Origin of the sequence: Riemerella anatipestifer (assembly GCF_009670965.2) — a bacterium.
GTDB lineage: Bacteria > Bacteroidota > Bacteroidia > Flavobacteriales > Weeksellaceae > Riemerella > Riemerella anatipestifer_B.
In genome coordinates, this window is the sequence record NZ_CP073239.1 from 1,211,102 (window position 1) to 1,268,772 (window position 57,671).

Annotated in this window: 56 protein-coding genes (2 of these 56 running past the window's edge); 25 read left to right on the top strand and 31 right to left on the bottom strand. The window is 36.4% G+C overall.

Annotation, left to right across the window (positions count from 1 at the left end):
* The 9 genes from D1J36_RS05600 to D1J36_RS05640 all read left to right on the top strand — a co-directional run.
* Nucleotides 1-772 carry the final stretch of a peptidoglycan D,D-transpeptidase FtsI family protein gene (locus D1J36_RS05600; protein WP_154137543.1) on the top strand. The gene continues 1,271 nt to the left of window position 1, outside the view, so the window shows 772 of its 2,043 coding nt (coding positions 1,272-2,043); its start codon lies beyond the left edge, outside the window; it ends in the stop codon at nucleotides 770-772.
* Nucleotides 747-1,994, top strand: a complete 1,248-nt coding sequence (rodA, locus tag D1J36_RS05605) for a rod shape-determining protein RodA (protein WP_154137544.1) — start codon at nucleotides 747-749, stop codon at nucleotides 1,992-1,994. The genes D1J36_RS05600 and rodA overlap by 26 nt, the downstream gene beginning before the upstream one ends.
* Nucleotides 1,995-2,073: 79 nt before the next feature.
* On the top strand, nucleotides 2,074-2,910 hold the full coding sequence (locus D1J36_RS05610; protein WP_154137545.1) for an OmpA/MotB family protein: 837 nt from the start codon (nucleotides 2,074-2,076) through the stop codon (nucleotides 2,908-2,910).
* Nucleotides 2,911-3,000: 90 nt separating this feature from the next.
* A complete protein-coding gene (locus tag D1J36_RS05615) occupies nucleotides 3,001-3,648 on the top strand; it encodes an O-methyltransferase (RefSeq protein WP_154137546.1) in 648 nt (215 codons plus the stop codon).
* Between the two features lie 4 nt (nucleotides 3,649-3,652).
* A complete protein-coding gene (locus tag D1J36_RS05620) occupies nucleotides 3,653-4,366 on the top strand; it encodes a C40 family peptidase (protein WP_154137547.1) in 714 nt (237 codons plus the stop codon).
* The gene (locus D1J36_RS05625; RefSeq protein ID WP_154137548.1) at nucleotides 4,367-4,822 is read left to right on the top strand and encodes a DUF1648 domain-containing protein; all 456 of its coding nucleotides are present in this window, start codon (nucleotides 4,367-4,369) and stop codon (nucleotides 4,820-4,822) included.
* Between the two features lie 2 nt (nucleotides 4,823-4,824).
* A complete protein-coding gene (locus tag D1J36_RS05630; protein ID WP_154137549.1) occupies nucleotides 4,825-6,054 on the top strand; it encodes a 3-deoxy-D-manno-octulosonic acid transferase in 1,230 nt (409 codons plus the stop codon).
* Nucleotides 6,055-6,155: 101 nt separating this feature from the next.
* Nucleotides 6,156-8,183, top strand: coding sequence for a TonB-dependent receptor plug domain-containing protein (locus D1J36_RS05635; RefSeq protein WP_154137550.1), 2,028 nt, complete (start codon nucleotides 6,156-6,158; stop codon nucleotides 8,181-8,183).
* Between the two features lie 40 nt (nucleotides 8,184-8,223).
* A complete protein-coding gene (locus D1J36_RS05640) occupies nucleotides 8,224-8,661 on the top strand; it encodes a redoxin domain-containing protein (RefSeq protein WP_154137551.1) in 438 nt (145 codons plus the stop codon).
* On the opposite strand, the gene D1J36_RS05645 is transcribed toward D1J36_RS05640, so the two are convergent.
* The 3 genes from D1J36_RS05645 to D1J36_RS05655 form a co-directional block, all read right to left on the bottom strand.
* Nucleotides 8,653-8,943 carry a GNAT family N-acetyltransferase gene (locus tag D1J36_RS05645; protein ID WP_052911677.1) on the bottom strand — a complete coding sequence of 97 codons (291 nt, stop codon included), beginning with the start codon at nucleotides 8,941-8,943 and terminating at the stop codon, nucleotides 8,653-8,655. The two genes, D1J36_RS05640 and D1J36_RS05645, sit on opposite strands and share 9 nt — an antisense overlap.
* Before the next feature lie 112 nt (nucleotides 8,944-9,055).
* Nucleotides 9,056-9,532 carry a type II toxin-antitoxin system death-on-curing family toxin gene (locus D1J36_RS05650; protein ID WP_014937562.1) on the bottom strand — a complete coding sequence of 159 codons (477 nt, stop codon included), beginning with the start codon at nucleotides 9,530-9,532 and terminating at the stop codon, nucleotides 9,056-9,058.
* 2 nt (nucleotides 9,533-9,534) lie between these two features.
* Entirely contained in the window at nucleotides 9,535-10,605 is a 1,071-nt protein-coding gene (locus D1J36_RS05655) for a hypothetical protein (RefSeq protein ID WP_014937561.1), read from the bottom strand.
* A 274-nt stretch (nucleotides 10,606-10,879) separates the two neighbouring features.
* On the opposite strand from D1J36_RS05655, the gene D1J36_RS05660 reads away from it, so the two are divergent.
* Nucleotides 10,880-11,290, top strand: coding sequence for a BrxA/BrxB family bacilliredoxin (locus tag D1J36_RS05660; protein ID WP_004916385.1), 411 nt, complete (start codon nucleotides 10,880-10,882; stop codon nucleotides 11,288-11,290).
* Between the two features lie 87 nt (nucleotides 11,291-11,377).
* Here D1J36_RS05660 and hemE read toward each other — a convergent pair whose 3' ends face one another.
* The 13 genes from hemE to recJ form a co-directional block, all read right to left on the bottom strand.
* Entirely contained in the window at nucleotides 11,378-12,403 is a 1,026-nt protein-coding gene (gene hemE / locus D1J36_RS05665; protein ID WP_154137671.1) for a uroporphyrinogen decarboxylase, read from the bottom strand.
* A 27-nt stretch (nucleotides 12,404-12,430) separates the two neighbouring features.
* Nucleotides 12,431-13,090, bottom strand: coding sequence for a uroporphyrinogen-III synthase (locus tag D1J36_RS05670; protein ID WP_154137552.1), 660 nt, complete (start codon nucleotides 13,088-13,090; stop codon nucleotides 12,431-12,433).
* 12 nt (nucleotides 13,091-13,102) lie between these two features.
* On the bottom strand, nucleotides 13,103-14,023 hold the full coding sequence (hemC, locus tag D1J36_RS05675; protein WP_154137553.1) for a hydroxymethylbilane synthase: 921 nt from the start codon (nucleotides 14,021-14,023) through the stop codon (nucleotides 13,103-13,105).
* Nucleotides 13,998-15,275: a glutamyl-tRNA reductase gene (hemA, locus tag D1J36_RS05680; RefSeq protein ID WP_154137672.1), complete on the bottom strand. Its 1,278-nt coding sequence runs from the start codon at nucleotides 15,273-15,275 to the stop codon at nucleotides 13,998-14,000. Before hemA ends, hemC begins: the two co-directional genes overlap by 26 nt.
* Nucleotides 15,276-15,382: 107 nt before the next feature.
* Nucleotides 15,383-16,447 carry a DUF4407 domain-containing protein gene (locus D1J36_RS05685; protein WP_154137554.1) on the bottom strand — a complete coding sequence of 355 codons (1,065 nt, stop codon included), beginning with the start codon at nucleotides 16,445-16,447 and terminating at the stop codon, nucleotides 15,383-15,385.
* A 145-nt stretch (nucleotides 16,448-16,592) separates the two neighbouring features.
* The gene (locus D1J36_RS05690) at nucleotides 16,593-18,848 is read right to left on the bottom strand and encodes an inorganic phosphate transporter (RefSeq protein WP_154137555.1); all 2,256 of its coding nucleotides are present in this window, start codon (nucleotides 18,846-18,848) and stop codon (nucleotides 16,593-16,595) included.
* A gap of 162 nt (nucleotides 18,849-19,010) precedes the next feature.
* Nucleotides 19,011-19,283, bottom strand: a complete 273-nt coding sequence (locus D1J36_RS05695; protein ID WP_153935816.1) for a hypothetical protein — start codon at nucleotides 19,281-19,283, stop codon at nucleotides 19,011-19,013.
* Nucleotides 19,284-19,371: 88 nt separating this feature from the next.
* The gene (locus D1J36_RS05700; protein WP_154137556.1) at nucleotides 19,372-20,979 is read right to left on the bottom strand and encodes a fumarate hydratase; all 1,608 of its coding nucleotides are present in this window, start codon (nucleotides 20,977-20,979) and stop codon (nucleotides 19,372-19,374) included.
* A gap of 130 nt (nucleotides 20,980-21,109) precedes the next feature.
* Nucleotides 21,110-21,439 (bottom strand): hypothetical protein, encoded by a 330-nt coding sequence (locus D1J36_RS05705; RefSeq protein WP_154137557.1) that lies wholly within the window; start codon nucleotides 21,437-21,439, stop codon nucleotides 21,110-21,112.
* Nucleotides 21,440-21,517: 78 nt separating this feature from the next.
* Entirely contained in the window at nucleotides 21,518-22,777 is a 1,260-nt protein-coding gene (gene pepT / locus D1J36_RS05710) for a peptidase T (RefSeq protein WP_154137558.1), read from the bottom strand.
* A gap of 76 nt (nucleotides 22,778-22,853) precedes the next feature.
* Nucleotides 22,854-23,195 carry a DUF3817 domain-containing protein gene (locus D1J36_RS05715; protein ID WP_014937961.1) on the bottom strand — a complete coding sequence of 114 codons (342 nt, stop codon included), beginning with the start codon at nucleotides 23,193-23,195 and terminating at the stop codon, nucleotides 22,854-22,856.
* Nucleotides 23,196-23,217: 22 nt separating this feature from the next.
* The gene (gene nadD, locus D1J36_RS05720; RefSeq protein ID WP_154137559.1) at nucleotides 23,218-23,802 is read right to left on the bottom strand and encodes a nicotinate (nicotinamide) nucleotide adenylyltransferase; all 585 of its coding nucleotides are present in this window, start codon (nucleotides 23,800-23,802) and stop codon (nucleotides 23,218-23,220) included.
* Between the two features lie 9 nt (nucleotides 23,803-23,811).
* Nucleotides 23,812-25,521: a single-stranded-DNA-specific exonuclease RecJ gene (recJ, locus tag D1J36_RS05725; RefSeq protein ID WP_154137560.1), complete on the bottom strand. Its 1,710-nt coding sequence runs from the start codon at nucleotides 25,519-25,521 to the stop codon at nucleotides 23,812-23,814.
* Nucleotides 25,522-26,157: 636 nt separating this feature from the next.
* On the opposite strand from recJ, the gene D1J36_RS05730 reads away from it, so the two are divergent.
* Complete coding sequence (locus D1J36_RS05730; RefSeq protein ID WP_154137561.1) at nucleotides 26,158-26,541, top strand: HU family DNA-binding protein; 384 nt, start codon at nucleotides 26,158-26,160, stop codon at nucleotides 26,539-26,541.
* Between the two features lie 170 nt (nucleotides 26,542-26,711).
* Nucleotides 26,712-28,220: a hypothetical protein gene (locus tag D1J36_RS05735; RefSeq protein ID WP_154137562.1), complete on the top strand. Its 1,509-nt coding sequence runs from the start codon at nucleotides 26,712-26,714 to the stop codon at nucleotides 28,218-28,220.
* 100 nt (nucleotides 28,221-28,320) lie between these two features.
* On the opposite strand, the gene D1J36_RS05740 is transcribed toward D1J36_RS05735, so the two are convergent.
* Nucleotides 28,321-29,481: a GlmU family protein gene (locus tag D1J36_RS05740; RefSeq protein ID WP_154137563.1), complete on the bottom strand. Its 1,161-nt coding sequence runs from the start codon at nucleotides 29,479-29,481 to the stop codon at nucleotides 28,321-28,323.
* 90 nt (nucleotides 29,482-29,571) lie between these two features.
* Nucleotides 29,572-29,826 (bottom strand): type B 50S ribosomal protein L31, encoded by a 255-nt coding sequence (locus tag D1J36_RS05745; protein ID WP_004918253.1) that lies wholly within the window; start codon nucleotides 29,824-29,826, stop codon nucleotides 29,572-29,574.
* A gap of 169 nt (nucleotides 29,827-29,995) precedes the next feature.
* Between D1J36_RS05745 and D1J36_RS05750 the strand changes: the two genes are divergently transcribed.
* From D1J36_RS05750 to D1J36_RS05765, 4 genes are read left to right on the top strand one after another with little or no spacing between them, the layout of a single operon-like run.
* A complete protein-coding gene (locus D1J36_RS05750; RefSeq protein WP_154137564.1) occupies nucleotides 29,996-31,387 on the top strand; it encodes a hypothetical protein in 1,392 nt (463 codons plus the stop codon).
* A gap of 12 nt (nucleotides 31,388-31,399) precedes the next feature.
* A complete protein-coding gene (locus tag D1J36_RS05755) occupies nucleotides 31,400-31,732 on the top strand; it encodes a nucleotide pyrophosphohydrolase (RefSeq protein WP_154137565.1) in 333 nt (110 codons plus the stop codon).
* Between the two features lies 1 nt (nucleotide 31,733).
* Nucleotides 31,734-32,966 (top strand): 3-phosphoshikimate 1-carboxyvinyltransferase, encoded by a 1,233-nt coding sequence (locus tag D1J36_RS05760; RefSeq protein WP_154137566.1) that lies wholly within the window; start codon nucleotides 31,734-31,736, stop codon nucleotides 32,964-32,966.
* A gap of 4 nt (nucleotides 32,967-32,970) precedes the next feature.
* Nucleotides 32,971-33,771 carry an SDR family oxidoreductase gene (locus D1J36_RS05765; RefSeq protein ID WP_154137567.1) on the top strand — a complete coding sequence of 267 codons (801 nt, stop codon included), beginning with the start codon at nucleotides 32,971-32,973 and terminating at the stop codon, nucleotides 33,769-33,771.
* Nucleotides 33,772-33,812: 41 nt separating this feature from the next.
* On the opposite strand, the gene D1J36_RS05770 is transcribed toward D1J36_RS05765, so the two are convergent.
* Complete coding sequence (locus D1J36_RS05770; RefSeq protein WP_079206937.1) at nucleotides 33,813-34,142, bottom strand: 2Fe-2S iron-sulfur cluster-binding protein; 330 nt, start codon at nucleotides 34,140-34,142, stop codon at nucleotides 33,813-33,815.
* A 5-nt stretch (nucleotides 34,143-34,147) separates the two neighbouring features.
* A complete protein-coding gene (locus D1J36_RS05775; RefSeq protein WP_154137568.1) occupies nucleotides 34,148-35,200 on the bottom strand; it encodes an NAD(P)/FAD-dependent oxidoreductase in 1,053 nt (350 codons plus the stop codon).
* Nucleotides 35,201-35,337: 137 nt separating this feature from the next.
* Between D1J36_RS05775 and D1J36_RS05780 the strand changes: the two genes are divergently transcribed.
* The 4 genes from D1J36_RS05780 (at nucleotide 35,338) to D1J36_RS05795 (ending at nucleotide 38,473) form a co-directional block, all read left to right on the top strand.
* Complete coding sequence (locus D1J36_RS05780; protein ID WP_185147745.1) at nucleotides 35,338-36,105, top strand: DUF3108 domain-containing protein; 768 nt, start codon at nucleotides 35,338-35,340, stop codon at nucleotides 36,103-36,105.
* Nucleotides 36,106-36,134: 29 nt separating this feature from the next.
* On the top strand, nucleotides 36,135-36,635 hold the full coding sequence (locus tag D1J36_RS05785) for a DUF2480 family protein (RefSeq protein WP_154137569.1): 501 nt from the start codon (nucleotides 36,135-36,137) through the stop codon (nucleotides 36,633-36,635).
* Nucleotides 36,636-36,682: 47 nt separating this feature from the next.
* Nucleotides 36,683-37,348 (top strand): DUF937 domain-containing protein, encoded by a 666-nt coding sequence (locus D1J36_RS05790; protein WP_154137570.1) that lies wholly within the window; start codon nucleotides 36,683-36,685, stop codon nucleotides 37,346-37,348.
* A 150-nt stretch (nucleotides 37,349-37,498) separates the two neighbouring features.
* Nucleotides 37,499-38,473 (top strand): deoxyhypusine synthase family protein, encoded by a 975-nt coding sequence (locus tag D1J36_RS05795; protein ID WP_153936931.1) that lies wholly within the window; start codon nucleotides 37,499-37,501, stop codon nucleotides 38,471-38,473.
* Nucleotides 38,474-38,731: 258 nt separating this feature from the next.
* On the opposite strand, the gene katG is transcribed toward D1J36_RS05795, so the two are convergent.
* From katG to D1J36_RS05810, 3 genes are all read right to left on the bottom strand, one after another.
* Nucleotides 38,732-40,954, bottom strand: a complete 2,223-nt coding sequence (gene katG, locus D1J36_RS05800; RefSeq protein ID WP_154137571.1) for a catalase/peroxidase HPI — start codon at nucleotides 40,952-40,954, stop codon at nucleotides 38,732-38,734.
* A gap of 347 nt (nucleotides 40,955-41,301) precedes the next feature.
* Complete coding sequence (locus D1J36_RS05805; RefSeq protein ID WP_154137572.1) at nucleotides 41,302-41,862, bottom strand: hypothetical protein; 561 nt, start codon at nucleotides 41,860-41,862, stop codon at nucleotides 41,302-41,304.
* 90 nt (nucleotides 41,863-41,952) lie between these two features.
* Nucleotides 41,953-43,866, bottom strand: coding sequence for an FISUMP domain-containing protein (locus D1J36_RS05810; RefSeq protein ID WP_154137573.1), 1,914 nt, complete (start codon nucleotides 43,864-43,866; stop codon nucleotides 41,953-41,955).
* A 629-nt stretch (nucleotides 43,867-44,495) separates the two neighbouring features.
* Between D1J36_RS05810 and D1J36_RS05815 the strand changes: the two genes are divergently transcribed.
* Nucleotides 44,496-45,014, top strand: coding sequence for a GNAT family N-acetyltransferase (locus tag D1J36_RS05815; RefSeq protein WP_154137574.1), 519 nt, complete (start codon nucleotides 44,496-44,498; stop codon nucleotides 45,012-45,014).
* 3 nt (nucleotides 45,015-45,017) lie between these two features.
* Here the strand turns inward: D1J36_RS05815 and D1J36_RS05820 are convergent, their stop codons facing one another.
* From D1J36_RS05820 to pgi, 8 genes are all read right to left on the bottom strand, one after another.
* Nucleotides 45,018-45,791: a TrmH family RNA methyltransferase gene (locus D1J36_RS05820; protein ID WP_154137575.1), complete on the bottom strand. Its 774-nt coding sequence runs from the start codon at nucleotides 45,789-45,791 to the stop codon at nucleotides 45,018-45,020.
* Nucleotides 45,792-45,797: 6 nt separating this feature from the next.
* Nucleotides 45,798-47,285 carry a DNA recombination protein RmuC gene (gene rmuC / locus D1J36_RS05825; RefSeq protein WP_154137576.1) on the bottom strand — a complete coding sequence of 496 codons (1,488 nt, stop codon included), beginning with the start codon at nucleotides 47,283-47,285 and terminating at the stop codon, nucleotides 45,798-45,800.
* A 53-nt stretch (nucleotides 47,286-47,338) separates the two neighbouring features.
* Nucleotides 47,339-48,508 carry a nicotinate phosphoribosyltransferase gene (gene pncB / locus D1J36_RS05830; protein WP_052911578.1) on the bottom strand — a complete coding sequence of 390 codons (1,170 nt, stop codon included), beginning with the start codon at nucleotides 48,506-48,508 and terminating at the stop codon, nucleotides 47,339-47,341.
* A 140-nt stretch (nucleotides 48,509-48,648) separates the two neighbouring features.
* Nucleotides 48,649-49,497 carry a glyoxalase III HchA gene (hchA, locus tag D1J36_RS05835; RefSeq protein ID WP_154137577.1) on the bottom strand — a complete coding sequence of 283 codons (849 nt, stop codon included), beginning with the start codon at nucleotides 49,495-49,497 and terminating at the stop codon, nucleotides 48,649-48,651.
* A 273-nt stretch (nucleotides 49,498-49,770) separates the two neighbouring features.
* Nucleotides 49,771-50,418: a hypothetical protein gene (locus D1J36_RS05840; protein WP_154137578.1), complete on the bottom strand. Its 648-nt coding sequence runs from the start codon at nucleotides 50,416-50,418 to the stop codon at nucleotides 49,771-49,773.
* Nucleotides 50,419-50,455: 37 nt separating this feature from the next.
* A complete protein-coding gene (locus D1J36_RS05845) occupies nucleotides 50,456-51,031 on the bottom strand; it encodes a Crp/Fnr family transcriptional regulator (RefSeq protein ID WP_154137579.1) in 576 nt (191 codons plus the stop codon).
* Nucleotides 51,032-51,035: 4 nt separating this feature from the next.
* Nucleotides 51,036-51,920, bottom strand: a complete 885-nt coding sequence (locus D1J36_RS05850; protein WP_014938066.1) for a bifunctional 5,10-methylenetetrahydrofolate dehydrogenase/5,10-methenyltetrahydrofolate cyclohydrolase — start codon at nucleotides 51,918-51,920, stop codon at nucleotides 51,036-51,038.
* A gap of 38 nt (nucleotides 51,921-51,958) precedes the next feature.
* On the bottom strand, nucleotides 51,959-53,596 hold the full coding sequence (gene pgi, locus D1J36_RS05855) for a glucose-6-phosphate isomerase (RefSeq protein WP_154137580.1): 1,638 nt from the start codon (nucleotides 53,594-53,596) through the stop codon (nucleotides 51,959-51,961).
* A gap of 179 nt (nucleotides 53,597-53,775) precedes the next feature.
* Between pgi and glyA the strand changes: the two genes are divergently transcribed.
* The 4 genes from glyA to D1J36_RS05875 all read left to right on the top strand — a co-directional run.
* Nucleotides 53,776-55,044 (top strand): serine hydroxymethyltransferase, encoded by a 1,269-nt coding sequence (glyA, locus tag D1J36_RS05860; RefSeq protein WP_154137581.1) that lies wholly within the window; start codon nucleotides 53,776-53,778, stop codon nucleotides 55,042-55,044.
* Between the two features lie 64 nt (nucleotides 55,045-55,108).
* On the top strand, nucleotides 55,109-55,594 hold the full coding sequence (locus D1J36_RS05865) for a regulatory protein RecX (protein WP_154137582.1): 486 nt from the start codon (nucleotides 55,109-55,111) through the stop codon (nucleotides 55,592-55,594).
* Nucleotides 55,595-55,699: 105 nt separating this feature from the next.
* Nucleotides 55,700-57,625 carry a polysaccharide biosynthesis protein gene (locus D1J36_RS05870; RefSeq protein ID WP_154137583.1) on the top strand — a complete coding sequence of 642 codons (1,926 nt, stop codon included), beginning with the start codon at nucleotides 55,700-55,702 and terminating at the stop codon, nucleotides 57,623-57,625.
* Between the two features lie 31 nt (nucleotides 57,626-57,656).
* Nucleotides 57,657-57,671, top strand: the 5' portion of a protein-coding gene (locus tag D1J36_RS05875; protein WP_154137584.1) for a polysaccharide biosynthesis/export family protein. The gene runs 798 nt beyond the window's last position; the window shows 15 of its 813 coding nt (coding positions 1-15); it begins with the start codon at nucleotides 57,657-57,659; the stop codon falls past the right edge of the window.

Genomic DNA, 57,671 nt, shown 5'->3' on the forward strand with positions numbered 1-57,671 from the left:
AAGAATGGCTTCTATCTACAAAGCGAGTGGTAGAACTGGAGATGCTAAAAAGTGGGATCCTCTAGCTACGGGAGCTATTTTTAATGGAATGGGACAAGGAGATATACTTCTAACACCTTTACAAGTAGCTAATTTTACCGCAGCGATAGCCAACAAGGGTTGGTTCTATACACCTCACATTGTGAAGTCAGTGGACGGTAAACCTAATCCAGACCCTAGATTTAAAAAGAAACATAAAACTTTGGTTCAAAATAAAGCCTTTTATGATGCGGTTCTCAAAGGTATGGAAGCAGTGGTACTTAGAGGGACAGGTAGAGGTTTAAAGTCTAATGACTTTACCCAATTGGCAAAAACGGGTACAGCACAAGTACCTCAAGGTAAAGATAATTCTATTTATACTATGATAGCTCCTGCCGAAGATCCTAAAATTGTAGTGGCAGCAGTGATGGAACACGCAGGTTTTGGGGCAACATGGGCGGGTCCTGCTTGTACAATTATAGCGGAAAAATATTTAACAGGAGAAATTAAAAGAGAGCACCTTTATAGAAAAATGATTTCTTCTAGTTTTATGTCAGAGTATAGAAGACAATGGATACAAGATTTAAAGAGAAAAGGCTTGTATAAAATTAATGCAGATAGCCTAGCAGTTGTGAAGTTGCAAGATAGTCTTAAGATTAATCTCCCAGAGAAAAAGAAACAAGAGCTAAAACTAAAAATAGATTCTTTAAAACTTAAAAGCGTAAAAAATGAACAAAGCAGAAGGAATAGATAAACTTGGGATAGGGCTCTACATTCTTATCTGCATTTTTGCTATATTCAATATCAATAGTGTAGATGAAGGATTAGGAAAAAAACAACTTATTTTTTTTGGAATCTCTCTGTTTGTTGGGTTTATTATTTTCGTTACTAGGTCTAAGTTTTTTGAGAATTTGTCAGGTATTTTCTACATACTTGGTGTTCTTTTGTTGATAGGGTTGTTTCCGTTTGGGACAGAAATTTTAGGGCAAAAAAACTGGTATAAATTTGGAGGTATAACTATGCAGCCTGTGGAATTTGCTAAAATTGGTACAGCTCTGATGTTGGCTAATTATGCCTCGCACCCAGATTTTAACCTTAAAGATAAACGGTCATTTCTTACGGCGTTTGCCATTATAGCGATACCAGGTGTGGTGGTACTTATGATTCCTGATGTTGGGTCTTTACTTGTTTTTATGGCTTTTGTGATAGCTCTTTATAGAGAAGGGCTTACGGGGTGGTTTTTCGGTGGTATTGGTATTTTTGCATTGGTATTTTTGGGTTCGTTGTATTTAGAAATAAATTTGGAAATGAACCCTATTTATGCTGTTGTCATTACTTTTATTTTTCTAGCTTTACTTTTATTTTTTAATCAGAATCAAATTAAATGGATACCCGTTAATATTATTGCAATTATTTTAGGTTTTTTGATGTTAGGAGGAATGGCATATTCTTCTAAAATGGTACTAGAAAAATTGCCTAAACACCAAAGAGAAAGAATAGAAGTGCTTTACAAAGGCGAACGAGCTTTTAGAGATACTTCGGGGTATAATTTGTTGTATTCCAAAACGGCTATTGGTTCTGGAGGATTTACAGGTAAAGGCTATAAGCAAGGTTCGGTAACGCAAGGTAAATTTGTGCCAGAGCAAGAGACCGATTATATCTTCTGTACTGTAGGCGAAGAATGGGGGTTTCTAGGCAGTATTTTGCTAATTATTTTTTATGCCGTTTATATTGGTAGAATATACTATTTGTCCGAGCGACAAAAAAGCACCTTTAATAGAGTTTTTGGTTATAGTTTTGCCTCTATTTTATTGTTGCATTTTTCTATCAATATAGGGATGGTAATGGGGTTATTTCCTACGGTTGGGATTCCGTTGCCGTATTTTAGTTATGGTGGAAGTTCTTTGCTGGCGTTTTCAATTATGACAGCAATATTCTTTAAACTTAACTATACAGATAAGAATAGTTTGGTCTAGGCTTTGTTAATCTTGGTTAAAAAAAACTAGATTTCGTACAATTTTATTATCTTTGGAGAACTATTAAAAAATGATTAAGATGAAGTTTACAAAAATTTTAGCTGTTGGGGCAATGGCACTTGCAATGACTTCGTGCGTTAGCAAAAAGCAGTATGATGCCTTAAATCTTAACTACAAAGACTGCCTAGAAAGTGCAGCTGAGCGTCAGAGAGAAATTCAAGATTTAAAATCTTCTAATGCAGGATTAACAAGTCAAAATGACCTTCTGAATAGACAAAATGAGGCACTTAAATCTTCGTTAGACGCTTGTCTTTCTAATACAGGAAAATCTTCTGCAAATATTGATAAATTGGTTGGAGAGATTAACGCTTCTAATGCTTATATCAAACAGCTTATTTCTACCAATGCAAGAAATGATAGTTTAAATTTAGCATTATCTAACAAACTTAAGCGTTCATTAGATAATGTGGCTGACCAAGATGTTCAGGTAAAGGTACTTAAAGGAGTGGTAATGATTTCACTTTCTGATAAAATGCTTTACAAGTCAGGAGATTATAATATTCTTCCAGCGGCACAAGAAGTGTTAGGAAAGGTAGCTAAAGTGATTAACGACTACGATAAATACTCTGTTTTAATTGAAGGAAATACAGACAATGTACCACTTAGTTCTGCGAGTTTACCAAAAGACAACTGGGATTTGTCAGCTTTAAGGGCGACTTCTGTAGCTAAAGTATTGCAGAATCAGTTTGGGGTAGATCCAAGTAGAATTACAGCTGGTGGGCGTAGCGAATATAACCCTAAAGCAACCAATATGAGTGTGTCTGGGCGTGCGGAAAACCGTAGAACGGAAATCATCATTATGCCTAAACTAGATGAGTTTATGAAACTTATGGACATTGCTCCAGTGAAAAGATAAATTATCTCATACAAAATTTACAATACCTCACTAATTTTATCTATATTAGTGAGGTGTTTTTTTAGTTAAAATTAAATCATTCAGAAATTTATGGGCTTTTTTGAAGAACAATGTCCCGATATGGATCGCTATCTGGAAATGCATACATCTAGTGAACCCGAAATTCTTAGAAAATTAAGGAGAGAAACTTATCAGAAAACTACACAACCTCATATGATTTCAGGCGTTCAGCAGGGGAGATTGTTGTCTATTATTTCTCAACTGTTGCGTCCTAAATCGGTGCTAGAAATTGGGACGTTTACAGGATACGCTACTTTGTCAATGGCTGAAGGCTTGCCAAGTGGAGGTAAAATCACTACTTTAGACATCAATGAAGATTTAGCCTATATCCCAAAGAAATACTTTGAAGAAAGCATCTATTCTGACAAGATAGATTTTAGGCTAGAAAATGCTTTGGACTATCTTAATTCAACCCAAGAAATGTTTGATATGGTGTTTGTAGATGCAGATAAGGGTAATTATGTTAATTATTTCAATGCTGTAAAGTCTAAGTTAAATTTGGGTGGCGTTTTGATGTTTGATAATGTACTTTGGTATGGTAAGGTTTTAGAAGAAAATTCTAAAGATAAATCAACGCAAGTCATTAAAGAATTAAACGAAATCTTAGCAAAAGACCCCGATTTTGAAAATCTAATCTTACCTTTGCGAGACGGTTTAAATTTGGCAAGAAAAAAATAAAATCATGAGTAGAGCGGTTGCGAGTGTTTCGGTAGTACCAGTGCGTTCAGAAGGCTTTGATAGAGCGGAAATTATCACTCAAGTATTGTATGGAGAGTCTGTGGAGATACTTTCTCAAGAGGGAAATTGGGTGCATATAAAAATGGATTTTGACGGCTACGAAGGCTGGGCTGATGCAAAACAGTTTAAAATAATTTCAGACGAAAATATTAGTGAAAGTAATACAAGTCTTGTTATACAACCCTTTTTGGAGTATGGTTTTGGAGATGAAAAATTACTTTTGTCTATTGGCTCCGAAATAGAGTCTGATGTAGTGGAAACGGTAGTTGCAAATACTAGAGGTTTTATTGCAGATACCGCCCAAAAGTTTCTCAATGTACCGTACCTTTGGGGAGGGCGTAGTTTTTTTGGGATAGATTGTAGCGGTTTTACTCAAATTGTTTATAAGGTAAGTGGTATAAAAATTCCAAGAGACGCTTATCAGCAAGCGGATGTAGGGCGAGTACTAGATTTTATAGAAGAAGCACAAGCGGGAGATTTAGCTTTTTTTGAAAATGAAGAAGGTAGAATTACCCATGTCGGCATTATGCTAGAGGACCGAAAAATAATCCACGCTCACGGTAAAGTAAGGATAGATGAGTTGGACTCCGTAGGGATTTTTAATAAAGACCAAAACAAACACACGCATAAACTCAGATTTATCAAAACACTTTTATAAATGTGGTTTAAAGGCTTAGATATTATAAATGTAATACTGTTGCTTTTACTTTTTGTAAGGGCAATAAAGGCTTACCCTAAACTACCTCAAAAAATACCTACCCACTTTAATTTATATTTAGAGCCTGATGCCTGGGGTTCTCGTGTGATGATATTTTTCTTACCAACTTTGGCAGGCATTATTTTGAGTTTGTTTATGCTAGTATTACCTGAATCTGAACCTAACCTTATCGTACCCATTACACCAAAAAATAGAGAAGTGCAGTTATATATGGGAGATTTGATGATGAAGTTACTTTTGTTGGTAATTTTGTTTTTTAAACATTTTCTTCTTTCCATTACAATTTGTACAGAATCTGCGTGTAGAAAACAGTTTAAACCTTACATCATCATTTGCTTTATAAGTGTATTTGCTGTTCCTTTGGTTTATATGGTGTTATCCTATATATATAAATAAAAATGAAATTTTTATACTTCATATTTATACGCTTACTAATTATTGGTTTTAGATTTGGGAGTGTTTTCAATTCAAAAATTAGAAAGGGGTGGGAAGGACGAAAAAAAAGCAATACTGTTGTTAAAAATACCTTTTCTCCAAACGATAAAGTGATTTGGATGCACGCCGCCAGTCTAGGCGAATACGAGCAAGGCTTACCTGTATTGCAAGGATTAAAGAAAAAATATCCTAATTATAAAGTATTGGTTACCTTTTTTTCTCCTTCTGGTTACGAAAATGTGATTAAAAAGAAAACTATTGCAGATGCCATTTGTTATTTACCGTTTGACACTAGAAAGGGGGTAGCCTCTTTTTTAAAGCACTTTCAAGTGGAGCTTTTCTTTACTGTAAAGTACGACTATTGGTACAATCTACTTAGTGCACTTAAGCAAAAGCAAGTAAAAACTTTTGTAGTTTCGGCACTATTTTACCCGTCTCAAGTATTTTTTAAACCTTATGGAAAATGGATGGTGGCGGAATTAAAAAAGAATATAGATTGGTTTTTCCATCAGACTAAAGATTCGTTGGCTTTAGCTCAAGGGATTGGCTTATCACAATCATCTCTTTCAGGGGACACGCGTTACGATAGAGTGAAGGCAACTAAAGTTAATTTTGAAGAAATACCATTGGTTAAAAAGTTCAAAGACCAAAGCCTATTACTCGTTTTCGGAAGTTCTTGGGAAGCTGAAGAAATCATCGCTGAAAAGGTTACAGAAGTTAACAATGAAGTTAAACTCATCATCGCCCCACACGATTTAAAACGAGTGCCTGTACTTAAGAAAAAATTTCCTCAAGCGTTGTTATATACAGAACTAAATGAGCAAGAGTTTGATAACAATGAAGAAAATAATATCCTTATTATAAATACCATAGGGTTGCTTTCTAGAATTTATGCTTATGCGGACATAACGGTGGTAGGCGGTGGCTTTCATAGTGCTGGGCTACATAATATTTTAGAGTCGGCAGTCTTTGGAAATCCTGTTTTGTTTGGAGATAAATATCGTAAAAACCCAGAAGCCGATGCACTTATTGATTATGGAGGAGGTAGGTCTTTTTCTACTCTAGAAGAGGTGGTTCAATTTATTCAATCTTTAATTTTAGATGAATCTTTGAGGAAGAGAATGGCTAATAGTGCAGAAGTTTTCATCTCTAATCAGCCTAAGGCTACGGAGCATATCCTGTCTAAATTTTAATTTATCTTGTTTTTTCGTTAAAAAATAAAGCGGAGGTTTTGTTGTTTTAGATATAATTGTTAGATTTGTCTAACTTTTAAAGAAGATAAATGTAACTTTATATGAAACGAACATTATTTTTATTAGGTAGTTGCTTTAGTATAAGCGTTTTTTCTCAAGAGGCAGACTCTGCTAAATCTTCCAAGGATATAGAAGAAATCGTAATGACGGGGACACTAAAGGCAGTGAGTAGGGATAAAAGCCCTGTGCCAGTAGAAGTATTTTCTGCAAAATTTTTTGAAAAGAATCCCACTCCCAGCATTATGGAATCGGTGGAAATGATTAACGGTGTGCGTCCGCAACTTAATTGTTCCGTTTGTAATACGGGAGATATTCACATCAATGGGTTAGAAGGACCATACACTTTGATTTTAATTGATGGAATGCCGATTGTAAGCTCTCTTTCCACAGTTTACGGACTTAATGGTATCCCAAATAGTATGATAGAACGGGTGGAAGTAGTTAAAGGTCCAGCTTCGTCCCTTTACGGTTCGGAAGCAATGGGAGGTATCATCAATATCATTACTAAAAACGCACTTACTGCCCCGCGTTTAACGCTTAATCTTAACTCCACTTCTTGGGGCGAACACAATACAGACATTGGCGGTAAATTTAGATTAAACGATAAGGTGTCCTCTTTATTAAGCCTTAATTATTTCAATTTTCAAAATAAAATAGATAAGAATAGGGACAACTTTACCGATGCGGCACTGCAAAACCGAATTTCAGTATTTAATAAATGGGATTTCCAAAGAAATGAAGGAAGAGTGGCGAGTTTGGCTTTAAGGTATTTCAATGAAGACCGTTTTGGAGGCGTTTTGGAATGGGAGAAAAAACACCGAGGGAGCGATGAAGTTTATGGGGAGAGTATTTACACCAAAAGATTTGAAACGATAGGGATTTATCAACTTCCGATAAAAGAAAAGGTGGTTACTCAATTTTCGTATAACTATCATCATCAAGATTCGTTTTATGGCGATGTGCCTTATTTAGCGAAGCAATCTACGGCGTTTGGACAAATCTATTGGGATAAGACGTTGGGTAAATCTGATTTTTTATTGGGAGCTACCGTCAAAAATGTATATTACGACGATAATACGCCAGGGACACTTTCTAAAGATGGAACAATCAATCAACCTCAAAACGATTGGCTGCCGGGTATTTTTGCTCAAAACCAATGGAATATCAACGATAAAAATACTTTATTGGTAGGCTACCGATTAGATTGGTCTAAATTTCACGGAGCGATACATTCACCAAGAGTGGCGTATAAATGGAGTTTGGCTTCACAGACTAATTTGAGGGCGAGTTTCGGGACGGGGTTCCGAGTGGTCAATCTTTTTACAGAAGACCACGCTGCTCTTACGGGGTCTAGGGAAGTGGTGATTTCGGAAGCCTTGAATCCCGAACGCTCCTACAACGGAAACCTTAATCTTACGCACAAAATTTACACTTCTGGCGGTTACATCAATTTTGATATGATAGGGTTTTATTCTCATTTCACTAATAAAATCATTGGGGATTTTGATACCAATCCCAATCAAATTATTTATCAAAATTTGAAAGGCTATGCGGTGAGTAAAGGCGTTTCGCTGAATACGGAATTAAAATTAGGGTCGCCACTTACCGTTAATTTGGGAGCGTCTTATATGGAAGTGTATCAGAAATACGAAGAAGATGGGCAAACGGAAACCCTACAACAGTTATTCGCTCCCAGATGGTCGGGAACTTATGCTATCAGCTATAATTTTCCAAAGGAATGGAGTGCAGATTTTACAGGGGCTTTTTATGGACCGATGCGTTTGCCTGTGTTGCCTAATGATTTCAGACCTGCCCATTCGCCTTGGTACACTTTAGCGAATATTCAGATTAGAAAACATTTTTCTAAACTCGGCATAGAGGTGTATGGTGGTGTGAAAAACTTGTTTAATTTTACACCGAAAAATCCTATTATGCGACCGTTTGACCCGTTTGATACAAAAGTTTCGGAGCCGAGCAACCCGTATGGTTATACTTTTGATACCGAATATGGCTATGCTCCAATGTTGGGCATCAGAGGGTTTATTGGATTGAGGTATAACATTAAATAAAACACAACATCAAATGCTGAAAAACATCTTACGGATTCAAATGACACTTTTTATAACGGTGTTTTTCCCCAAGGCACAGCAGCTTCCTTTTGTGTCTTGGGAGGCATTTGATACTTTGAGGCTTTCTCGACCCAGAAATACTTTGGTATTTGTTCGTACCGATTGGTGTTCGGTCTGTAAGAAACAGATTAAAGATTTAGAACAAGCCTCTTCTTTACTTCGTTTACTCTCGGAGCGTGTTTACCTCTTGGATTTGAATGCAGAAAAAGAGAAACGAAGTCTTTCGTTTTTTGGTAAAACTTACCGTTATTATACCAGTGGAAGAACATCAGGGCTACACGAACTTGCGCATTATTTTTCGCCTCGCAACCAAGTTTATCCTTTGTGGGTATTGTTGGATAAAGATGGAAGTATCTTAACAACCTATGAGGGCTATTGGTCTAAGGAGCAGCTTTCGGAACTTGTGGCATCATATTGAGGGGAAGACATCGTCTAGGTGTTCCATTCTCATCATTACAGCACGAGCGTAGGAGCAATGCGGATAGATAGTCCATTGGTGTTCTCTAGCGAAGCTAATGGCTTCTTTTATTAGAGCTTTTCCTAAGCCTCGCCCTTCAAACTTCGGAAAAATGTTTACAAATGAAATGATGAGTTGTTGTTTCTCTGGTAGAATGGTGTAGGTTAGTCGTCCTATTTCTTCGGTGTCGTTAGACATACTTATAAATCCGCCATTTCCTGTTTGGTTGTTCTTAAAATTCATTGTGTTTGTTTTTTTTTATTTTTTTGGTAACATCTGCACTGAAAAAAAATAATTAAATGTTTAGTATAACTATTTTTTTAAAACAGTTATCTCTTTAGTATAAGAACTAGGTCTAATAAAATTTATAAAAATCTACTCCTAAAGGTTCCTGTTTTATAACATTTGATAGTACTCTAAATAATTTTAATTTAATTTCTTCGCTGTAGTCTTCTTCATTGATAATAGAAAATATGAGTTCATATAGAAATTCTTTATCCACTATATTATCGGCGACAAGTACGACTATATTTTCCATTTCGATGATAAATTTATCAATACAGTATTCAAAACCATTTATTTGTAAGAAGTAGGCTCCAATGGCAATAGAAGTTCTTTTGTTACCATCGTTAAATGCGTGAAACTTGTTAATAGAGAAAACCAGATGAGTTAGTTTTTCTTCAAAAGTAGGGTAATAATCATCATTATCTAAATGGCTAAGAGGGCTGTCTAAATTTCCAAAATTTTTAATTCCAGGTTGTCCTCCGGAAATTTCAATTATTTTATCGTGAATTTTGATAGCGTATTTTGTTGGGATTTTTAAAACATTCATAATTATCTATCTTTTAGTCTTATGAATACTTCTTTGTTTTCTTCTAATCTTTCTTCTAAAGACTTGCTATTTTCGCCTAAAAACTTTTCAAAGTCTTCAGAGCTTACTTCAGAAATGTATTCTTTTAGTTTTTCGTGGAGGGCATCTCTAAATGCTAAATCTCTTGACGCCATCAGGCTTCTTGCTTTCTCCTTTAATGGCAGCAGTGTTGAACTCATTAAGGTATCGTATTCATTGAATAGAAGATGAGCTTCGGACAAGGTGAGTTTTCTATTTAGTTTATTAAATTCTTTTTTTAAATAGTCCGAAAATCCATTTTCATATGATGCAATTAAGTCTAAGACTTCAGAATATAGGGTACTTCTTATACTGTCTTTTGCGTTTAAGTTTAGTATTTGTTTGTATTCTTTTGCGTTTTCTTTGAATATGCTTTTGTAAATCTTATCGGTTAATTGGGCATATTTAAACTTGTTACTTACGATGCACTCATCAAGTCCGTTTGTAAACTCTTGCCTGTAGTTGTACTCTCGGATTGCACTTGGGATAAATTCTTCTTCTCTTTGATTGATGAATTTTGTTTTTCCTCCGATTTTTTTGTTCAGAAAATCAATTACAATATCCAGAATTATAGACCTTAATCTTTGGGCGTTTTCCGAATCTGTTAGGAGCATACCAATATTTAGAAATGCTTTATAGGTAAAGGTCCCTAGAACGGAAGTTTTGTTCAAATTATCTATCTCATTTTCATATAATTGTTTTATGGTAACGACATCAATGTCGTTACCATCGTCTTTAGTTAAGAAAGATAAAATATGCTCTTTAAATTGTTTCAATTTGATACCATTATAGACTTCATATCCACTATGGTTAAGCTCTTCTTTGTGATTTTCCAAAATTCTATCAATAGTTCGGATATCAACATCAAAATACTTTGCCACCTGATTTTTAGTAAACCGATATTTGTTTTCAAACATAAGACCATAAAACCCCAAATTTTTGTAAATCTCTTCGATAGCTTGGTTGTTGTTTAGTATATTTTTTCTTTCAATGCTTGAGTTGGTTAAATCTTTCATAACGATAGAATAATTAGAATTATCGTTTAACAAAATTAGTGAAAATAGACCAATGCTTCAAAGTATAAGTTTATAATGGCGTGTTTTAAAATTCACTCGTTTTCACACGGTTATTTAGTAGCTTATCTTTAATCTGTAATAGCTGGTGGAGTCCCAATTTAGTTTCTATACTTTAAGGAGGTATTCGTTTTTTTATCCGCCACATTCCTGCGGGGGCTTTCCGTTTGGTAAATAATATTTGTTTAAATTTGTAGCCAAATAAAAAGAAATTATTATGTATCCACAAGAATTAGTAATGCCGATGAAGGCAGAATTGACAGATAACGGGTTTAAAGATTTAACCACTCCCGAACTGGTAAACGAGGCTCTGAAGGCTTCTGGGACTACATTGCTTATGGTGAACTCGGTGTGCGGTTGTGCGGCGGGGGCTGCTAGACCAGGGGTGTTGTACTCTCTAAATGGAGATAAAAAACCAGATAATTTGGTAACTGTTTTTGCGGGGTTTGACCTTGAGGCAGTCGTGGAGGCAAGAAGACACTTGGCGCCATTCCCACCATCATCGCCTTGTGTGGCTTTGTTCAAAGACGGCGAATTGGTGCATATGATAGAAAGACACCACATAGAGGGCAATCCGGCAGAAGCTATTGCAGCTAATCTACAAGCGGCATACGAAGAATATTGCTAAAAAATAGTAAATTAAATAAGTGAAAAAGAGCTGTACTTTTTAGTATAGCTCTTTTTTCTATTGAATAATATTTTATTGAAATAATTTCTATTCTTTCCAATCTACCACTGCACGGATGAACGCCTCCGCGTTTTCTACAGGGATATTAGGTAAGATACCGTGTCCTAGATTCACAATGTAGCGGTCTTTACCAAATCGGCGTATCATATTATCTACCATTTTTCTGATGGTTTCTGGAGTCGAATGCAAACGAGCAGGGTCAAAGTTACCTTGCAGTGTCATCGTATGATTGGTGTAAGTTCTTGCCAATTCAGGAGTGATGGTCCAGTCTACTCCCAAAGCAGAGGCTTTAGAAAGTGTCATTTCCTCCAATGCAAACCAGCACCCTTTACCAAATACTACCACGTGGGTTAAAGGGCTAAGAGCTTCTATAATCTGCTGAATGTACTGCCACGAAAATTCCTGATAATCTTCTGGAGACAGCATACCACCCCAAGAATCAAATATCTGAACGGCAGACACGCCCTTCTCTACCTTTCTTTTAAGATAAGCAATGGTAGTATCTGTAATTTTTTGTAACAGCAAATGTGCCGCTTCGGGGTGTTGGAAACAGAAAGACTTAGCCACATCAAAGGCTTTACTGCCTTTACCTTCTATACAGTAGCAAAGTATCGTCCAAGGGCTTCCTGCAAAGCCTATAAGCGGAATCTCATTATCTAGTTTTTGTAGTGTAAGTTCTATGGAATCAAACACATAGCCCAGACGCTCATTAACATCAGGTATCTCTATGGCTTCCACTTGTTCCTTAGTTCTTATAGGCGTTTCTAGCCAAGGTCCCACACCTTCTTTCATTTGGAAATCTAAGCCCATCGCTTGAGGCACTACTAAAATATCCGAGAACAAAATAGCGGCATCTAGCGGAAATCTCTTAATAGGCATTAAAGTAATGTCCGATGCTAATTCTGGTGTTTGGCATCTAGTGAAGAAATCATACTTATCTCTCAAGGCACGAAATTCAGGTAAAAATCTTCCTGCTTGTCGCATCATCCATACAGGAGGTCTTTCTACCGACTCTCCACGCAAAGCTTTTAGATATAAATCGTTCTTTATCATCATATTTTTATTCATTTTTAAAGTTGGTTAGACTACCGATTTTACTAGACTAAGCAAATCGTTGAGGTTTTGCTTGGTGCTAATTATAGGTTTCTGTGAGGTGTATTTTGCCACTTCCAAAGCGGTGGTATTTCCTATACAAAAGACCATTTCATCGGTTATAGAATTATTTTTTACAAAGCTACGAACTCCACTTGGACTAAAAAAAACTAAAGCATCATATTTTTTGTTAAGAGTAGGGTATAGAAGTTCGGTTTCGTAAACTATTTTCTTTATATAATTCGCATTGTGATTAGTGAGGCTTTTTTCTAAAGTATCCAATGCAAGGTTGCCACAAAAGTGAACAAAATCAGAATTATCCCATTGCTGTTGAAGTATAAACGAGGCTAATTCTTCGGCATTCTTAGCCGTATGTAGAGTTTTGATGCCTTTTTCTGCAAGTTTGCTTTCAGTTCTGCCACCTACACAAATCACAGATGAATGAGGTGCATCAAAACCGTTTTTAAAAAAGCCTTCCACCCCATTTGCACTAGTGAATATAAATGTTTTATTACGCAGACTAATCTTTTCGGTATTGATGAATTTAATTCTAATAAAATCTTTGGTATCAACCTCTAGTCCTTCGTTTAACAGGAGTTGGCGTTTTTCAGGATTGATTTTCTTAGTCAAGAGAATAGAACTAGCCATTAAAAAAGAGTTTTAAAGTTCTTTTTTAATTTGGTCCATTATGGCTTTACCTCCATTGGCGAGGAGTTTATCGGCGAGTTCATTACCGAAGTTTCCTCCTTGTTTCCACGCAAAAGTTTCGTTAAGTTCAAGGCATTCTTTTCCGTTCAATGAGCATAATCTCCCTTGGAATTTAATTTCTTCCTCATTAAACTCTGCAAAAGCTCCGATTGGTGCTGTACAACCGCCTTCTAATCTGTTTAGAAATTGGCGTTCTATTTCCACGCATACTTGGGTCTGATGGTGGTTGATGGTTTTCACAATTTCGTTGATTTCGGTATTATCAGTGTGTCCTGCTACGGTAACCACCCCTTGCGAGGGAGCCGAAATCATAAAAGGTAAATGTTCGTACGGAATATCTAATGCCATTCTTTTAAGACCAGCTAAAGAAAACAGCGTTGCATCTGCGATGCCGTCTTCTAGTTTTTGCAGTCGGGTTTGTACATTACCTCTAATATCCGAAAATTCAGTATTTGGGAATTGTTTTAACCAAAAGGCTCTTCTACGAAGGCTGCTAGTCGCTATTTTGAGTTCTTCCAGCGGTTTGTCTTTAGCGTTGCTACTTCTTACTAATACATCTTGCGGATAGTCTCTTTCCAAGTAGGCTATCAGCTCTATATTCTGAGGTAGCTGTGTAGGGACATCTTTAAGAGAATGTACTGCTATATCTATTTGTTTATTGAGTAGGGCAATATCTAAATCTTTAGTGAAAACACCAGTAATGCCCAAAGAATAAAGCGGTTGAGTTAAGTTTTTATCACCAGATGAAACTATAGGTACAATTTCGGTAGCATAATTTTTTTGTTCTAAAGCTGTTGCTACTTCTTTAGCTTGCCATAAAGCTAAAGGTGAATTTCGGGTGCCTATTTTAATGGTGTTTTTCATTAAACTCATCTATTGGTTGTTGTACAAAAATATCGTTCATTAGCTTAGAGATTTCCTCTGCTTTCATTGGATTATCTATGATGAACTTTGCAAATCTGTTGGTGATTTTTTGGATAATTTTATTGCTTAGCTCCATATCCTCTATACCTATGTACTTGTGTTTACGATAGAAATGGTGCATCTCGTTTTCTTCTATTTTCTTTAAAGAAGATTTGAAATGAAGGATATTAGGAGTGTATTTTCTTTTCTTTTCCCACTCTAAAAACTCTTTTCCCATTTCCTTGATAATCCTTTCTGCTTTAGGGATTTCTTTTCTTCTGATTTCTATGGTTTCCTGTATTTTTTCAGAAAGTTTATCCACATCTATCAGCTCCACCAAAGGAAGCTCCTCTACGGTTTTATCTACATTATGAGGGATAGCAAGGTCTATGACTAACATTTCTTTACCTTCTGGTAAATCCTCTTTGTTAATAATAGGCTTAGACGCTCCAGTAGCTACAATTAGAATGTCTGTATTAGAAATTTCCTCTTTAATATTAGAAAAATCGGTGTACGGAATTTCAAATTTATCAGCTACTATTTTGGCATTTTGTAGGGTTCGGTTAGCTATTTTAACCTTTGGACGGTAGAGGTGCTTCATAAGATTTTCTACCGTATTTTGTCCAATTTCGCCTATTCCTAAAAGCAAGATGTTTTTATCTTGAAGTTGCGTTTTATGGTTAAGGATATAGTGTACCGCAGCATAAGAAACCGAAGCCGCACCATTGCTAATTCCTGTTTGATTTTTAATCTTTTTTGAAATTTGAATGGCATAGTTAATGGCTCTCTCCATATAGGAGTTGGTAGTTCTTTTGTAAGTTTTAAATCTAGAATAAGCCTTTTTGATCTGGGAAATAATTTCAAAATCGCCTAATATTTGGCTTTCTAAACCTGCCGCTACGCGAAAAAGATGATTGAGGGCATCTTCTCCTTTTTTGACCTCACAGTATTTTATAAATTCTACTAAATCTACGCCTACAATATCACAAAAAAGCTGTGCTACAAACATATAGTTATGGGTAGTGGTGTAGATTTCTGTTCTGTTACATGTAGAAACCACAAAAGCATCACCCATATTTTTCTCATGAATTTTATTGACAAAATCTTGTATGTGTTCATCAAAAAAAGCAAACCTACCACGAGTCTCTGTATCAGCCTTTTCAAAGCTAATACTAAGTACAGTGAAGTGTGCAGTCTTATATGGGCTATTGTGGGAGTGCATAAGTTTATAAGACTGCAAATTTACAGTTTTTTTCTGGTTTAGTAAAAACTTTAATTCAGGGTAAAGTAACTAAATTTTCTTTACTGATTATTTAGTGTAGGTTTTACCTAAAGTTTATTTTTAAACTCATCTAACCTTTTTTCTGAAGCTATTTGGTTTTTCGCTATTTTTTCTTTGACATAGACTTTAAATTCGTTTTCGTTTTTCTCTAGTAAGAAATCATAAGGGCCAACTCCCGAGATAAGTTTCACTAAAACAGGGGAAATTTCTAGACAGATAAACAATCCCATAATAAACATCGCTGCAACAGCAATGATGGGAGAGTTTTCTCCTAGTTCATCTAGTGCTTGAAGTCTTGCTGCAAAACCATTAAATCTGTTTTCTGAATCTTCGGTTTGAAGACGTTCCTTTTCTACATTAGAATAAACTTTTGATATTTCTTTATCCAAATATTCTAAGCGAGGGGCAACTTGTTTTTGGTAATTTTCTAAATCTAATCGGCGTTGTTCTTTGAGTTCCGATTTTCTTTTAGCGTTGGGACCAAAGCCTTCTTTTCCGCTGGTAAGGGCAGAAGATTTCCCAAGCACCTCCTTCTCTAACTCCACAGATGCCGAATCGTAAGCTTTTTGGTAGGTTAATATTTTTTCTTGAATTTGTTTTTTCTCGGTTTCAAAAGGCGAACTTTGAGCTAAAATTCTGCTTTGCATTTCTTGTTGAAGCTCTTTCTTATTCCTTTGGATAATGGTGTTGAGCTGTTTATTGATTTCTTTTTCAAATATCTTTAATTCCAAAGGTTTAGAGATGATGATACCTAAAAAAGTTGCTAATATCAATCTTGGAATTGCCATTAGAATTTGTTGCCACCAAGAACTTGTCTTTTTTATAGAAGATACAATGTATCGGTCAAGATTGAATATCATTAAGCCCCAAATTAAAGCAAATATGAGGGAAATGTAGAAGTTGTCAAAAATGGTATAGATAGCATATCCAGCCGATAATGTGGCAAAAACTGCTGTAAAAAAGACGATGCCTCCTATTCCAGAAAATTTATTCCATTCGCTAGGCGTTTTTTTCAAAATATGAATGTTAGCACCACTACAAATAAGTAGAAAATATTGCAACCCATTTATTTTATGATTTGTAGATAGTGGCTTCTGAAGTTTTGTTTTCATTTTTTATTGATAAACTTTTGCAATAAGTATTCAAAATCTGTGCTATGTTACAATTATGTTTGAAATAAAGTGATAGTAAAAAAAGAAAAACCTCAGAAGCATATGCTGTTGAGGTTTTCTGTAAAAAATATTTGATTTTTAATGTTTATGGTATCGTAACGCCTTTTTTATCATATAATTTTAAAAACATTTTGGAAATACGCATAAGAACTGCCTGTATGTCTCTACTTTGGAGATAAACGCTGGTTTGGAGAATACCTTGTTTAGTGCTAGGCTTGATTTTGCTAATGATGCCTATCTGTCCCTCTAGTTTTTCGTTAATATGAGCTCTTACAGCATTTCTCAGCTTTTTAATTTCATCTAGACTTTCGCTTTCAGGCTGTTCTAAAGAGACTAAGATATGATTGAAAAACTGATTCATTTTTGTTTCTAGAATATCAAGTTCTTTCATAAACTCAACATCAGTAAGTTGATGTAGATTTTTAACATAAAAAAGACACTCGTTGCTTAGTGATTTGGTAGATTGTGTAAGGTCTTGGATAAAATCACTACTAAGGAGCAGTACTTCGGAAGTATCACGGTCTCCAGAGGTAAGCCCTTTGATGTATTTTATACTTTTAGATTTTAATTTATTGCCATGTTCCTCTAAATCTAAGACTGTTTTGTGAGCTTTTTCTAGCTTTGCCATATCACCTTGTCTTAGTCCGTTAATGGCATCATCGTAACTTTGAGCAATTTCGGAAATTACGGAACTTACTAGAGAACGGTATTTTTCTACTAAATTAAGGTCTTCTTGGTCAAGTATGCTGAATTTATCTTCTGCTGTTTTATTTTTTTTTTCTTTTTTGCTGAATGAAATCTGAGAAGCTATAATAAAGGTAAATACCAAAGCTACTAATATATATGTACCTATTTCTCCACCTTTATAAAGAATAAAAGCAAATAAGGCAGATACTGTGAATGCAATAAATGCGGTGATAAACCAACCACCAATTACAGACAACACACCAGCAACTCTATACACCGCAGATTCTCTTCCCCAAGCTTTATCTGCCAAAGAGGAACCCATAGCCACCATAAAAGATACATAGGTAGTGGATAGGGGTAGTTTCATAGAAGTTGCCCATGCAATAAGTATAGAAGCAACTATAAGGTTGGTTGCAGCTCTTACCAAATCAAAGGCAGGAGATTCTTGCACAACAGTGGCTTCTTCTATTTTACTTTTTTCAAAGCTTTTGTTGTAGCGTTTTGCAATAGAAGTAGGGATAATAACACTGAAAATATTACCCAAAACTAGAGAAGAATTAACGATGCTTCGTGAAATGGCATTGGGTTTAAACCGTTCATCGCCTTCGTCTTGTCTGCCTAAATTAACTTCCGTTTCTGTAACCTTCTTAGCTTTGGCACTTAGCCATATAGTAAGCCCCATCACTATCCCTGCTATAATGAGCATATAATTAGGTACAATAACATCGTTACTAGCTAGATAATCTTGGTAAAGTTCGTTGGCAGGGATTCCTGTTTCTTTCCAATGATTAAACGCTAAAAAACCTGTGATAGGAACGCCTATAAAGTTTACTAAATCATTTCCAGCGAAAGCCATAGCAAGAGAAAAAGTTCCAGCTAAAACTACTATTTTGAGAGGGTTTATTTTATATTGTTTTTGTAGTATGAATAAGATAGTGGTAGCTACTAAAAATATAGTTCCCAATATAGTCCAAGTATGATTATTTATGAAATCTCTAGATTCTGAACTGATGATAGTAGTACCTTTAAGCCCTTTTATGAGAAGAAAATAGACAATGGAAGTAATCCCAGCTCCCGAATACAAAGCTCCATATTTTTCTAATTTACTTTCATATTGAAAAGTAAACAATAGCCTGCAAAGATACTGTATAACTACTCCAGCCGTGAAAGCTATTAGTATGGATAGAAATATACCTGAAACAATATTAGAGGTGCTTTCAAAGTTGATGTATTTTCCTATCTCACTTATTTTATCATCTTTTGCCATGGAAAATAAAATACCACTAATTAAGGCTGCTCCCAATAGTTCAAACACAATGGAAACTGTGGTAGAGGTAGGAAGTCCTAGGCTATTAAATATATCTAGAAGTATAATGTCAGTTAGCATAACTGCTAGAAAGATGATAAGGATAATATCAAAAGTAAAGTGTTGAGGATAAAATATACCTTTCCGAGCAATTTCCATGATACCGCTAGAGAACACGGAGCCTAAAATTACACCAATGATAGCTGTAATGATAATAGTTTTATAAGGAGCGGCTTTAGAACCAATAGCTGAGTTAAGAAAATTAACAGCATCATTACTTACACCTACAATTAAATCTGCAATGGCTAGTACAAAAAGTAGAATAATAACAAAAATAAAATACTCCATTTTCTTTTGCTTTTATGGGCAATTCTAAGAATTTTTTTGGAATTAATATTTAATGTTAATTAAATTTAATATAACAAAAAACGCTTCCTAAAACGGAAGCGTAATCTGTCACATCTATCTAAGTAAATGTGTATGTTTGTCTGTAAACTTGGTCAAAGATTATTAGTGGTGGCTAGTATGTGTTTCTACAACATCACCTAGAGGTCTTTTGTAAATTACCTCAACACCTTCTTGCTCGTAAAGCTTTTTATATCTCACTTCTTCAGGGTCAAAAGGCTTAGTTTTTCCGAAATATTCCAATAGACCTTCTGTAAGCCATAGAGGCACAATGTAAGTTGCGAACATCATGATACACCAAAACCCCGCCATCATCATGGTGAAGAAATAAATAGTCCAAAGGAACTGATAAAACGGCCAAAATGCTGATAACATCATTGTCTTAAATATTTTAGGCAAAATTAACATAAATTTCTCTTTCCACAAAAGAAATCTATGCTAATTTTTAATTTATACTCATTTTAATTTAGTGTGCAATGCTTGAGAAAAAATCGTTACCCTTGTCATCAGTGATGATAAATGCAGGGAAGTTTTCTATTTCTATTTTTCTCACAGCTTCCATACCTAACTCAGGGAAATCTACCACTTCCACAGATTTAACATTCTCTTTGGCAAGTATTGCTGCAGGACCACCAATAGAGCCTAGATAGAAACCACCGTATTTAGCACAAGCATCTGTTACCTCTTTACTTCTGTTACCTTTAGCCAGCATAATCATACTTCCGCCATGTTTTTGGAATTCATCTACATAAGGGTCCATTCTTCCTGCGGTTGTTGGTCCGAAACTTCCTGATGGCATTCCCTCTGGAGTTTTAGCTGGTCCAGCGTAGTAGATAGGGTGATTTTTAAAGTACTCTGGCATTGGCTGACCTGAATCTAAAAGCTCTTTTATTTTAGCATGTGCAATGTCTCTAGCAACAATAAGAGTTCCTTTAAGTTTTAATCTTGTTTTGATAGGATATTTAGAAAGCTCAGCTAGGATTTCATTCATTGGGCGGTTAAGGTCAATTTCTACAGGAGCTTCTAGATGAGGTGGCGTTTCTGGTAAGAATTTTTTTGGATTTTCTTCTAATTGTTCCAAAAAGATACCATCTTTAGTGATTTTTCCTTTTATGTTTCGGTCTGCAGAACAAGATACCCCCATGCCTACAGGGCAACTTGCTGCGTGGCGAGGTAAACGGATCACTCTTACATCATGCGTAAGGTATTTTCCACCAAATTGTGCCCCAATAGCACTTTTCTGACAAATTTCTTGTACTTTCTTTTCCCATTCTAAATCTCTAAAGGCTTGTCCACCCATATTACCTTCCGTTGGGAGATTGTCATAATAACCTGCACTAGCTTTCTTTACAGCAGCCAAGTTAGCTTCCGCTGAAGTTCCCCCAATAACAAGAGCTAAATGGTACGGCGGACAGGCAGCTGTTCCTAAATCCATTATTTTTTCCTTAACGAAAGCTTCTAAATTTTTCTCATTAAGTAGTGATTTGGTTTTTTGATAAAGGAAAGTCTTGTTGGCAGAGCCGCCTCCTTTTGCTAAGAATAAGAAATGATATTCGCTGCCCTTGTTTGCATAAATATCTATTTGTGCAGGAAGGTTAGAGCCAGAATTCTTTTCCTCAAACATTGTTAGAGGTACAATCTGAGAATATCTTAAATTTTTAGATTGATAGGTGTTGTAAATCCCTTTACTTATCCATTCAGCGTCATTTACGCCAGTATAAACATTTTCCCCCTTTTTTGCAACACATATTGCTGTACCTGTATCTTGGCAAGACGGTAATGCACCTTCCACGGCAACGGCAGCATTTTGAAGGAGATTGTACGCTACAAAGCGATCGTTATCGGTAGCTTCTGGGTCGTCAATAATGTTTTTTAATTTTTGTAGATGGGTAGGGCGTAGCATAAAAGAAACATCTGCTAAAGCATTTTCTGCTAAAAGTTCTAGTCCTTTAGGGTCTACGGTTAAAATTTCTCTATCGCCTAATTTCTCCACTTTTACATACTCGGAAGTAAGTTTTTTATAAGGTGCGTCGTCTTTTAGGATAGGGAAAGGTTCTTGGTAATGAAATTCCATTATTATATTTTTTAGCTGTTATACAATTTTCCGTAAAAATAATAATAGCAATGGTTTTAATGAAAGAATAAGGGGATGATTTCCTACATTTTTACTGAGAGAGGTGTAAATTTATATCAGTTCTAAATAATTATTTCCTTAAACTTTTGGAATTTCTAAAACTTGCCAGTAGAAAATAAGCCACAAAAACAATAGAAAACCTAAGTACGGAAGGGATTGCAATCATAGGATTAAAGAATAGAAATCCTATCCCCAAAAGTAACCCAATACCAATAAACGAAATCCCTAGTTTTTTGGGCAAGCTATAATCTGGGCGGTCTAGAAAGAATGCCATGCCCCATGCTAATCCGAATGCAAAGCCATAATATAATGCTACGGCAGGCTCTTGTCCGTTAATAAACTTGTTGCTTAGAAAACTGATGGTAGTAATTACAATAGCGTATAAAATTGCTTTTTTCATTATACTAAATCATTAAAACTTAATAAAATCTCTCCTTTTTAAAAGAAAGGAGAGATGTAATTGGGCTTTGATTAAAGATTATTTTTCGGCTACTAGTTGAGCAATGTTTAGTATCACTTTAGTGGCTTTCTCCATGCTTTCTAAAGGAACATACTCGTAAGGTCCGTGGAAGTTGAGTCCTCCCGCAAAAATATTAGGACATGGTAATCCCATATAAGACAGCTGAGCACCGTCTGTGCCACCTCTTATCGCTTTTATTTTTGGCTCTATATTAGCTATTTTCATTGCTTCTTCCGCAAAATCTATGATATGCATTTTTCCTTCAAACTGTTGCTTCATGTTGCGGTATTGCTCTTTAATTTCTATTTCTGCCACACCTTCTCCATATTGAGCATTAAATTCTTTAATCTTTTCTAGCATAAATGCCTTTCTAGCTTCAAATTTTTCCGCATCGTGGTCTCTAATGATGTATTGTAGCTTAGCTTCAGAAACATCAGCATTTACTTCTAGTAAGTGATAAAAACCTTCAAAACCTCTAGTGGTAGAAGGCGTTTCGTTAGAAGGAAGACGGTTTATGAAATCTGCAGCTAAAAGTCCTGCATTTACCATTTTACCATAAGAATATCCTGGGTGAACACTTAGACCGTGTATTTTAACAACAGCACCAGCAGCATTAAAGTTTTCATATTCTAGTTCGCCTACTTCACCGCCATCCATTGTATATGCCCATTCTGCACCAAATTTTTCTACATTGAATTTGTGGGCTCCTCGTCCAATCTCTTCATCAGGGTTAAAGCCTACGGATATTCTACCGTGCTTAATTTCAGGGTGAGCTATAAGGTACTCGGCTGCCGTTACGATTTCTGCGATACCAGCCTTGTCGTCCGCAGAAAGTAGGGTAGTACCGTCTGTAGTGATGAGGGTTTGACCAATATAATCTTTAAGGCTCTCAAATTTAGAAGAAGAAAGGGTAAAGCCTGTTTCTTGGTTTAGTACTAAATCTCCGCCGTCGTAGTTTTTCCATATTTGAGGATTAACGCCTTTACCATTAAAGTCTGGTGTGGAATCATAGTGTGCAATAAATCCTATTTGAGGGACTTCTTTATTGTCTAAATTAGAAGGGATAAAGCCAAATACATAGCCGTGTTCATCAATGGAAACATCTTCTAACCCTAGTTCTTTAAGTTCGTTGAAGAGTAGATTTGCCATATCCCACTGTTGAGGTGTAGATGGTGTAGTTTCACTTTCAGGGTCGCTAGTAGAGTATATTTTAACATAGGTTAAAAATCTTGCGAGTAGTTTATCTTTCCATTCTTGGGTAAAATCTATGTTTATCATTGTGTATATATTTTTTACAAATTTAGTTTTTTAAAATAATGTGGCGTGTTTTAATATTGATATAACCTCAATTTAATTACTCTCTATCCATTTTTGCGAGTTTTCTTTCTACCCATATTGTTGCGAACGGAAAGAATGCCGCCAATAGAGCAAATACGAAATCCTCATCGTCCCATTTAAAAATTCTCCTTGCAGGAAGACATAACAACAAGTATAAAGTAAAAAATAAACCGTGTATATTACCTGCAATAATGATGAATATCGTAGGAAGAAGACCTTCGGTATCGTAGCGCTTCCAAATCATAGCGATGCCGTAGAGTAAGAAGCAAGAAATGGCTTCTGCAACGCAGATTTGTTTAAACCATTTTATGAGTTTATCTTCAGGGTATTTGCTGAAAAATTTATCAATTATATTCATAATTCTGTGTGAGCTTTAAAGTTTATTTATAAAAATGGCTTCCGTCTAAATACTCAAATACTTCAATGGGGAGCATAGGTCGGGTATTTTTTCCATTCTTAATCATATTTCTAATTTCCGTAGAAGAAAGCTCTATAATAGGAGCATTGATTTGGTGAATGTTAGGGTGATTTTTGTAAGGATATTCTTCCTCAGTGTGTTCAAAAATTCTAGGGTAAACTATAATTTGGTGCTGCTCTACCAACTTATCGGTGTTTTTCCATTTGTGTAGAGACGCTAGGTTGTCTTCACCCATGATAAGACTGAAACTATGGTCAGGATATTTCTCATGAAGATAGGTTAGGGTATCTATGGTATAGCTAGGTTGTGGGAGCGAAAACTCTATATTAGAGGCTCTCATTTTAGGGTAGTTTTTAATGGCTAGCTCTACCATTTCCAAGCGGTTGTGGTCTGCTAGTAAAGATTTTTTTTCCTTAAACGGATTTTGAGGGCTTACTACAAACCAAAGCTCGTCCATATCGGAGTGTTCCAAAATGTAGTTAGCTAAGATAAGATGCCCAATATGTATGGGGTTAAATGAACCGAAAAATAGGCTTACTTTCTTCATGGGTTGATATTAAGAGAATTTAACGCCTTTGATGTTGAGGTAATAAGTTACATTTCCTTTCCAGTGGTTTTCTTCTACGGTAAAGGCTAAATCAAAGGTTTTATTACGGAACTCTTCAGCAAAATGACCTAGTTTAAATCCTACGCATTCTATATTTCGCTTGTTGTTAGGGTTTTGAATGTAAAACTTAATGTGGCTGTTATCCTTACCCATTTGTTTTACATGCCCACTGATATTAAGGTTTTTAAGGACTAAAATAGGCTTCATATTATGAGGACCAAACGGAGCTAGTTTTCTGTGGAAGTTATAGAAATCCTTATTTAAGTCGTCTATATCTACCACGGTATCAATAGTGATGCTAGGCTCTTTTTGATGTTCTTTGATATTCTTTGCAACCGTTTTTTCAAACTTTTCTTTAAAGAGTTCAAATTTTTCTTTTTCCATAGAAAGCCCAGCAGCAGCAGGGTGTCCTCCGAATTTTAGAAATAAATCCGAACACTCTTCCAAAGCGGCATGAACATCAAAATCTGATATCGACCTTGCCGAAGCTACAATCTCCCCATTATTACCATCGGTAAATACAACGGTAGGTTTATAATAAGTTTCGGTAAGCCTAGAAGCTACAATTCCTATAACACCTTTATTCCAATCGGAGCCATAAACTACGGTAGTGGCGTTTTGAGTTTGTTGGGTGTCTATTACTTGCTGGAGTGCAGCGGTGGTAGAACTCATATCCATTTCTCTCCTGTGGTCGTTGAGGTTTAGTATGTTTTCTACAATCTGTGTGGCGTGCTTTAAGTTATCTGAAACCATGAGTTCCACAGCCGCTTTACCGTGTGAAATTCTTCCCGCGGCATTTATTTTTGGAGCAATTTCAAAGACGATATTAGAAATATCAAAAGTCGCTAGTTTTTCTTTTGGGATTAAAAGCCTTATACCTAAATTTCTGGTTTTTCTCAAGGTTTTAAGTCCTAACTTTGCGAGTACACGGTTTTCGCCCGTCATAGAGACAATATCCGCTGCGATAGAAATGGCTAATAAGTCCGTAAGCTCATACAGCTCTTCATCAGGTATTTTATAAATATTGTTGAGCCCTTGGCATAGTTTAAACCCTACACCACAACCCGAAAGTTCCTTGAAAGGATAACGGCAATCGGTTCTTTTAGGGTCTAGCACCGCCACTGCTTTAGGAATACTTTCTCCTGGTAAGTGGTGGTCGCATATAATAAAGTCTATTCCTAACTCTTTAGCGTAGTCTATTTTATCAATAGCTTTTATGCCACAATCTAAAGCAATAATTAGCGAAAAGCCGTTTTCTTTGGCGAAATCTATCCCTTCTTTGGAAATACCATAGCCTTCTGTATTTCGGTCAGGAATGTAGAAATCTAGATATTTCTTCTCTACAATTTTACTAAGGTATAGGTACATTAGCGCTACGGCAGTGGTGCCATCTACATCATAATCTCCGTAGACTAATATTTTTTCTCCGTTTTCTATAGCGGTAGCAATGCGTTCTACGGCGTTTTGCATATCTGCCATTAAGAATGGGTTGTGTATATCTTCAAGGTTGGGTTTAAAGAATTCTCTTGCTTTCTGATAATTATCTATCTCGCGGAGGACGAGTATTTTAGACTCTAATGTGCCATAGCCTATAGATGAAATAAGGGCATCTACTACTTCCTCGCTAGGTTCTGGTTTGTAAATCCATTTTTGATTCATAGACCACAAAAGTAACGAAAAAAGGATAAATATAAAATTAGGATGATGGCAGTCTTGCTAATAAAACTTTCTAAAAGTTTGTGTATTATAGGAAAACTTCCTAAGTTTGCTTCACATTTATGCTACACCGTATCAATTACATACAAGAAAATGCAAAAAACCTACACAAAAATTTGGTAGTTCCAAATAATTGTGTAAACACACACACACACACACACACAAGTAGTTTCGTGGGTATGTGTCCGATTATTTAGAAAATTACTTAGACTTTTATCGTTAAAACAAAATATTATTCCACTAACTTTTGTTGGGGGCTTTTGGCGTTTATCTTATTCTAATTTTAGCTTTCATCAATATTTACTAAAAGCACCATTGTTTTGTCTTAAAACATGGTCGTTCTTGTTGGGTGCTTTTAGTGTTCAGAAAGGGAGTTTTTGCTTTCTTTCTGCTTCAGCCTTTCCTCTCGTTTTGTGTGTGTTTAGAGGGGGAAGGCGTTTTTTAAGGTTAGAGGTTAGATATGAGAGATTAGAACTTAGTATAGCCTCATCAGCCCTTAAGACTAATCTCCAACCTCTAATAGCCACCAACCATTTAACAACTAACATCTAATATCTAACATCTAAAAACTAAATCTTTATGCCAATTAAGTACAAAGTCATTCAGAAAGGGCAACCAGGAGTTGCCGGTGGAGGTGAGAAAAAATACTACGCTTCTGCCAATGTAGTCAGCGAAAAAACTTTAGCAGGACTTACCCGAGACATTGAGAAAATCTCAACGGTAAGCGGAGCGGACATCAGAGCGGTGCTTTACGCTTTGGTAGATGTAATGCAGTCTTCTCTAGCCGAAGGACAAATTATCCGCTTAGGAGAACTCGGTAGTATGAGAGTGAGCATCAGTAGCGAAGGTAAGGCTAAGGAAGAGGAAGTAACCTCAGCAGCTATTAAAAATGCCAAGGTGGTCTTTACCCCAGGTTCTGACCTGAAAAAGATGCTGGCAACGCTAAGCTACGAAAAGCTCTAGCAGAGGGAGGTAAAACCGCACGCGTGAAAAAAAAATCCGCAGGCGTGCGGTTGGGTAATCACAGGCGTGCAAATTTAAACGAGACGCCTGCGGTTTTAAGCCCAAAGGAAATCAAGTAAAAAACGGTTATAAGAAAAATAAATCATTAACAATTTTTAAAATTAAATATTATGAAAACAACAGCTACAAAATTAAGTGTACTCGCCTTTTTAGGTTTAGGCTTGGTGGCTTATGGGCAAAGTGGTAAGGTAGGTATTAACACTGGTAAACCTGCAGCTACATTAGAGGTACAACCTACCTCCACTAACTTAGCTGGAACAACCAATGAAGGGATTTTAGCTCCTAAGTTGAGTAAAACTCGTGTGGCGAGTATTGAAACACCTATAGAAGGAACTTTAGTCTATGTAATAGATGATGCTACTAAGACGAATGGAGCTATAAGTAATTATACAGGCAATGATACTAAAGTGGCCAAAATCACAGAAAAAGGTTATTACTATTATAATGGTACAGAATGGGTGAAGAGTGCAACAGGAAACAGTAATAATATTTGGGTAAATGATATAGCAAATAATGCTGTAAAAATTAAAAATTTATCGGACGGAACAACTCTAAGACCTGACGATAAAAACTTACTTATAACAGATGATGGTTCTTTAGTTTCTAGAGATATTCACTCTACAGGTTGGCAATCGTATGAATTCCCAAGTATAGAACAAATGTTTTACACTAATTCAACAGGTTCTGTTAGATTTAACTTTAATAGAATCTGGAAAAACGATGCATTTAAAACAGTATCAAGGGATAATAACCCTCTTTACACAGGTGCAATGATTTTCAGAAGTAAAACGGGTATATTTGAATTAGAGGGAACAAACACCACAACCAATACTGATGAAAAATCACTTTTAGAAAAAAGCTTCATATTAGACTTTAAAAATAATAGTTTAAAAATAGGTAAATTGGGCTATGCTAATACCCCAATAGTAGATAAAGGGTTTTTAACCGTAACAGATAGAGGAGATATGGGAATATATAAAGTTGGCAGTGAGTTTTCTCCTAATGAAAAAGTTAGCTCCATTGATTTAGGTGCAAGAATAGGAGATTTATATCAAACTACAGTATCAATAAAAGCTTTAAATGGAAATGTAACACCGTATGTATCATCAGGTTCGGTTAGCAATTTATCTAGTCAATTAGCGTTTTATACTTTGCCAATATCACAGAACCTAGTGCAAGATGCAGCCACTCCTCTAGAAAGAATGAGAATTACTGATAAAGGTAATGTTGGTATTGGTACACAATCTCCAACCGAAAAACTAGAGGTAGATGGGAATGTAAAAGCCACAGGTTTTATAGGTGCTAATGCCGCTATCTTCCCAGACTATGTATTCCAAAAGTATTACACAGGTAACTCTAGCATCAAAGCAGATTATAACTTTAAAACCCTAAGCCAAGTAGAAGATTTTGTAAAGACTAATGGGCATTTGCCAGGGTACAAGTCCGCCGCGGAAATTAAAAAGCAAGGTTATATAGACCTTATGGCAACTCAGCTTACCAATGTAGAGAAAATAGAAGAGCTTTACTTACACCTATTAGAAAAGGACAAAGAAGTAAAAGCACTCAAAGCAGAGATTACAGAGCTTAAATCTTTAGTAAAAGACCTATTGGCTAAATAAGTTTTAACTCTAGAAGTATTTATTTTAATCAAAAAATCACTTGAGGAATGTATCTTCAAGTGATTTTCATTTTATATAAAAGAGATATTAAATAGTTTGCCTAGTAATTTTCGTAAATCCATTTAAGGATATTTTGGTCGTCTTCAGAGAAGGTTACATTTCGTCTTTGCATTACTTTCTCGGCAACTTCATAGGCTTTTTTTAGATTAAATTTTTCATCTCCTCTTTGTCCGCCCCAGCTAAAGTTTTCTACTAAGTTAGGTGGGAATCCACTTTTAAAAATATTAGCCGCCACGCCCACAATAGTCCCAGTGTTAAGCTGGGTATTGATAGCCGTTTTTGAGTGGTCGCCCATAATCAGTCCACAGAATTGCAGTCCGCTATCTTCAAATTTCTTAGACTGGTAGTTCCACAGCTTTACAGTAGCGTAGTTGTTTTTTAAGTTAGAGGAATTGGTATCCGCTCCAAAATTACACCATTCTCCCACCACAGAGTTGCCTAGGAAACCATCGTGCCCTTTATTAGAGTACCCAAAGAAAATAATGTTGTTTACCTCGCCACCTATTTTACAATAAGGACCAACAGTAGTAGCACCGTAGATTTTAGCACCGAGATTGAAAATAGCATTATTACATAAAGCAATAGAACCTCTTAGATTACAGCCTTCCATTACTTCTGCATTCTTTCCGATGTATATTTTTCCTTTTTGGCAGTTGATGGTTGCGTATTCTATACTAGCACCTTCTTCTATAAAGAGGTTCTCGGGGTTACCTAAAAAGCCGTTGGTTTCAGAAAGAGGTTGAGAGGTTCTTTCTTTGGTGATGAGTTCAAAATCAAAATCTATCGCTTTATCGTTGAATGCGAACAAATCAGACGGTCTTTTAAAAAAGGTAAGAGGTTCTGTAATATCCGTCATTTTCTCTATTTGTTGTAGAGAAAAATCTTTCATATTTACTCTTGCTGCTATTAGTTCATCTTCGTAAACGAGAGCCTCACCAAGTTTAAGGTCTTTAATTTGGTTCAGTACATTTTCTGTAGGAATAAAGTTAGGAACTAAAAAAAGACTCTCTTCAGCCTGTGGCTTTGGGAATTTATTTTGTAAATAGTCTTCTGTAATATAAGCGGTGTGCTGAATGTCAAGTAGCTTTTGCCATCTTTCAGAAAAAGTAAGTATGCCGCATCTCATTTCAGCGATGGGTCTAGTAAAAGTAAGTGGGAGGAAATTTCCCCAATATTGAGCGTCAGAAAATACAATTTGCATAGGATTAAAATTTTAATGATGGGCTAATTTAACTAAAAAACCTTCCTAAATCAAATCTAGGAAGGTTTTAAAATATGTTTTGACAAAAAATTAGTTTTTAGCGAATTTTTTGTATTTGTTCATAAACTTATCTACTCTACCAGCAGTATCTACTAATTTTACTTTACCAGTGTAGAACGGGTGAGAAGTAGAAGAAATTTCCATTTTGATTAGTGGATATTCTTGACCTTCGTACTCGATAGTGTCTTTAGTTTCTGCAGTAGATTTGCAAAGAAACATTTCATCGTTACTCATATCTTTGAAAACAACTAATCTATAGTTTTCAGGGTGGATTCCTTTTTTCATTGTGATGATTTTTTAACTTTTTTAATTTAATTTTAATAACTAAGCGGTGTAATGGCGTCGCTTTTTTACTATAAATTTTAGACTGCAAAAATAGAGTTTTTTTTTAATTCTGCAAAAACTTTTTTAGAATAAAAATTTCTATCTTTGAAAGGTTTAAATATAAAACGAAATGAAATCAATCCTAGGAGGTATTGTTCTGTTAATGAGTTTGTTTTTAGTTTCTTGTAGGCAAGATATTGCTTTTGAAGAACCTTCTTTACCGTTGAGATTTTCTAAAGACACTTTGGTTTTAGATACCGTTTACCATAACACTCGTTCAGAAACCTATGCTATAAAGGTCTATAACGATGAGGATAAAGACATTAAAATACCTAGAATCCATTTAGAGAAGGGCAGTGCTTCTCCATATCGTATCAATGTAGATGGCAAGGCAGGGACTGATTTTACAGATGTGGTGCTTCGTAGAAAAGACAGCCTTTATATCTTCGTAGAAATAGCCCCAGTGGCAACTACCACGGAAATGGTGGTAGAAGACCAAATTTTGTTTGGTAAGAATGATAATCAAAAGGTAACACTACTTTCCGTAGTGCAAGATGCAGAGTTTTTTGTTTCAACTAAAGATAATCCTAAAATAATTACAGAAAACACAACTTGGAACTCTACTAAGGCTAAAATTATTTACGGAACTTTACAACTTGCAGAAGGCAAAACGCTCACGATAGAAGAAGGGACTAAAGTCTATTTTTATAAAAACTCGGGATTAAAGATTGCTAAAAATTCCGAGCTGAACATCAATGGTGCTTTCCAAAAGGAAGTTATTATGAGAGGGCATAGGAACGAGGCGAGATACGATACCATTCCTGCAAATTGGGACGGTATAGTACTAGAGCAAGGAGCAAGAGCTAATGTGAACTATGCTAAAATATTCGGTGGAAATACAGGAATTGAAGCCAATCATGCCGAAATGAATTTAAAAAATACCATTATCCATACTTTCCAAGATTATGGGATTAAAGGGATTAACGCTACGGTAAATGCAGAAAACTTAGTGATTAACAACTGCGGCTCGGCTAATATAGGTATCTTTAAAGGCGGAACTTACGATTTGCTACACGCAACATTGGCTAATTATTTCTCATTAAAATCCGTTTATACACCTTTGGGCATAGAGGCTTACAACGAATGGACGGACGCAAATGGTCAAAAAGTATATGCACCACTAAATCTTCAACTCAAAAATACTATTGTTTACGGAAAGTCAAATAATGCCATCGTTTTAAAGCCTAGTATAGGGCAAGTTTTTGATTATTCTTTCCAGAATTCATTGGTTAAATATGGCTCGGATTCTGGTTATACTTGGGACGGTAATGCATCGGTGGTTAATTCTATTAAAAACGAAGACCCTCTTTTCGTGAGTTATTTTACCTCAAAAATGAATTTAAGACTGCAAGATAAATCACCTGCAAAAGGCAGTGCCAATCTCACTTCGGCTCAGAAAGCACCAAAAGATATTACACAAGTGTCAAGAACCAACAACCCAAGTATAGGGGCATATCAATAATTAATTTTCAAAATGGCTGAAATTAAACAATTACAAAATCAAGTAGATGAATGGATAAAGACAGTGGGCGTTCGTTATTTTAATGAATTAACGAATATGGCTATCTTATCCGAAGAGGTGGGCGAAGTGGCGAGGATTATCGCAAGACGATACGGAGAACAAAGCGAAAAAGAAACAGATAAAACTAAAGATTTGGGCGAAGAGTTGGCAGATGTACTTTTTGTAACGCTTTGTTTGGCTAACCAGACAGGAGTAGATTTACAGTCGGCATTTGACAAAAAGATGAAACTAAAAACCGAACGAGATGCCGAAAGACACGCCAATAATGAAAAGCTGAAAAAATAGCATGGAGCACCTTTATTTAAAACAATCGGAGCTTTTGGGCAACCAAACCATTAGTATATCAGGTTCTAAAAGCGAATCTAACCGACTTTTGATATTACAAAGATTATTAGGAGATTTACAGATTAACAACCTTTCTAATGCCCAAGATACACAACTTTTACAAAAGGCTTTATATTCTAATGATGAGGTGATAGACATTCATCACGCGGGAACGGCAATGCGTTTTTTAACCTCTTACTTTGCTATTCAAGAAGGGAGAACTACGATACTGACGGGTTCGGACAGGATGAAACAACGCCCTATTGCTCCACTTGTGGAGGCTTTAAAGAGTTTGGGGGCAGAAATCACTTATCTTGAACAGGAAGGCTGTCCGCCATTAAAGATTGTAGGGAAGAAACTATATAAGAATGAAGTTTCTATTTCGGCAGAGGTTTCGTCTCAGTTTATCAGTTCGTTGTTATTGGTAGCTGGTTTTCTAGAAAAAGGATTGAAAATAGCTTTAGTTGGGCACATCACTTCTCGTCCTTATTTAGAAATGACTTTAAAAATGCTTTCCGATTTAGGCATTGAAACTGAATTTAAAGGTCAAACTATTGAGGTTAAACCATTAAAAAAAGAACTTGCAATAGACAACAAAGAATATACAGTAGAAAGCGACTGGAGTTCGGCGTCTTATTTTTATTCACTGGTGGCTATTGGGAAGAAGCAGGTGGCTTTAGAAAGTTTTAAGGAAGCCTCTATGCAGGGCGATAAGGCTTTAGTAGATATTTATAGGGACTTTTTTGGAGTAGAAACACAGTTTCAAAATGGAGGGCGTTTAGTTTTAACACCTATAAAAGATTTTAAACAACCCGAAAAAATCAATTTGAATATGAATGATTGCCCTGATATTGCTCAAACCGTTTGTGTAACTGCGGTGGCATTGGGGACTCCTTTTGAAATTAAAGGTTTAGCCACGCTTAAAGTGAAGGAAACGGATAGGCTGGTCGCTCTCAAAAACGAACTGTTAAAGATAGGCTTAGAAACGGAAATTACTGAAGACTCCATCAAAAGTGTGAGGTTTTTCCAAGTGGAAGAAATACCTTGTATTAAAACCTATCACGACCACCGTATGGCGATGAGTTTTGCACCGTATACTTTGGTAGGAGATATAAAGATAGAAGACCCAAGTGTGGTAGAAAAATCGTATCCTTATTTTTGGGAAGATTTTAAAATATTATCAAGAGAAAAGTAAAAATATGGCGAAGCATAAAGTTATGGTAATTACAGGGACTTCTACTGGGATAGGGTTCTGTTTGGCAGAATATTTTGGCAAGAAAGGCTATGCCGTTTATGGGTTGAGTAGAAAAACAGTGGAGAGCTCTTATTTTACTTCCATCGCAACAGATATTACCGAAAATGAACAAGTTAAATCAGCTATAAATCACATCTTATCAAAAGAAAAAGCGATAGATATTCTCATCAACAATGCGGGTATGGGTATGGTAGGAGCGGTAGAAGATGCGTCCAAAGAAGATATACATAAACTCTTTAATCTTAATTTGGTGGGGGCGGTTCAGATGATGACTGCAGTAATGCCAAGTATGAGGGAGCAAAAGGGAGGGGCTATCATCAATATTTCTAGTATAGGGAGCGAGATGGGGTTGCCTTTTAGAGGATTTTATTCTGCCTCAAAATCTGCCTTGGATAAAGTAACGGAAGCGATGAGATACGAAGTTTCCGAATGGAGTGTCAAAGTGTGTTCTTTGCATTTAGGCGACATCAAGACTAATATTGCTAATCACAGAGTACAATCTCAAGTATCAGAGCCATATAAAAATAGTTTTAATAAAGTTTATCAAGTAATGAACGCCCATGTGGACGACGGTACAGAGCCTATAAAGGTAGCTGAATATATAGAACTTCTTTTAACTAAAAAACAATGGAAAGCCCACTATTATTTTGGTAAGTTAGGGCAGAAGATAGGCGTACCTCTAAAATGGCTATTGCCACAAAACTTCTACGAAAAACTGATGAGAAAGTATAATCAAATGGATTAAATAAAAAAAGAGGCAATTTATGATGCCTCTTTTTTATTTTTCTAAGAATAAGGTGCTATTTCCACCTCTAAGCCATCTATCTCTTCCGTTATATGGATTTGGCAGCCTAGACGCGAGTTTTCCTTAACATCAAAAGCTTCTGAAAGCATTGCTTCTTCCTCATCGCCTTTTTCAGGTAGAGGCACATCATTAAGAACATAAACTTGACAAGACGCACACATTGCCATTCCGCCACACACGCCTACAGTACCTTCCTCTGCCAATTCGTAAGCTCTTATTACTTCCATAAGGTTCATAGACATGTCCGTGGGAGCTACTATGTCGTGCTGTACGCCCTCTCTATCAGTAATTTTTAGTTGAATATCAGCCATAATTTTTAGTCTATTTTTTTAACAACGGCTTTCTCTGCCTCTTTTCTACTGCCATCAAATCCATCAACACCGCTCACAGTAGTGTATTTTAGTACATATTTCTTACCAGGATTAAGCCTGTTGTAAACGCTTTGGCACATTAAAGTTGCCTCATGGAAGCCACATAAAATCAGTTTCAGTTTACCAGGATAAGTATTGATGTCTCCAATAGCATAAATCCCCTCTCTATTGGTTTGATAATCCAAAGCATTGTTTACTTTTATAGAGTTTTTCTCTATTTCTAGTCCCCAATCAGCAATAGGACCAAGCTTTGGTGTAAGTCCAAAAAGAGGGATAAAATAATCGGTTTCTATTTCTGTTTTCTCGCCTTCTCGTTCTATTACAATACTTTCTAAAGTGTTAGCACCTTTAAGTTCTACCACTTCCGCAGGTGTAACAAGGTTAATCTTACCTTTGTTTTTTAGCTCTTGTACTTTTTCTACAGAATCTAAGGCTCCTCTAAATTCATTTCGTCTGTGTACCAAAGTAACCTCTTTAGCTACATTAGACAAAAAGATACTCCAATCCAAAGCAGAATCTCCGCCCCCTGCAATTACAATTTTTTTATCTCTAAAAACTTCTGGATCTTTTACAAAATACTCCACACCATTTTCCTCATATTTCTCTAAGTTTTCTAGAAGAGGTTTTCTCGGTTCAAAAGTCCCTAGTCCTCCTGCTATTGCTACTGCTTTAGCACGGTGTACGGTTCCTTTATTGGTAATTACTTCAAACCATTCATCATCTATCTTTTCTAGACTTACGGCGGTTTCTGCTAGAGTAAACCCTGGTTGAAATTGTTTAATTTGTTCCATTAAGTTATCTACTAACTCTCCTGCATTTACAGATGGATAACCTGGAATATCAAAAATAGGCTTCTTAGGATAAAGTTCGGCTAATTGTCCACCAGGTTGTGGCAGAGCATCTATGATGTGGCATTTAAGTTTTAACAATCCTGCTTCAAAAACGGCAAAAAGCCCTGTAGGTCCTGCTCCTATAATGAGTAAATCTGTAGTAATCATAATATGTAAAAAACTTTGGAATTAAATTATATATCTTTGCAAAAGTACTAATTTTGTTGAAACTACATCGTAACTTTAGTTACATAAACCATAATGTTATGGGGTGAGTTGGCAAAGTATTTGTAAATTTTAAAAGTATGAAAAAGATATTATATTTAATGACTCTTGTAATTTCGGCAAGTTTGTGGTCGCAAATTACTAATATTAAGTCTGGAGAAACTTTGACTTATAGAATTCATTATGGAATATTAAACGCAGGCTATGCTACACTTAATATTAAGGAGACGACCTATAAAGGTGAACCTCATTATTATGTAAAAGGAACAGGTAAAACCACGGGAGCTGTAAGGGCTTTTTTCAAGGTAGAAGACCTTTATGAAAGTTATATCAATATTAGCACAGCATTACCCAGTTTCTATGTGCGAAATGTACAAGAAGGCAGTTACAGACAGCATTTAGAAACGGTTTTCAACCATTCCAACCAAACCCTTATTTTAACCGATAAGAAAACCCCATCTAATGGTTCTAAAACTCTAAAATCTGTTAAGGGTATACAAGATATGCTTTCTGCTTTCTACTATTTAAGGAGTAGAGATAATTCTGCATTAAAAGTAGGAACAAGCATAAAAATGAATGTATGGATTGATGATGAGATGTTCCCTTTCCAGTTGAGAATTGTGGGTGTAGAAACCAAAAGAACCAAATTTGGCAAGGTAGAATGTCTTAAAATTATCCCTTCAGTAATGAGTGGAAGGGTATTTAAAGACCAAGAAGGAGTAACAATGTGGGTAACAAACGATGCTAATCATATCCCCGTGGAACTAAAAGCGGAGCTTGCGGTAGGTTCTTTAAAAGCAAGTCTAGACGACTACAAAAACGTAAAGTATAATATCAATTTTAAATAATTGATAGGCTAAATTCATTTATAAAAGCAATGTCAGAGATTAAAAATAAAGTCGCAGAAAGCGGATTAGTTAATTTTGATTTATCTTCTTTAGTACCTAAAGGGAAAAGGTTAGGGATAGATTTGAAGCCATTTTTATTCCAAGAGTTGGTTCTCAAAGAAAAAGATTTCAGAGAAAAAGTGAAGGGGCTAGAGTTAGATTCATATAAAGATGCTTATGTTTACATCTATAACTCTGCGGAAGCCATTGTCCCTTTGTGGGCTTATTTTTTAATTGCATCTCAATTATCTGGAATTGCTAAGAAAGTAATTTATGGTGATAAAGATGAGTTAGAGCTACTCATTATGCATCAAGCTCTAAATGATTATGATTTTTCTAATCTAAAAGATAAAAGAGTTTTAGTAAAAGGTTGTACAGACGAAAACATTCCAGAAAACGCTTATATTGAGTTAGTTGAAAAATTAAAGCCAATTGTTAAATCTCTGATGTTCGGGGAAGCTTGCAGTAATGTACCTATATTTAAAAATTAGGAATGGTTTTTGATAGGTTACAAAACAACATAAAAATTTAAATTAAAATGAGTTTATTAGACCTTATCACAGGAAACCCAGGAACACAAGTAGCAGAAAAAGCAGAATCAAAGTTTGGAATTAGCAAAAGTCAAATTATGGCTTTATTGGTGGTAGCAACGCCACTAGTAATTTCTTACCTTAGAAATAAATCTAAAGATGAAAAAGAGGCAGAAGCACTCAATAATGCTTTAGAAAAAGACCATGATGGTAGTATATTAGATGATGTAAGTCAGGTAGAAAATAGACAAGAGGAAGGTAATAGCATTCTAAGTCACATTTTTGGAGATAAAAAATCAACTGTAGAGAATCAGCTTTCTCAAAACACAGGGATTTCTATGGATAAAATAGGACCTTTGATGGCGATGTTAGCTCCTGTTATTATGGGATATATAGGAAAACAAAAGAGAGAAAATAATGTAACTTCAGGAGGAGGACTTTCGGATTTGCTAGGAGGTATTTTAGGACAAGGTTCTCAGGAAGCACAACAAGGTGGTGGAGGTAATCCTCTTACAGATTTACTCGGAAGTGTTCTAGGTGGTGGACAATCACAACAGGGAGGCGGTAATCCGCTTAACGATATTTTAGGAAGTGTCTTAGGTGGAGGAGACAACAAACAACAAAGTGGAGGACTAGGTGGTCTATTAGGTGGATTGTTTGGTGGTAGCAAGTAACAAATACTAATAATTTGATTTTTACCAATCAATAATTGTGGTAATAAGATAAAAAAGTCGAAGTTTATACTTCGGCTTTTTACTTTTAAGTAAATGAGATTAGATAGGTATAAATCTAAAAATCCTTATATTTGCGATAAATAAAAAATTATGAGTAAACCGATTACTGAATTTATAGAAAAATACTATTTACACTTTAATGCTGCTGCATTAGTAGATGCTTCTAAAGGTTATGTAGCACACTTAAAAGATGGTGGTAAAATGATGATTACCTTGGCGGGAGCAATGTCTACCGCAGAAATGGGCAAGATTTTAGCAGAAATGATAAGACAAGATAAAGTTCAAATCATTTCTTGTACAGGAGCTAATTTAGAGGAGGATTTGATGAATCTGGTAGCTCATTCTCATTACGAGAGAGTGCCTAATTATAGAGATTTAACGCCTCAGCAAGAGTGGGATTTATTAGAGAGAGGTCTTAACCGTGTAACGGATACTTGTATTCCAGAAGAGGAGGCTTTTAGAAGACTTCAAAAACACATTGTAGAAATTTGGAAAGATGCAGAGGCTAAAGGAGAAAGATATTTCCCTCACGAGTATATGTATAAAATGCTACTATCTGGTGTGCTTGAGCAGTATTATGAAATCCCTAAAGAAAACTCATGGATGTTAGCGGCTGCGGAGAAAAATCTACCTATCGTTGTACCAGGTTGGGAAGATTCTACAATGGGGAACATCTTTGCTAGCTACTGTATCAAAGGAGAATTAAAACCTTCTACAATGAAGTCAGGGATAGAGTATATGACTTATCTAGCCGATTGGTACACTAAAAACTGCGGTGGTAAGGGAGTTGGTTTCTTCCAAATTGGAGGAGGTATTGCGGGAGATTTCCCTATCTGTGTGGTACCAATGCTCTATCAAGATATGGAAATGCACGATATTCCATTTTGGTCTTATTTCTGCCAAATATCAGATTCAACCACTTCTTACGGTTCATATTCTGGGGCTGTACCAAATGAGAAAATCACTTGGGGAAAATTAGATATAGATACACCTAAATTTATTGTAGAAAGTGATGCTACGATTTGTGCACCTCTAATGTTCCAATATGTGTTAGAAAATTCATAGGAAATAAAGTTGATATATAATTTTTGGAAGAGTTGGGTTTAATCTGTATAGATTGAACCCAATTTTTATAGAGGCGGTATCCTTTTTCTTTTTTGGGATTGAAGTTTGGTGTTGGGGAAAAGAGAAAGATATAGCCGAAAGCCCGACGGCGAGGTATTAGTTTTGGGTTTGGGGGAGCCGGTACGCCCCAGTTATTGTACAAAAAAATACCCCTTTACTCATCATGAATAAAGGGGTATTTTTATTAAAGAAATTTTATTATTTCAAATCAAAGCGGTCGGCGTTCATTACTTTTACCCAAGCTTTTACGAAGTCTTTTACAAACTTTTCTTTGTTGTCATCTTGGGCATAAACTTCTGCATAAGCCCTCAAAATAGAGTTAGAACCAAACACTAAATCTACACGAGTGGCAGTAAATTTGGTAACGCCTGTTTTTCTATCAACAATATTGTAAAGATTGCTTCCTGCCGGCTTCCAAGCATAATTCATATCCGTAAGATTTACGAAGAAATCGTTGGTTAATACGCCTACTTTGTCGGTAAACACACCGTGTTTTGTGCTACCATGGTTAGTACCTAATACACGCATACCACCTACTAAAGCTGTCATTTCTGGTGCGGTAAGCCCCATGAGTTGAGCTCGGTCTAGTAGCATTTCTTCTGGAGTTACGGCATATTCTTTTTTCACCCAGTTCCTGAAACCGTCATGTAGTGGTTCTAGTGGTTCAAAAGATTCCACATCGGTCATCTCTTGTGTAGCGTCTCCTCTTCCTGCATAGAATGGAACTTCTACTTCAACACCAGCTTCTTTTGCCGCTTGTTCTACAGCAGCACTTCCCCCTAGTACGATAAGGTCTGCTAAACTGATTTTTTTAGCTAAAGTTGATTGGAATTGTGTTAAAGCATCTAATACTTTATTTAATCTCTCTGGTTCGTTGCCTTCCCAGTTTCTTTGTGGTTCAAGGCGGATTCTTGCTCCGTTTGCACCTCCTCTAAAGTCTGAACCTCTGAAAGTTCTTGCAGAATCCCACGCCGTGTTGATAAGCTCGGTGCAAGTTAAACCTATTTGAAGGATTTTTTCTTTTAATTCTTTAACTTCCGCATCAGTAAGTGTATAATCTACCGTTGGGATTGGGTCTTGCCAAATTAAATCTTCCTGTGGTACATCTGCTCCTAAATAACGGCTCTTAGGTCCTAAATCTCTGTGGGTTAATTTGAACCATGCTCTTGCAAATACTTCTGAAAAATAAGCAGGGTCTTGGTGAAATCTTTCTGAAATTTTGCGGTATTCAGGGTCGATTTTAAGTGCCATATCCGCATCGGTCATCATTGGGTTTCTTTTTACGCTTGGGTTAGACGCATCTACAGGCATATCTTCCTCTGCGATATTGATAGGCTCCCATTGCCACGCTCCAGCTGGACTTTTTCTAAGTTCCCATTCGTATTTGAAAAGTAAATCAAAGAATCCATTATCCCATTTAGTTGGATGCGTTGTCCACGCTCCTTCAATACCACTGGTTACCACACTAGCTGCCTTTCCGTCCCAATGAGGATTGTTCCACCCTAAACCTTGTTCGTCTATATTAGCCCCTTCTGGACTTTCACCTAAAAGAGCCGCGTTTCCGTTTCCGTGGGCTTTTCCTACGGTGTGTCCTCCTGCTGTAAGTGCAACGGTTTCCTCATCGTTCATTGCCATACGCTTAAAAGTCGTACGCATATCTCTGGCTGTTTTTAATGGGTCTGGCTTGCCATCTACCCCCTCAGGGTTCACATAGATTAAGCCCATTTGTACAGCCGCTAATGGATTTTCTAAACTATCACGGTTTTCATCGGATTCGTATCTGTTTTCTGTAGCTGCTAACCATTCTTTTTCAGAGCCCCAATAAATGTCTTTCTCTGGGTGCCAAATGTCCTCTCTACCACCTGCAAAACCGAATGTCTTTAAGCCCATAGATTCGTAAGCCATATTTCCTGCTAAAATCATAAGGTCTGCCCAAGAAAGTTTGTTACCGTATTTCTTTTTGATAGGCCAAAGCAAACGGCGAGCTTTATCTAGATTGGCATTGTCTGGCCAAGAGTTAAGCGGGGCAAATCTTTGGTTTCCGTTGTTTCCGCCACCTCTACCGTCTGCAATTCTGTAAGTACCTGCGGCGTGCCACGCCATACGAATCATAAGTCCACCATAGTGTCCCCAGTCTGCAGGCCACCACTCTTGGCTTTCGGTCATTAGGTTTTTAAGGTCGGTTTTTACGGCTTCTAAATCTAATTTTTTAAATTCTTCGGCGTAATTGAAATCTTCTCCCAAAGGATTAGTTTTAGTATCGTGCTGATGTAGAATGTCTAAATTAAGTGCTTTTGGCCACCATTCCATTACAGAGTCTCCCATTTCGGTGTTTGCTCCGTGTGCTACGGGACATTTTCCTGTTGATTTTGGTTGTTCTTGTTGTCCATGTGGAAACGGACATTTTCCTGTGTTTTCCATATTTTTTTGTATTATTTTAATGAGTTATTGATGCAAAGGTAACGGAATAATTTAATTTATAAAAACAATTAAATTTATAACAATAATAGATTTTATAAATTAAACTATAACTTCTACAGTAATGCAAGAATTGAGCCTTTTATTTGGATTTAACTTTATTTTAATATTAAGTTTTCTTTTTTAAGTGCACCGCTATAAGGTCGCTATAAGCTCTCTATAAGCTAGGAGGGTGGTTTTGTTTTTAGATTTTGGGCTGGTTTATTTGTTATGCTTTTATTACCGACTAAAAAAAGGCAGACCTTTAAGGTCTGCCTTTTTGCTGGTAGGCTTTGTGTTTTTGCCCTGCTTTATAGTAGGGTTTCTTGCTCTACAAGGTTGGCTGGGGTGTCTGTGGCTCTGATGATGATTTTGTCCCCCGACAGCTCCTCATTGTTGGCTTTGGCAGTATATACCCAGTCTAGCCCCTGTGGTGTGGCGGTGCCTTCTTCTACCAAACTGCCGTCTTGATTGTAGATGTGTACGCTTACTTGCTCTACTTTGTAGTCATCATACACTTGTACTTTTATAAGGTCTCCTTTTTTGCCCGTGTAACTAGAAAGGTCTATTTTTTCTATTTTTGGGGCGTTTAGGAGGTCTGCTACGGCTATATTATAAGGGGTAATGCCGTCTTTCTTAGCCGCTTCTGTGGTGTAAGCCTCCTTTAAACTAGGGTCTAGTAGTGCGTTTTTGGCATATAGCACCGCTTTTTGGAACTTCTGCTGGTGCTCTAGCTGCTTGGTTGAGTTTCTGTCTGTTTTTTGAGGCACTTTAGACACTATGGTTTTGCCATTTCTTTGGCTAAAGATAATAAGGTCTCCCACCTTGCCACTAAGCCCGTGGGTAATAATGTTGTTTTTGCTTTCTGCCATAATTGTTTAGTTTTTTACAGGTTATACTTTAGTTTATTTATCTTATATATAAGGAAGGGGAGACCCTTTTGTTTTTTGAGCTAAGACCACTTAGTTGTCTTTAATGCAGCGGACGCTATACCCGTTTGTACGAAGTGCGTAGTAGGTCGTGCCGCTATTGTAGCTAATGAACCATAGGCGTCTTGCATTGCTTTCAGCGTAATGCTCGCTACTCCACAAGTAGCCGTCCCTGCCCTGATAGTAGGGCGAGCCAGCAACCCAATCGCGGACACCACTGGCAGGCAGGCGGAGCAACTGCTCGTTCCACATCACCGACGAAGAAGAGGAACTATTACCTAAATTTTGTCCTGTAATGGCATTATGTAAAGCCACCTGCTCCGCGTGAGTAGGAACGTGATAACCCACAGGACAAGGGTTGTTAGAACCATTCACCTGCCAAAGGTTATATGGTCCTGAACTATCTAAATTACTATTTACCCATGAAGTATCAAGACTATGGTAAGGAATAAACTTATTCGTCCCTGCGTTAGTCCAAGATGAGGATGTAGAACCCAAACCTGAGTATTTAGGTGTACCACTTGTAGCATCTGTCCAAGTGATGAGCTCGTGTCCGTCTGGGTTACGCTGCCATTGGAACAATGAACCGTACGCCCGCCAGTCTTTTTTAATCTGCTCGGTAGTCGGATTAGAAAGTGGTTCTGCGGTGGTGGTTTTTGTATAATCTAAAGCCCCAGCTTGACGCGTTGGGTTAAACCATTGAGAACCTACGCGAGCATACTCCGCCCCAAGGTTGTTATTGAGCCAAGTTTTTCCATCTGGTCCTTGGATAGGAAGATAGATAAACTGGTGTTCTTTTTCTGTAGTTGAACCATAACCCACACAGTCAAAAGTGGTCTTACCAAAACAACGGTCAGGAATACCGCCAATGCCTTTAAGCACTACACTATACTGCTGTCCGTTAAGCGTGTAAGGTATGGTGGCAATAATGTACTCTTGCCCTGGTGGTAACATTTTTACTAAATATTCTTGGTCGCTTCCACCAACGGTAATGGTCGCCTCTAAATTCCCATTAACGCCAAAGTTCCCTGCAGGAATCGTGAGCGTTAGGGTATTGGTATCATTACCTTCACCCAATGTGGTGGTTATGGTTTGAGAGGTTACGGCATTATAAGAACCACTCCCATTGGTATAAGGAATTTTTACAATGAGTTTATCTGTGGTATTGTTGATTTTACCTTGAACCTCTGTTTTTGGGGTCGTCCCATCATAAGTAAGCGAAACCACATACTCAGTTTTCGGTAAGGTAATGGTGGCAGAGCCTAGACCTACTTGGGTATATTGGTCAGCTTGTGCCCCGAGTTTGCTAAAATTAGCCGTCAAAGTGCCTGTTTCGGGCGTGCCACTCATGATGTAAGTTAATAATGCTGCCTGACCCGAAGCTAAATTAACGGTATTACTTCCAAAACAATTACCCCCAGTACCCGAAGGCAGTAGCGTCCAACTACAACCAGTAATGCTAATGCCGGCGTTGCCATTCTGAATACTTACCGCATCGGCAAATGAAGAATTAACGCTACTAAACGAATTGTTTTCTAACTTAAATTTGACTTTATTGGTAGCGGTAAGCGGAACACCACCCACATAAGAGCCCTCAAACCCTTGAGGGGTTACCGCTACGCTTTGGGATTTGCTACTCCCTACATCGGGCAAACATGCCCATTGGTGGACACCTCCCAAAATGCCTCTATAAATCTCAATGCACTCTTTGTCGGTATTGTAAATCATCGTGCCTTTTTTAGGGTTGGTAAAGGTAGAACGCTCGGTAGTGCTAAACTCTGGAAACAATACGCCCTGCGTATGACCACTTGGGAGTGTATTTAATTCTTTCTTAGAAATATCTAAAGTGGCTTGTGGCTCTTTGGTATTGATGCCCACTCTGCCGCTGTAATCTTGGGCGTTCAGCACTAAAGGCAGAAACACCACACATAATAAAATCTTTTTCATAAGGTTTAATATTTAAAGGGTTATAGATATTAGATATTAGAGGTTAGATATTGGGTATTAGAGGTTGGAGGTTCGGTTTAAGGATTGGTGAGGCTATACTAAGTTCTAAACTCTTATATCTCGCTTCTAGCCTTAAAAAAAATACCTCCCTCCTCTCAACACACACAAAAAAAACGAGGAGGAAGGCTAAGACAGAAAGGGCAAAATACCCCTCCTGTACGCTAGAAACCCCTAACCAAAACAACAAATTAAACTTATGAACTAAGGAGGCTTCTAGCAGGTATTTATGAAAACAAAACTTAGCGTATGCTAAACGCAAAATACCCCCAACCTGTGTTGGGGGAGTGCTATTTATCAACAATAAAAGTCTAAAGAATTTTCTAGATAATACGACGCATACCCACGAAACTATATGTGTGTGTGTGTGTTTACGAAATTATTTGAGATAGCCAAATAATCTTGTAACTTTTTTACACTTAGTTGTATGTTATTGGTATTGCGTATCATAAAACTGGAACAAACTTATAACCTTTTGTAGAAGTGTGCAAGTTTTTGAGATTTTTTTTGAATAAAAATCTTTTTTGATGAGGATTTTATTTTGTATCCTTGCGAGATAAAATAGAGAAACGATGTTGGGAATTGCAATAAAAAAAGTAAAAACTAATGAGGTTGAGGCTCTACAACAGATAAGTAAAACTACTTTCTATGAGACTTTTGCTACGGATAATACTCCAGAGAACATGCAAAAGTATTTAGATGAGGCTTTTTCTGTAAAGTGCCTTAGAGAGGAGTTGCTAGATGAGTTTTCGGAGTTTTATTTTGCTAGAGTTGATGAGGTGTTAGCGGGGTATCTTAAGCTTAATTTTGGTGTTTCGCAAACGGAGTTGAAAGACTCTAAAGCTATTGAGATAGAGCGTATCTATGTACTGAAAGCCTTCCAAGGTAAAAGGGTAGGGCAAGCCCTCTACGAACATACTCTCCAACTGGCTAGAGATAGAGGGGTAGATTATATTTGGTTAGGGGTATGGGAACAGAACTACAAAGCCATTCGTTTTTATGAGAAAAATGGCTTCGTGGCGTTTGACAAGCATCTGTTTGTATTGGGAGATGACCCTCAAACGGATATTATGATGAAGCTGAAATTATAAAAACTATAACCGCTGTCTTAAAATTTCGTAGCAACTCACTGCTACGGCATTGCTTAGGTTGAGGGAGTCTATTGTCCCTGCCATAGGCACAAGAATGTTTTCTGCCTTGCCTTTCCAAAAATCACTAATCCCAGAGTGCTCTGTCCCAAAAATTAAAGCGGTTTTGGTTTTAAAGTCTTTTTGGTGGATTAGCTGGGCGTCTTCGCTCATAAAGGTGGTGTAAACCTTAAAATGGTGTTTCTTTAAAAATGCTAAAGTACTCTGGTTATCCGCTTGAAAAATATTCATACCAAATAAACAACCTACACTAGACCTAATGACATTTGGGTTGTAAAAATCTACTTTAGGGTCGGTAACAATAAGGGCGTCTATGCCAAACGCTTCGCAGCTTCTAAGTATAGCCCCAAGGTTGCCCGGTTTTTCTATGCTTTCTACAATGATGACCGAAGCATTTTCGGACGGAATAAAATGGTCTAAGTGGTTTTGTGGTGTTTTGTAAACGCCGATAATCCCTTCGGTAGTACCTCTATAAGCGATTTTTTGGTATATCTTATCTGTAATGTAATAGGTTTTTGCATTGGTGGGTGGCTCTGCAGAGAAAATACTCTCACAGATGTAAAACTCTAGGGCTTCGTTGCCAAAAGTTAAGGCTCTCTGATTTTCCTGCACACCTTCTACAATGAAAACGCCTTGCTTTTTTCTAAACCTATTGTCGGTGGCTAATCGGTTGAGGTGTTTTATTTTGTCGTTCTGTAAACTTTCTATGATTGTTTTCATTTTTGGCTAGTCTTTTTCGCTGTCGTCTATCAGACCTTGTGCAAGGGTCTTTTTGGTTTTTACGCCTAACTCTTTTAGTTTTTCGGTTTGTTTCACAAGGTTATCTCTGCCCGAGGTAAGCTGTCCAAAGGCATCGTTATAGGCAGCTTTAGCGTTGTCTATATTTTTGCCAACCTTCTCTAGATTTTCTACAAATCCTACAAACTTATCGTAAAGTTTAGCCCCTCTCTCGGCGATAGCCATTGCGTTTTGGTTTTGATATTCTCGCTTCCAAAGGTCGGCAATCAGTTTTAGTGAAGTAATGAGGTTACTTGGGTTGAGGAGTAATATTCGCCTATCATAAGCAAAGCTCCAAAGGTTAGGGTCGGCTTGCATAGCGGCAATATAGGCAGGTTCGCTAGGGATAAACATCATTACGAAATCTAGTGATTTACCATAATCATCATAGGCTTTATGGGACAACTCTACAATGTGATTTTTAACCGAACTAAGGTGTTTGTTGAGGTTGATGTCGTAGAGGTCGGCATCGGTTTCGTCTATTAAATCGGTAAAGGCGGTAAGTGATACCTTAGAATCTATAATGACGGTACGCTGGTCAGGATATTTTACTACAGCATCGGGACGCATTTTCTTACCCGAAAACTCGGAATAAAGGGCTTTGTTGTCCTCATTTTTAAGCTCGTGTTCTAGGAAGTATTCTCTGTTTTTTACCAAGCCAGATTTCTCTAAGATACTCTCCAATATCATTTCGCCCCATCTGCCCTGTGTTTTAGCTTCGCCCTTTAAAGCACGGGTTAGTTTTTTGGCGTCTTCGGAAATTTGTTGGTTGAGTTCTGCCAACTCTTTTACCTTTGCTCCTAGAGAAAAGCGTTCTTTAGCCTCTTTATCATAGGTTTCGTGTACGGTGTTTTTGAGCTCCGTGATTTTCTCTTGGAAAGGTTTTAATATATGTCCTAAATTTTCTTTGTTAAGGGAAGTAAATTTTTCGGTTTTCTCCTCTAAAATTTTATTAGCAATGTTTTCAAACTGAAGTTTTGTGGCTTCTTGTAGCTCTTGTATTTCCTTTTTTTGACTGACTAATGATTGTTCTAGAGTTTCGTTTTTGGCGGAAAGTTCACTTATTTTAGCATAATAATGCTGATTTTTCTCCTGTAGTTGAGAGAGGTTAAGTGTTTGGGTTTGTAGTTGGGTTTTTAGTTCTTCTATTTGGCTATGTGCTGTTTCTAGCGTAGCTGAAGTTTTGGATAAAGAATCTTTAAGGCTTTCGTTTTCTGTGGTTTTTGCTTTATAGTGTTCTTTTTCCAAATTCAGGCTTTGTTCTAAATCTTTGGTCTTTGAAATCCAATTTTTAAGGTCGGTTTCATTGGCTATAAAATTACGATTGAGCTCGTCATAGGTTGCTCTAGAAATGGTGTTTGATTTACCAAAAAAGTAAACCATAAGCCCACCTATCACTCCTCCAAAAATAAAAATGATGAGAAAGTATAAAGTCATCTATTTAATCTAAATTTTATATAATTTGTACTACAAACGGTCTTTTCTGAAAGTTATATTCTAAGCACTTCTTTTGCGAGCTCTATCATTTTAGGCTCTCCTGTGTATTTGCCTCTTTCATCGGAAAGTTTTACTGTAGGAATCCAGTCGCCGTTAGGGGCTTGTACGCCTATGAGTTTCATCACGATGTTCATTGGTTTTAGACCTACATCGTTAGTAAGATTGGTGCCTATACCAAAAGAGATGCCTATGGTGCCGCGAGTTGCTTTGGTTATTTCTTCTACTTTTTCGAGATTTAAACCATCGGAGAAAATGATGTATTTAAAGTTAGGATTGATGCCAAAACTCTCGTAATGTTCTATGGTCTTTTTTGCAAATTCTATTGGGTCTCCGCTGTCGTGGCGAACACCGTCAAAAAGTTTAGCGAACTTCTTATCAAATTGGCGGAAGAAAACTTCGGTGGTATAAGTGTCCGAAAGAGCAACTCCTAAATCACCACGATAAACATCTACCCAATGTTCTAATGCGAGTTGATTTGCCATTTTGAAACCATATTCTGCGGCGTGGAACATAAACCATTCGTGGGCGTGGGTGCCGATAGGTTTTACACCATATTTCATAGCAAAATGAACATTAGAAGTTCCGATAAACTGCCCTTTTTCTTCCATAAGAGCCTCCATTACTAATTGGTGGACTTTGTAAGAGTGGCGTCTTCTGGTTCCAAATTCAGCAAAGGTAACACCTAGTTCGTTAAGTTTTTTAGACTTTTCTACGGTATTTTGCACAACGGTTTCGTTGGAATCTCGCTCCATTTTGTTCATTCGGTAATGGAGTTCAGAAATGAGTGCCAAAAGTGGAACTTCCCATAATATGGTGCGATACCAAAGCCCTTCTACACTTACTTTAATATCATTGCCTTCTTGTACGATTTTAACTTCGGAAGGGTCGTAATGATAGCCTTCTAAAAAGTCTAGGTAAGGTAAGGCTAAGTAAGGACAGGTTTCTTGTAAGTATAGTTTTTCTTCTTTGGTGAGTTTTAGCTCTGCCATAGAATCTACGGCTTTTCTTAATTCATCAGCAAAGCCTTCAGGGAAAAAATGTTTCCCACGGTTGATAAATTCGTATTTTACTCTAGCGGTAGGAAATAATTTCACTACGGCGTTTTGCATAGTTATTTTATAGAAATCGTTGTCTATAATAGACTTTAGACGCACTTCTGGCATAATACTTCTAGTTTATATGCAACAAAAATAGGGTTTTTTGTGAGAATGATGAAGTTATCATTTAATTATAATGGCGTTTAAAGCAAAAAACCATTTCTTAAGAAATGGTTTTGTATGAAAGATATGAAAAAAGAAAAAAGTTATCCTAGTAGAGCTTCAGCACTCATTTTGCCAAAATTGTTGGCGGCTAGTGGGCTATCGCCTGTTACTAATTTTCGGTCTGTGTAGCACGCTCCAGAAATATCCTCATTAAGAATTTCCATACCTAGAGCTTTTAGTTTTTCCCCATAGAACCAAGGCATTTCTCCTGGTACATAGCCAATAGCAGGTGTTTGTGTATCTATAATGTCAGGGAAAGATTTTATTTTGTAGCCTTTATACGGAAAATTTTCCGCAGATTCATTATGTGCTGCTGCTAATAGTGCTGCAGGACCATGGCAAATAGCAAGTACAAATTTCTCTTGTTGGTATGCCCAATGGATTGTCTTTTTTAAATCATCATTTGTTGGTAGTCCTAGCATAGCACCGTGTCCACCGGGTAAAAATACGGCTACATATTCAGTTTCGGAAGCCATATCTCCTTCTACAAAATCTTTTAAACTTTTAGGTGTTTCAAATTGGGTTTTATACTTTTCAAAAACACCTTTTACGGCTTCGTCTTCGGAAGGCATTGCCCACATTTCTAAAACAGCTGGAGCACCTGTAGGCGTAAAAATTTCCGCCTCAAAACCTGCCGCATCTAAATGTAACATTGGTACTAAGGTTTCTACAGGGTGGTTACCTGTTGAAAATTTCTTACCATTTTGCATGGTCATATATTTTTCTTCGGTACACACTACTAGTACCTTTTTGTTTCTATCGGTGTTGGCGTTAGGATATTGGGCAAAATCGTAGTCGGTTTTTGGAGCAACAAACATAGATAATGATAGGGGAGAAGGCTCGTAGCCTACACCATCAAATACAGGTTGATTACTTAATTCTTGTGACATCTTTTTAATTTTTAGTGTTTAACATTAATTTCTTGTGCAAAGATAGATGGATGCGCTTAGAGGTCTAAGGATATAAATCACAAAAAAAGTGTGAGGTAAATCACAAGAGTAATTTTTATAGTAGGCTCAAAAAGTATTTGCGAAGGGCAGAATAAATTGAACGAATAGTTCAATTTCGACTAACCTAAGTAGATGCTTGTCAGTTCAACACCTTAATCCCACCTTTTGCAAATACTATGTTATGTGCAGCTTTTCTTTAAATCAATTTTAATTTTACAATAATCCGTGTTTTGTCAAACCATCCGTCATTTGTTGTTTAAATACTTGCATTCTTCTATATGCAGTTAGTGACATTTTCATTTCATAGTTTATTCCTTTTTGAATTTCTGCGTGTAAGTGAATCGCATTTCTTAAAGCATAAATTTCTTTAAGCTCATCTCTAAGTTTTTCGTCAATAAGTCCAAGCGAATTAGCAACATCAGCTTTATGCTCAAATCTTATTTGCTTAATGTCTTTATATATTATATCTTCATAAGTCGTATAAATTTTTCTTCCTTGATGAGTCAGACCATCGAGTTCTTTACTAACGGATATGCGTTTACATGTTTTGGTTTCATAAAGTTTTAAAACCAAATGATTTGTCGGAAACAAGTCAAACAATACATAATGAATTATAGCTTCATAAATTGATGCATAATATATGATTTGAATTCTGATTTGAGCGTTTTTAAGCCACTCTTCAGCTTGCATACCTTCTAAAAACTTATAGATATATCTAATAGCTTTAAATTCTTCCGCTAATCTATTTGAAAGTGTTTTGTCTTTTATATAGTCAAAAAAATCTTCAAACCAATTTTCGTCTGGCAAGTGTTTATTTATATATTTTTCTACTTCATTCTTTGTTTCTGTCGTGAATGGCATATTGTCTGTTTAGTGTCGTTATTAAAGTTGCACATAACTATTCGCTTAAAGAAAGTCTACTAAGAGTCTCTCTAGAAACGCCTAGATAACTAGCGATGGTTTGTTTAGGTAGTTTTTGTACTAAATGAGGATATTGTTTTAAGAAATTTTGGTAGCGTTGTTTGGCAGATTGGGTCATAAGGGAAATGATGCGTTCTTGTAATGCAATGTATCCGAAATTAGTTTTGATTCTGAAAAATCTTTCCAATAGAGGAAACTTTTGGCAAAGAATATCCATATTTTGCTGAGTAATGGCAAGTACGCTACCGTTTTCTAAACATTCTATGGAAAGTTGTGTTTTTTGTTGCTTGTAAAATGCGGAAAAATCTCCAGTCCACCACCCACTAGAGGCAAACTGGAGAATATGTTCTTTACCATCTGTATCAAAGAAACTGGATTTGAAAATACCTGACGCCACCCAATAGATTTCATTAGAAGTTTGGTATTCTTGTACTAGGAATTGTTTTTTTCTGATATTTTTAACACTAAAATATTCCCAAATTTCATCAAACTCTTCCCCCGAAAGAAAGATGATTTCTCTGATATGATTTAAGAAGTTTTCCTTGTGTTCCAAATGGTTAGTCTTTGTATATGGTGTGCTTGTAAGCTAATAGTGTGTTTTTCATTAACATAGCTCTAGTCATAGGTCCTACTCCTCCTGGTACAGGCGTAATCCATGAAGCTTTTTCAGCACAGCTGTCGAAATCTACATCGCCTGCTAATTTATAGCCTTTTTCACTATCATCATCTACTCTCGTAATGCCCACATCTATCACGATAGCTCCTTTCTTTATCATATCTCCTTTTAAGAAATAAGGGTCGCCCAAAGCAGTAATTACAATATCTGCATTTTTAGTAAATTCTTCTATATGAGGAGTGTAAGAGTGGGTAAGTGTTACGGTAGAGTTTCCAGGAAAATCTTTTCTTCCCATTAGAATGCTCATAGGTCGTCCTACGATACGACTTCTACCAATAATAACGCAATGTTTTCCTTTGGTTTCTATTTGGTAGCGTTCTAGAAGGGTAAGAATTCCGAAAGGCGTTGCTGGTAAGAAGGTATCCATTTCCAGAGCCATTCTTCCAAAGTTTTCTGGGTGAAAACCATCTACATCTTTTCTTGGGTCTATCGCCATAATGATTTTCTCCTGATCCATTTGTTTCGGAAGTGGTAGCTGAACAATAAAACCGTCTACATCTGGGTTTTCATTGAGTTCTTTTATTTTTTCCAAAACTTCAGCCTCCGATGCTGTACTAGGAAATTTGTGCAAAGAAGACTGAAAGCCAACTTCTGCACAGTCTTTAATTTTAGAATTAACATAAGCCTTGCTTGCTCCATTGTTTCCTACTAATATAGCGGAAAGATGAGGCAAACGCTTTCCAGATGCTTTAATTTTCTCTACATCTGCTTTAATTTCTGCTTTGATTTCTTTGGATATTTTTAATCCGTCTAAAATTTGAGCCATTAGTATATACTTTTTATTAGATTTATTTGAATTGAAGATTATCGGTTGTCTTTAAAATAATTGATTAAACCATTGGTAGAACTGTCGTGAGACTGGGTAGCTTCTGATGATTTCAGTTCCTTTAAAATATTTCCTGCCAAAACTTTACCAAGTTCCACACCGAATTGGTCAAAACTAAAGATGTTCCAAATAACGCCCTGAACGAAAATTTTATGTTCGTACAAAGCAATTAGTTGTCCTAAAGAAAAAGGCGTAAGCTCTTTAAACAAGAAAGAATTGGTAGGAATATTTCCTAAGAATATTTTATGGTTAAGGAGTGCTTTAATTTCTTCCTTACTTTTCCCTTGTTGTTTTAGCTCTGCTTTAGCTTCTTCTTCTGTTTTACCGAAAGCAAGGGCTTCGGTTTGAGCAAAAAAGTTAGCTAAAAGTTTTTCCTGATGGTCGGCTACCTTATTGCAAGATTGAGCGTAAGCGATAAAATCAGATGGAATAAGCTCCGTACCTTGATGAATGAGCTGGTAGAAGGCATGTTGCCCGTTAGTACCTGGCTCTCCCCATATAATAGGACCAGTTTGGTACTCTACAAAATCTCCATTTCTGTCTACAGATTTTCCGTTACTTTCCATGTCGCCTTGTTGTAGATAAGCAGGAAAACGCTCTAGATACTGCGAATAAGGCAGTACAGCATAGCTGGTAGAAGCATAGAAGTTGCGATACCAAACGCCAAGTAATCCCATAATCACAGGGATATTATGTTCAAATTCAGTGTTTTTAAAGTGAGTGTCGGTGTCGTAAGCTCCTTTTAATAAAGCTTCAAAATTATCATAGCCAATGGATAGCGTAATGCTAAGACCAATAGCACTCCATAAAGAGTATCTACCACCAACCCAATTCCAAAATTCAAAAATGTTTTCTTCTGAAATGCCAAAACTTTTAACCGCTTCAATATTGGTAGATAATGCTACGAAATGTTTAGCCACCTCTTCTTCTGTTCCTGCTTTTAAGAACCATTCTTTTGCAGAAAGTGCGTTGGTCATCGTCTCTTGTGTAGTGAATGTTTTAGAAGCAATGATGAAAAGAGTAGTTTCGGGGTTGAGGTTTTTTAAAGTTTCAGCCAAATGATTTCCGTCCACATTAGAAACGAAGTGAACATTCAGTCTTGTTTTAAAATGCTTTAGAGCAGAACAAACCATTACAGGTCCAAGGTCTGAGCCTCCGATGCCAATATTTACTACATCAGTGATTTCTTTATCCGAAAACCCTTTGTGTTTCCCTAAAATTACAGCTTCTGAAAATTGTTTCATCTGCTGTAGTACTTTCTGTATTTTTGGTTTAATGTTTTCTCCATCTACTATTATTTCTCTGTCAGAAAAATCCCTCAAAGCAGTGTGAAGAACGGCTCTTTGTTCGGTTTCGTTGATTTTTTCTCCAGAAAACATACTCTCTATCGCTTCTTTGAGTTGGACCTCTTTAGCTAGATTGATGAGTAATTCCTTGGTTTTCTCATTAATGAGGTTTTTGGAATAGTCAAATAGAAAATTCTCTTTTTTGATAGAAAACTCATTAAATCTATTAGGATTGTTGAATAATTCTCGAAGGTCAAAGTCGTTTTGGTCAAAATGAGAAGTTAATTTTTGCCAAGAGGTAGTATGTGTGGGATTTATTTTAGGTAACATATCATGTCAATTTAATTCTTGCAAATTTAAGAAAATATAGATTGATTTGTCGCTTTTTTCTAAGGGTGTTGATGTAGAAAAAATAGCACTGTAAAAAATATTTTGTAAAGTATGCCGTGAGAATGTTTGGATTTTATTAAATTTGGGACTTTGTAAGTTTAGACATAAAAAGATAAAATATGAGAGATGTAATTTTTGATTTGATAGAGCAAGAAAGAACACGCCAAGTGCACGGTATAGAGCTGATTGCTTCTGAAAACTTCGTGTCTGACGAAGTAATGAAAGCAATGGGAAGTGTTCTCACGAATAAATATGCAGAAGGCTATCCAGGAAGACGCTATTATGGTGGCTGTGAAGTGGTAGACGAAGTAGAAAAGCTAGCGATAGATAGAGCAAAACAATTGTTTGGAGTAGAATATGCTAATGTTCAGCCACATTCTGGTTCTCAAGCTAATGCAGCTATCTATCTAGCATGTCTTAAACCTGGAGATACAATATTGGGTCTAGATTTATCAATGGGAGGGCATTTAACCCATGGTTCGTTTGTTAACTTTTCGGGAATACAATACAATGCACAGTTCTACGGTGTAGAAAGAGAAACAGGACTGATAGATTACGAAGCTATGCGTCAGAAAGCTTTAGAGGTAAAACCAAAACTTATTATAGCAGGATATTCGGCGTATTCTCGTGATTTAGACTATGCTAAATTCCGTGAGGTAGCAGATGAGGTAGGAGCTACACTTTGGGCAGATATTGCACACCCTGCAGGATTGGTAGCTAAAGGTTTATTAAGTTCTCCGTTCCCTTACTGCGATGTGGTAACTACTACTACACACAAAACTTTAAGAGGGCCTAGAGGAGGTCTGATAATGTTAGGTAAAGATTTTGAAAACCCTTATGGTCATAAAACACCTAAAGGAGAAACCAAAATGATGAGTGCAGTACTAGATAGTGCGGTGTTTCCAGGGATACAAGGTGGTCCGTTAGAGCATGTGATAGCGGCTAAAGCGGTAGCTTTTGGTGAGGCGATAGATGTTAAGTTTGAAACTTATGCTAAACAAGTGGTAGCTAATGCAAGAGCTTTGGCTAAGGCTCTAATAGATAGAGGATTTGAAATTGTGGGTGGTGGAACGGATAATCACCTTATGTTGGTAGACCTTCGTAATAAAGGTGTTAATGGTAAAGAAACAGAAAAAGCCTTAGTAAAAGCAGATATTACTTGTAATAAGAATATGGTGCCTTTTGATGATAAGTCGGCGTTCATTACTTCGGGTATAAGATTGGGAACTCCTGCAATTACCACTAGAGGACTTAAAGAAAACGATATGGATTCCGTAGCTGAACTGATTTCTAAAGTGGTTTCTAATCTTAATAATGATTCTGTTTTAGAGGAAGTTAAGAAAGAAGTGAATGATTTGATGTCTGGTAGACCGTTATTTCAATACTAGTTATTTTTAATAAGTTTAATATAATTTCGGAGGTAATGATTTGCCTTCGAAATTTTTTGTCTCGATGCCTATGGAGAAAAAATTGTTCACCTTTGATGAAGTTAAACTAAAGATGGTAAATTATTGTACCTATCAAGACCGTTGTCATCAAGAGGTAGAGCAAAAAATGAGAGAATTTATGCTTATTCCTGAAGCTAAAGATGAAATTTTACTTTATCTTATGAGAGAAAACTTTCTCAATGAGGAACGCTTCGCAAGGAGTTATGTAAGAGGGAAGTTTTATCATAAAAGCTGGGGACGAAAAAAAATAGCAAATCATCTTAGGTTTAAAGGAATATCCGAAAAGCTGATAAATATAGCTATGACAGAGATTGACGAGGGAAAATATCTTGAAGTGCTGGCTAATTTGTATCACAGGTATGTGGTTAGTTTAAAAAGTGGCACTGATTTTGAGAAAAAGCAAAAGGCTGTTAGATATTTGCTAGGGAAAGGGTATGAATATGAGGCAGTACAGTTTGTGTTACATAGGGGAGATGATGACATCTTTTAATTAGAAATAAAAAAAACTGATTTATAATAGGTATATAAAATTTTATACAAGTGATAAAATTTTTAAATTTGCGGTCAGGATTGCGTATAATTTGGTATAGTAAAAATGAATTTTAGTGAACTGAAGAATAAAATCTATGGAGGCGATAATATGGTGAGCCTTTCAAATGTTCGATATTTGCCTAGATGGGTGGTGCTTCTTATAGATATTTTCTTTTTAACTTTTTCTTTAGTTTTGGCTTATGCTACTATAGATAGGCTTAGTTTTATGCACCATTCGTACATACTCAATTTTTACCAAAAATATGTGGCTATATTAGGTGTGAATATCTTTTTCATGTTTGTTTTTCGTACCTATTCTGGGATTATCAGACACTCTACTTTTGTAGATTTATTCAAAATTTTATTAGCTAGCTTTTGTACTGTTTTTACTTTAGGCATATTTAACTATATCTATTATTTCCTTTTTAAACAGAAGCTTTTTTTGCTTCCTATCCTTATCATATATTTTTGTATTTCTTTCACTGTTCTTTTTGTGTTTAGGCTTGTGGTGAAAGAAATATTTAGATGGGCAAAGGAGTATAGAAGAAGCTCGTTGAAAAAACAAATCCTCCTGTTGGGTATAGGAGAAGAGTCTGTAGCGATTGCTAAAGCGGTGATGGGGAATCCGCTGTTACCGTTTGAGGTAGTAGGATTTATTACATCTAGGAAAGACTCAAATAAAGCTAAACTTTTAGGTAAAAGAATCTATACTAGGGATATTTTAGAGAAAAATACTAAGGAATATTTAGGAGTAGATGGTATTTTGATAGGTAGTAATATAGCTTCTAGAGAAGAACTTACAGAGTGGGTTAATTTATTTTTAGAAAAAGATTTAAAGGTGTTCAAATCTCCAACCGTTCAAAAGTTGAGAAACGATGGGGGGAATATTAAAAATCTCCAAATAGAAGATTTACTTAATAGAAAGCCTATTGTTATAGAGAATGAAGAAGTTAAGAAAAGACACTACCAAAAAACGGTTTTAGTTACTGGAGGTGCGGGATCTATAGGTAGTGAAATAGTAAGGCAAGTAGCACAGTTTGAACCTTCGTTAATAGTTGTTCTAGACCAAGCAGAGACTCCTTTGCATGAAATACAGCTGGAGGTGGAGGAAAACTACCCTAATATTAGGTTTGAATTTATACTGGCAGATATAACTAATAGAGAACGATTAGAGTCGGTATTTAAAGAATATAATTTCTCTATGGTATACCATGCGGCTGCCTATAAGCATGTTCCTTTGATAGAAAACAATCCGCATGAAGCTGCTCTAGTTAATATTCAAGGGAGTAAGAACTTGGCACTTTTGTCTAGTTGTTTTAAAGTTAATAGGTTTGTAATGGTCTCTACGGATAAGGCTGTTAATCCTACTAATGTAATGGGAGCCTCTAAAAGAGCCGCAGAGCTTTTTGTGCAAGCTCTACAAAATGAACAAGATAATCAGACTAAATTTATTACCACCAGATTTGGCAATGTTTTAGGATCCAACGGTTCGGTAATTCCTCATTTTAGAAAACAAATAGAGAAAGGTGGTCCAGTTACAATTACACACCCTGATATAGTAAGGTATTTTATGACCATTCCGGAAGCGTGTGAACTTGTTTTACAAGCAGGAACTATGGGAAAAGGAGGAGAAATATTTGTATTTGATATGGGGGAACCTGTGAAGATACTCAATCTTGCACGAAGAATGATTAAATTGTCTGGTCTAGAGCCAGATGTAGATATAAAAATTGTTTATACAGGTCTAAGACCAGGGGAGAAACTGTATGAAGAACTTTTGAGTGATGATACAAAAACCCTTCCTACGCATCACGAAAAAATCATGATTTCTAAGGACTCAGTTATGTTGTATGAAGAAATAGATGAATTAACATCTAGAATATATGAGAAAGCTAAAGATAAAGATAAAGTAGAGGTGGTTAGAATTTTGAAGGAGATAGTTAGAGAGTTTAGAAGTAATAACTCGGTATTTGAATGTTTGGATAAATAGTACTTTAAAAGTTGTATATTTGCGAAATTAGATGAAATTTATGAAA

Excerpts from the sequence above, each read along its gene's own strand:
- rodA (WP_154137544.1), top strand. The coding sequence starts at position 747 with ATGAACAAAGCAGAAGGAATAGATAAACTTGGGATAGGGCTCTACATT.
- D1J36_RS05610 (WP_154137545.1), top strand. The coding sequence starts at position 2,074 with ATGAAGTTTACAAAAATTTTAGCTGTTGGGGCAATGGCACTTGCAATG.
- D1J36_RS05615 (WP_154137546.1), top strand. The coding sequence starts at position 3,001 with ATGGGCTTTTTTGAAGAACAATGTCCCGATATGGATCGCTATCTGGAA.
- D1J36_RS05620 (WP_154137547.1), top strand. The coding sequence starts at position 3,653 with ATGAGTAGAGCGGTTGCGAGTGTTTCGGTAGTACCAGTGCGTTCAGAA.
- D1J36_RS05625 (WP_154137548.1), top strand. The coding sequence starts at position 4,367 with ATGTGGTTTAAAGGCTTAGATATTATAAATGTAATACTGTTGCTTTTA.
- D1J36_RS05630 (WP_154137549.1), top strand. The coding sequence starts at position 4,825 with ATGAAATTTTTATACTTCATATTTATACGCTTACTAATTATTGGTTTT.
- D1J36_RS05635 (WP_154137550.1), top strand. The coding sequence starts at position 6,156 with ATGAAACGAACATTATTTTTATTAGGTAGTTGCTTTAGTATAAGCGTT.
- D1J36_RS05640 (WP_154137551.1), top strand. The coding sequence starts at position 8,224 with ATGACACTTTTTATAACGGTGTTTTTCCCCAAGGCACAGCAGCTTCCT.
- D1J36_RS05645 (WP_052911677.1), bottom strand. The coding sequence starts at position 8,943 with ATGAATTTTAAGAACAACCAAACAGGAAATGGCGGATTTATAAGTATG.
- D1J36_RS05650 (WP_014937562.1), bottom strand. The coding sequence starts at position 9,532 with ATGAATGTTTTAAAAATCCCAACAAAATACGCTATCAAAATTCACGAT.
- D1J36_RS05655 (WP_014937561.1), bottom strand. The coding sequence starts at position 10,605 with ATGAAAGATTTAACCAACTCAAGCATTGAAAGAAAAAATATACTAAAC.
- D1J36_RS05660 (WP_004916385.1), top strand. The coding sequence starts at position 10,880 with ATGTATCCACAAGAATTAGTAATGCCGATGAAGGCAGAATTGACAGAT.
- hemE (WP_154137671.1), bottom strand. The coding sequence starts at position 12,403 with ATGATAAAGAACGATTTATATCTAAAAGCTTTGCGTGGAGAGTCGGTA.
- D1J36_RS05670 (WP_154137552.1), bottom strand. The coding sequence starts at position 13,090 with ATGGCTAGTTCTATTCTCTTGACTAAGAAAATCAATCCTGAAAAACGC.
- hemC (WP_154137553.1), bottom strand. The coding sequence starts at position 14,023 with ATGAGTTTAATGAAAAACACCATTAAAATAGGCACCCGAAATTCACCT.
- hemA (WP_154137672.1), bottom strand. The coding sequence starts at position 15,275 with ATGCACTCCCACAATAGCCCATATAAGACTGCACACTTCACTGTACTT.
- D1J36_RS05685 (WP_154137554.1), bottom strand. The coding sequence starts at position 16,447 with ATGAAAACAAAACTTCAGAAGCCACTATCTACAAATCATAAAATAAAT.
- D1J36_RS05690 (WP_154137555.1), bottom strand. The coding sequence starts at position 18,848 with ATGGAGTATTTTATTTTTGTTATTATTCTACTTTTTGTACTAGCCATT.
- D1J36_RS05695 (WP_153935816.1), bottom strand. The coding sequence starts at position 19,283 with ATGATGTTATCAGCATTTTGGCCGTTTTATCAGTTCCTTTGGACTATT.
- D1J36_RS05700 (WP_154137556.1), bottom strand. The coding sequence starts at position 20,979 with ATGGAATTTCATTACCAAGAACCTTTCCCTATCCTAAAAGACGACGCA.
- D1J36_RS05705 (WP_154137557.1), bottom strand. The coding sequence starts at position 21,439 with ATGAAAAAAGCAATTTTATACGCTATTGTAATTACTACCATCAGTTTT.
- pepT (WP_154137558.1), bottom strand. The coding sequence starts at position 22,777 with ATGATAAACATAGATTTTACCCAAGAATGGAAAGATAAACTACTCGCA.
- D1J36_RS05715 (WP_014937961.1), bottom strand. The coding sequence starts at position 23,195 with ATGAATATAATTGATAAATTTTTCAGCAAATACCCTGAAGATAAACTC.
- nadD (WP_154137559.1), bottom strand. The coding sequence starts at position 23,802 with ATGAAGAAAGTAAGCCTATTTTTCGGTTCATTTAACCCCATACATATT.
- recJ (WP_154137560.1), bottom strand. The coding sequence starts at position 25,521 with ATGAATCAAAAATGGATTTACAAACCAGAACCTAGCGAGGAAGTAGTA.
- D1J36_RS05730 (WP_154137561.1), top strand. The coding sequence starts at position 26,158 with ATGCCAATTAAGTACAAAGTCATTCAGAAAGGGCAACCAGGAGTTGCC.
- D1J36_RS05735 (WP_154137562.1), top strand. The coding sequence starts at position 26,712 with ATGAAAACAACAGCTACAAAATTAAGTGTACTCGCCTTTTTAGGTTTA.
- D1J36_RS05740 (WP_154137563.1), bottom strand. The coding sequence starts at position 29,481 with ATGCAAATTGTATTTTCTGACGCTCAATATTGGGGAAATTTCCTCCCA.
- D1J36_RS05745 (WP_004918253.1), bottom strand. The coding sequence starts at position 29,826 with ATGAAAAAAGGAATCCACCCTGAAAACTATAGATTAGTTGTTTTCAAA.
- D1J36_RS05750 (WP_154137564.1), top strand. The coding sequence starts at position 29,996 with ATGAAATCAATCCTAGGAGGTATTGTTCTGTTAATGAGTTTGTTTTTA.
- D1J36_RS05755 (WP_154137565.1), top strand. The coding sequence starts at position 31,400 with ATGGCTGAAATTAAACAATTACAAAATCAAGTAGATGAATGGATAAAG.
- D1J36_RS05760 (WP_154137566.1), top strand. The coding sequence starts at position 31,734 with ATGGAGCACCTTTATTTAAAACAATCGGAGCTTTTGGGCAACCAAACC.
- D1J36_RS05765 (WP_154137567.1), top strand. The coding sequence starts at position 32,971 with ATGGCGAAGCATAAAGTTATGGTAATTACAGGGACTTCTACTGGGATA.
- D1J36_RS05770 (WP_079206937.1), bottom strand. The coding sequence starts at position 34,142 with ATGGCTGATATTCAACTAAAAATTACTGATAGAGAGGGCGTACAGCAC.
- D1J36_RS05775 (WP_154137568.1), bottom strand. The coding sequence starts at position 35,200 with ATGATTACTACAGATTTACTCATTATAGGAGCAGGACCTACAGGGCTT.
- D1J36_RS05780 (WP_185147745.1), top strand. The coding sequence starts at position 35,338 with ATGAAAAAGATATTATATTTAATGACTCTTGTAATTTCGGCAAGTTTG.
- D1J36_RS05785 (WP_154137569.1), top strand. The coding sequence starts at position 36,135 with ATGTCAGAGATTAAAAATAAAGTCGCAGAAAGCGGATTAGTTAATTTT.
- D1J36_RS05790 (WP_154137570.1), top strand. The coding sequence starts at position 36,683 with ATGAGTTTATTAGACCTTATCACAGGAAACCCAGGAACACAAGTAGCA.
- D1J36_RS05795 (WP_153936931.1), top strand. The coding sequence starts at position 37,499 with ATGAGTAAACCGATTACTGAATTTATAGAAAAATACTATTTACACTTT.
- katG (WP_154137571.1), bottom strand. The coding sequence starts at position 40,954 with ATGGAAAACACAGGAAAATGTCCGTTTCCACATGGACAACAAGAACAA.
- D1J36_RS05805 (WP_154137572.1), bottom strand. The coding sequence starts at position 41,862 with ATGGCAGAAAGCAAAAACAACATTATTACCCACGGGCTTAGTGGCAAG.
- D1J36_RS05810 (WP_154137573.1), bottom strand. The coding sequence starts at position 43,866 with ATGAAAAAGATTTTATTATGTGTGGTGTTTCTGCCTTTAGTGCTGAAC.
- D1J36_RS05815 (WP_154137574.1), top strand. The coding sequence starts at position 44,496 with ATGTTGGGAATTGCAATAAAAAAAGTAAAAACTAATGAGGTTGAGGCT.
- D1J36_RS05820 (WP_154137575.1), bottom strand. The coding sequence starts at position 45,791 with ATGAAAACAATCATAGAAAGTTTACAGAACGACAAAATAAAACACCTC.
- rmuC (WP_154137576.1), bottom strand. The coding sequence starts at position 47,285 with ATGACTTTATACTTTCTCATCATTTTTATTTTTGGAGGAGTGATAGGT.
- pncB (WP_052911578.1), bottom strand. The coding sequence starts at position 48,508 with ATGCCAGAAGTGCGTCTAAAGTCTATTATAGACAACGATTTCTATAAA.
- hchA (WP_154137577.1), bottom strand. The coding sequence starts at position 49,497 with ATGTCACAAGAATTAAGTAATCAACCTGTATTTGATGGTGTAGGCTAC.
- D1J36_RS05840 (WP_154137578.1), bottom strand. The coding sequence starts at position 50,418 with ATGCCATTCACGACAGAAACAAAGAATGAAGTAGAAAAATATATAAAT.
- D1J36_RS05850 (WP_014938066.1), bottom strand. The coding sequence starts at position 51,920 with ATGGCTCAAATTTTAGACGGATTAAAAATATCCAAAGAAATCAAAGCA.
- pgi (WP_154137580.1), bottom strand. The coding sequence starts at position 53,596 with ATGTTACCTAAAATAAATCCCACACATACTACCTCTTGGCAAAAATTA.
- glyA (WP_154137581.1), top strand. The coding sequence starts at position 53,776 with ATGAGAGATGTAATTTTTGATTTGATAGAGCAAGAAAGAACACGCCAA.
- D1J36_RS05865 (WP_154137582.1), top strand. The coding sequence starts at position 55,109 with ATGCCTATGGAGAAAAAATTGTTCACCTTTGATGAAGTTAAACTAAAG.
- D1J36_RS05870 (WP_154137583.1), top strand. The coding sequence starts at position 55,700 with ATGAATTTTAGTGAACTGAAGAATAAAATCTATGGAGGCGATAATATG.